56 protein-coding genes and 1 tRNA gene (2 of these 57 only partly in view) are annotated in these 56,443 nt (G+C 53.2%); 34 read left to right on the forward strand and 23 right to left on the reverse strand.

Annotated elements, in window-relative coordinates; genetic code table 11:
* Positions 1 to 206, reverse strand: the 5' end (the start) of a protein-coding gene (locus tag OCA8868_RS12090) for an argininosuccinate synthase (protein WP_093996848.1). 1,018 nt of this gene lie to the left of the window's left edge; only the first 206 of its 1,224 coding nucleotides appear in the window; the start codon lies at positions 204 to 206; the stop codon falls past the left edge of the window.
* 48 nt (positions 207 to 254) lie between these two features.
* The gene (locus OCA8868_RS12095; RefSeq protein WP_093996849.1) at positions 255 to 695 is read right to left on the reverse strand and encodes an NUDIX domain-containing protein; all 441 of its coding nucleotides are present in this window, start codon (positions 693 to 695) and stop codon (positions 255 to 257) included.
* Positions 696 to 770: 75 nt separating this feature from the next.
* On the opposite strand from OCA8868_RS12095, the gene hslO reads away from it, so the two are divergent.
* The 8 genes from hslO (at position 771) to OCA8868_RS12135 (ending at position 9,689) form a co-directional block, all read left to right on the forward strand.
* The gene (gene hslO / locus OCA8868_RS12100; RefSeq protein ID WP_093996850.1) at positions 771 to 1,781 is read left to right on the forward strand and encodes an Hsp33 family molecular chaperone HslO; all 1,011 of its coding nucleotides are present in this window, start codon (positions 771 to 773) and stop codon (positions 1,779 to 1,781) included.
* Positions 1,768 to 2,373 (forward strand): CoA pyrophosphatase, encoded by a 606-nt coding sequence (locus tag OCA8868_RS12105; RefSeq protein WP_093996851.1) that lies wholly within the window; start codon positions 1,768 to 1,770, stop codon positions 2,371 to 2,373. The genes hslO and OCA8868_RS12105 overlap by 14 nt, the downstream gene beginning before the upstream one ends.
* Positions 2,370 to 3,611 (forward strand): CCA tRNA nucleotidyltransferase, encoded by a 1,242-nt coding sequence (locus OCA8868_RS12110; RefSeq protein ID WP_093996852.1) that lies wholly within the window; start codon positions 2,370 to 2,372, stop codon positions 3,609 to 3,611. Before OCA8868_RS12105 ends, OCA8868_RS12110 begins: the two co-directional genes overlap by 4 nt.
* The gene (locus OCA8868_RS12115) at positions 3,608 to 4,180 is read left to right on the forward strand and encodes a LysE family translocator (protein WP_093996853.1); all 573 of its coding nucleotides are present in this window, start codon (positions 3,608 to 3,610) and stop codon (positions 4,178 to 4,180) included. The genes OCA8868_RS12110 and OCA8868_RS12115 overlap by 4 nt, the downstream gene beginning before the upstream one ends.
* Before the next feature lie 39 nt (positions 4,181 to 4,219).
* Complete coding sequence (locus tag OCA8868_RS12120; RefSeq protein ID WP_093996854.1) at positions 4,220 to 6,067, forward strand: ABC transporter ATP-binding protein; 1,848 nt, start codon at positions 4,220 to 4,222, stop codon at positions 6,065 to 6,067.
* Positions 6,064 to 7,914, forward strand: coding sequence for an ABC transporter ATP-binding protein (locus OCA8868_RS12125; RefSeq protein WP_093996855.1), 1,851 nt, complete (start codon positions 6,064 to 6,066; stop codon positions 7,912 to 7,914). Before OCA8868_RS12120 ends, OCA8868_RS12125 begins: the two co-directional genes overlap by 4 nt.
* Positions 7,915 to 9,117 carry a class I SAM-dependent RNA methyltransferase gene (locus OCA8868_RS12130; protein WP_093996856.1) on the forward strand — a complete coding sequence of 401 codons (1,203 nt, stop codon included), beginning with the start codon at positions 7,915 to 7,917 and terminating at the stop codon, positions 9,115 to 9,117. It abuts the gene before it with no gap.
* A gap of 83 nt (positions 9,118 to 9,200) precedes the next feature.
* Positions 9,201 to 9,689, forward strand: a complete 489-nt coding sequence (locus OCA8868_RS12135; protein ID WP_093997207.1) for a L,D-transpeptidase family protein — start codon at positions 9,201 to 9,203, stop codon at positions 9,687 to 9,689.
* A 3-nt stretch (positions 9,690 to 9,692) separates the two neighbouring features.
* Here the strand turns inward: OCA8868_RS12135 and dalA are convergent, their stop codons facing one another.
* Positions 9,693 to 10,247, reverse strand: a complete 555-nt coding sequence (dalA, locus tag OCA8868_RS12140) for a divisome-associated lipoprotein DalA (RefSeq protein ID WP_093997208.1) — start codon at positions 10,245 to 10,247, stop codon at positions 9,693 to 9,695.
* Between the two features lie 399 nt (positions 10,248 to 10,646).
* Here dalA and OCA8868_RS12145 point away from each other — a divergent pair, with 399 nt between their 5' ends.
* Positions 10,647 to 10,838 carry a hypothetical protein gene (locus OCA8868_RS12145; protein WP_093996857.1) on the forward strand — a complete coding sequence of 64 codons (192 nt, stop codon included), beginning with the start codon at positions 10,647 to 10,649 and terminating at the stop codon, positions 10,836 to 10,838.
* 83 nt (positions 10,839 to 10,921) lie between these two features.
* Here the strand turns inward: OCA8868_RS12145 and hemH are convergent, their stop codons facing one another.
* Together hemH and OCA8868_RS12155 are read right to left on the reverse strand one after the other, a co-directional pair.
* Positions 10,922 to 11,989, reverse strand: a complete 1,068-nt coding sequence (gene hemH, locus OCA8868_RS12150; protein ID WP_370738001.1) for a ferrochelatase — start codon at positions 11,987 to 11,989, stop codon at positions 10,922 to 10,924.
* A 58-nt stretch (positions 11,990 to 12,047) separates the two neighbouring features.
* Positions 12,048 to 12,869 carry a methyltransferase domain-containing protein gene (locus tag OCA8868_RS12155; RefSeq protein ID WP_245848228.1) on the reverse strand — a complete coding sequence of 274 codons (822 nt, stop codon included), beginning with the start codon at positions 12,867 to 12,869 and terminating at the stop codon, positions 12,048 to 12,050.
* A gap of 28 nt (positions 12,870 to 12,897) precedes the next feature.
* On the opposite strand from OCA8868_RS12155, the gene OCA8868_RS12160 reads away from it, so the two are divergent.
* From OCA8868_RS12160 to OCA8868_RS12175, 4 genes are read left to right on the forward strand one after another with little or no spacing between them, the layout of a single operon-like run.
* Positions 12,898 to 13,617: a ComF family protein gene (locus tag OCA8868_RS12160; RefSeq protein WP_093996860.1), complete on the forward strand. Its 720-nt coding sequence runs from the start codon at positions 12,898 to 12,900 to the stop codon at positions 13,615 to 13,617.
* A 30-nt stretch (positions 13,618 to 13,647) separates the two neighbouring features.
* Positions 13,648 to 13,905, forward strand: coding sequence for a glutaredoxin 3 (gene grxC, locus OCA8868_RS12165; RefSeq protein ID WP_093996861.1), 258 nt, complete (start codon positions 13,648 to 13,650; stop codon positions 13,903 to 13,905).
* Positions 13,902 to 14,729: a carbon-nitrogen hydrolase family protein gene (locus OCA8868_RS12170; RefSeq protein ID WP_093996862.1), complete on the forward strand. Its 828-nt coding sequence runs from the start codon at positions 13,902 to 13,904 to the stop codon at positions 14,727 to 14,729. Before grxC ends, OCA8868_RS12170 begins: the two co-directional genes overlap by 4 nt.
* Positions 14,730 to 14,734: 5 nt before the next feature.
* Complete coding sequence (locus OCA8868_RS12175; protein ID WP_093996863.1) at positions 14,735 to 15,178, forward strand: MarR family winged helix-turn-helix transcriptional regulator; 444 nt, start codon at positions 14,735 to 14,737, stop codon at positions 15,176 to 15,178.
* A gap of 7 nt (positions 15,179 to 15,185) precedes the next feature.
* Here OCA8868_RS12175 and ubiG read toward each other — a convergent pair whose 3' ends face one another.
* Positions 15,186 to 15,932, reverse strand: coding sequence for a bifunctional 2-polyprenyl-6-hydroxyphenol methylase/3-demethylubiquinol 3-O-methyltransferase UbiG (ubiG, locus tag OCA8868_RS12180; RefSeq protein ID WP_093996864.1), 747 nt, complete (start codon positions 15,930 to 15,932; stop codon positions 15,186 to 15,188).
* A gap of 72 nt (positions 15,933 to 16,004) precedes the next feature.
* Here ubiG and pip point away from each other — a divergent pair, with 72 nt between their 5' ends.
* Genes pip through OCA8868_RS12205 form a run of 5 tightly spaced genes read left to right on the forward strand, consistent with a single transcriptional unit; the run spans position 16,005 to position 22,485 of the window.
* Positions 16,005 to 16,991, forward strand: coding sequence for a prolyl aminopeptidase (pip, locus tag OCA8868_RS12185; protein WP_093996865.1), 987 nt, complete (start codon positions 16,005 to 16,007; stop codon positions 16,989 to 16,991).
* A gap of 60 nt (positions 16,992 to 17,051) precedes the next feature.
* Positions 17,052 to 18,038: an ABC transporter permease gene (locus OCA8868_RS12190; protein ID WP_093996866.1), complete on the forward strand. Its 987-nt coding sequence runs from the start codon at positions 17,052 to 17,054 to the stop codon at positions 18,036 to 18,038.
* Positions 18,035 to 19,237: an ABC transporter permease gene (locus OCA8868_RS12195; protein WP_093996867.1), complete on the forward strand. Its 1,203-nt coding sequence runs from the start codon at positions 18,035 to 18,037 to the stop codon at positions 19,235 to 19,237. The genes OCA8868_RS12190 and OCA8868_RS12195 overlap by 4 nt, the downstream gene beginning before the upstream one ends.
* Entirely contained in the window at positions 19,234 to 20,877 is a 1,644-nt protein-coding gene (locus OCA8868_RS12200; protein ID WP_093996868.1) for an ABC transporter ATP-binding protein, read from the forward strand. Before OCA8868_RS12195 ends, OCA8868_RS12200 begins: the two co-directional genes overlap by 4 nt.
* 57 nt (positions 20,878 to 20,934) lie before the next feature.
* A complete protein-coding gene (locus OCA8868_RS12205; protein WP_093996869.1) occupies positions 20,935 to 22,485 on the forward strand; it encodes an ABC transporter substrate-binding protein in 1,551 nt (516 codons plus the stop codon).
* Positions 22,486 to 22,540: 55 nt separating this feature from the next.
* On the opposite strand, the gene OCA8868_RS16900 is transcribed toward OCA8868_RS12205, so the two are convergent.
* Positions 22,541 to 22,663 (reverse strand): hypothetical protein, encoded by a 123-nt coding sequence (locus tag OCA8868_RS16900; RefSeq protein WP_281253626.1) that lies wholly within the window; start codon positions 22,661 to 22,663, stop codon positions 22,541 to 22,543.
* A gap of 202 nt (positions 22,664 to 22,865) precedes the next feature.
* Between OCA8868_RS16900 and rimP the strand changes: the two genes are divergently transcribed.
* The 4 genes from rimP to infB are packed head-to-tail and all read left to right on the forward strand — an operon-like array spanning position 22,866 to position 28,198.
* Entirely contained in the window at positions 22,866 to 23,459 is a 594-nt protein-coding gene (rimP, locus tag OCA8868_RS12210; RefSeq protein WP_093996870.1) for a ribosome maturation factor RimP, read from the forward strand.
* Positions 23,459 to 25,069 carry a transcription termination factor NusA gene (gene nusA, locus OCA8868_RS12215; protein WP_093996871.1) on the forward strand — a complete coding sequence of 537 codons (1,611 nt, stop codon included), beginning with the start codon at positions 23,459 to 23,461 and terminating at the stop codon, positions 25,067 to 25,069. Before rimP ends, nusA begins: the two co-directional genes overlap by 1 nt.
* 22 nt (positions 25,070 to 25,091) lie before the next feature.
* A complete protein-coding gene (locus tag OCA8868_RS12220; protein WP_093996872.1) occupies positions 25,092 to 25,724 on the forward strand; it encodes an RNA-binding protein in 633 nt (210 codons plus the stop codon).
* The gene (infB, locus tag OCA8868_RS12225) at positions 25,721 to 28,198 is read left to right on the forward strand and encodes a translation initiation factor IF-2 (protein WP_093996873.1); all 2,478 of its coding nucleotides are present in this window, start codon (positions 25,721 to 25,723) and stop codon (positions 28,196 to 28,198) included. The genes OCA8868_RS12220 and infB overlap by 4 nt, the downstream gene beginning before the upstream one ends.
* A gap of 335 nt (positions 28,199 to 28,533) precedes the next feature.
* Here the strand turns inward: infB and mutT are convergent, their stop codons facing one another.
* The 3 genes from mutT to OCA8868_RS12245 are packed head-to-tail and all read right to left on the reverse strand — an operon-like array spanning position 28,534 to position 31,000.
* Complete coding sequence (gene mutT, locus OCA8868_RS12235) at positions 28,534 to 28,932, reverse strand: 8-oxo-dGTP diphosphatase MutT (protein ID WP_093996875.1); 399 nt, start codon at positions 28,930 to 28,932, stop codon at positions 28,534 to 28,536.
* A complete protein-coding gene (gene argJ, locus OCA8868_RS12240) occupies positions 28,929 to 30,143 on the reverse strand; it encodes a bifunctional glutamate N-acetyltransferase/amino-acid acetyltransferase ArgJ (RefSeq protein ID WP_093996876.1) in 1,215 nt (404 codons plus the stop codon). Before argJ ends, mutT begins: the two co-directional genes overlap by 4 nt.
* 2 nt (positions 30,144 to 30,145) lie before the next feature.
* On the reverse strand, positions 30,146 to 31,000 hold the full coding sequence (locus tag OCA8868_RS12245; RefSeq protein WP_093996877.1) for a peptidylprolyl isomerase: 855 nt from the start codon (positions 30,998 to 31,000) through the stop codon (positions 30,146 to 30,148).
* A gap of 189 nt (positions 31,001 to 31,189) precedes the next feature.
* On the opposite strand from OCA8868_RS12245, the gene secA reads away from it, so the two are divergent.
* The 3 genes from secA (at position 31,190) to OCA8868_RS12260 (ending at position 36,630) form a co-directional block, all read left to right on the forward strand.
* Positions 31,190 to 33,880, forward strand: coding sequence for a preprotein translocase subunit SecA (gene secA, locus OCA8868_RS12250; RefSeq protein ID WP_093996878.1), 2,691 nt, complete (start codon positions 31,190 to 31,192; stop codon positions 33,878 to 33,880).
* A 123-nt stretch (positions 33,881 to 34,003) separates the two neighbouring features.
* A complete protein-coding gene (locus OCA8868_RS12255; protein WP_143849623.1) occupies positions 34,004 to 35,089 on the forward strand; it encodes a translocase in 1,086 nt (361 codons plus the stop codon).
* On the forward strand, positions 35,086 to 36,630 hold the full coding sequence (locus OCA8868_RS12260) for a phosphate ABC transporter substrate-binding/OmpA family protein (RefSeq protein ID WP_093996880.1): 1,545 nt from the start codon (positions 35,086 to 35,088) through the stop codon (positions 36,628 to 36,630). The genes OCA8868_RS12255 and OCA8868_RS12260 overlap by 4 nt, the downstream gene beginning before the upstream one ends.
* Here OCA8868_RS12260 and radC read toward each other — a convergent pair.
* From radC to dnaK, 3 genes are all read right to left on the reverse strand, one after another.
* Positions 36,627 to 37,424 carry a RadC family protein gene (gene radC, locus OCA8868_RS12265; protein ID WP_093996881.1) on the reverse strand — a complete coding sequence of 266 codons (798 nt, stop codon included), beginning with the start codon at positions 37,422 to 37,424 and terminating at the stop codon, positions 36,627 to 36,629. The two genes, OCA8868_RS12260 and radC, sit on opposite strands and share 4 nt — an antisense overlap.
* Before the next feature lie 42 nt (positions 37,425 to 37,466).
* Positions 37,467 to 38,609 (reverse strand): molecular chaperone DnaJ, encoded by a 1,143-nt coding sequence (gene dnaJ, locus OCA8868_RS12270; RefSeq protein ID WP_093996882.1) that lies wholly within the window; start codon positions 38,607 to 38,609, stop codon positions 37,467 to 37,469.
* 69 nt (positions 38,610 to 38,678) lie between these two features.
* Positions 38,679 to 40,580: a molecular chaperone DnaK gene (dnaK, locus tag OCA8868_RS12275; protein WP_093996883.1), complete on the reverse strand. Its 1,902-nt coding sequence runs from the start codon at positions 40,578 to 40,580 to the stop codon at positions 38,679 to 38,681.
* Between the two features lie 168 nt (positions 40,581 to 40,748).
* Here dnaK and OCA8868_RS12280 point away from each other — a divergent pair, with 168 nt between their 5' ends.
* A complete protein-coding gene (locus tag OCA8868_RS12280; RefSeq protein ID WP_093997209.1) occupies positions 40,749 to 41,363 on the forward strand; it encodes an alpha-ketoglutarate-dependent dioxygenase AlkB family protein in 615 nt (204 codons plus the stop codon).
* 35 nt (positions 41,364 to 41,398) lie between these two features.
* Here the strand turns inward: OCA8868_RS12280 and OCA8868_RS12285 are convergent, their stop codons facing one another.
* Positions 41,399 to 41,989 carry a COG3650 family protein gene (locus OCA8868_RS12285; protein ID WP_093996884.1) on the reverse strand — a complete coding sequence of 197 codons (591 nt, stop codon included), beginning with the start codon at positions 41,987 to 41,989 and terminating at the stop codon, positions 41,399 to 41,401.
* On the reverse strand, positions 41,986 to 42,807 hold the full coding sequence (locus OCA8868_RS12290; RefSeq protein WP_093996885.1) for an ABC transporter permease: 822 nt from the start codon (positions 42,805 to 42,807) through the stop codon (positions 41,986 to 41,988). The genes OCA8868_RS12285 and OCA8868_RS12290 overlap by 4 nt, the downstream gene beginning before the upstream one ends.
* 145 nt (positions 42,808 to 42,952) lie before the next feature.
* Between OCA8868_RS12290 and cysQ the strand changes: the two genes are divergently transcribed.
* The 7 genes from cysQ to OCA8868_RS12325 all read left to right on the forward strand — a co-directional run bounded on the left by cysQ (position 42,953) and on the right by OCA8868_RS12325 (position 50,912).
* Positions 42,953 to 43,750: a 3'(2'),5'-bisphosphate nucleotidase CysQ gene (cysQ, locus tag OCA8868_RS12295; RefSeq protein ID WP_093996886.1), complete on the forward strand. Its 798-nt coding sequence runs from the start codon at positions 42,953 to 42,955 to the stop codon at positions 43,748 to 43,750.
* Positions 43,750 to 44,550, forward strand: a complete 801-nt coding sequence (locus tag OCA8868_RS12300; protein ID WP_093996887.1) for a 3-deoxy-manno-octulosonate cytidylyltransferase — start codon at positions 43,750 to 43,752, stop codon at positions 44,548 to 44,550. The genes cysQ and OCA8868_RS12300 overlap by 1 nt, the downstream gene beginning before the upstream one ends.
* 114 nt (positions 44,551 to 44,664) lie before the next feature.
* Positions 44,665 to 45,558: a UTP--glucose-1-phosphate uridylyltransferase GalU gene (gene galU / locus OCA8868_RS12305; RefSeq protein WP_093996888.1), complete on the forward strand. Its 894-nt coding sequence runs from the start codon at positions 44,665 to 44,667 to the stop codon at positions 45,556 to 45,558.
* Between the two features lie 12 nt (positions 45,559 to 45,570).
* Positions 45,571 to 46,635 (forward strand): glycosyltransferase family 2 protein, encoded by a 1,065-nt coding sequence (locus OCA8868_RS12310; RefSeq protein WP_093996889.1) that lies wholly within the window; start codon positions 45,571 to 45,573, stop codon positions 46,633 to 46,635.
* Between the two features lie 150 nt (positions 46,636 to 46,785).
* Complete coding sequence (locus OCA8868_RS12315) at positions 46,786 to 47,796, forward strand: glycosyltransferase family 2 protein (protein WP_245848231.1); 1,011 nt, start codon at positions 46,786 to 46,788, stop codon at positions 47,794 to 47,796.
* Positions 47,793 to 49,487: a DUF5927 domain-containing protein gene (locus OCA8868_RS12320; RefSeq protein ID WP_093996891.1), complete on the forward strand. Its 1,695-nt coding sequence runs from the start codon at positions 47,793 to 47,795 to the stop codon at positions 49,485 to 49,487. Before OCA8868_RS12315 ends, OCA8868_RS12320 begins: the two co-directional genes overlap by 4 nt.
* Before the next feature lie 3 nt (positions 49,488 to 49,490).
* Complete coding sequence (locus OCA8868_RS12325; protein WP_093996892.1) at positions 49,491 to 50,912, forward strand: sulfotransferase family 2 domain-containing protein; 1,422 nt, start codon at positions 49,491 to 49,493, stop codon at positions 50,910 to 50,912.
* Here the strand turns inward: OCA8868_RS12325 and OCA8868_RS12330 are convergent.
* From OCA8868_RS12330 to OCA8868_RS12365, 8 genes are all read right to left on the reverse strand, one after another.
* A complete protein-coding gene (locus tag OCA8868_RS12330) occupies positions 50,909 to 51,373 on the reverse strand; it encodes a PTS sugar transporter subunit IIA (protein ID WP_093996893.1) in 465 nt (154 codons plus the stop codon). The two genes, OCA8868_RS12325 and OCA8868_RS12330, sit on opposite strands and share 4 nt — an antisense overlap.
* 30 nt (positions 51,374 to 51,403) lie before the next feature.
* A complete protein-coding gene (gene hpf / locus OCA8868_RS12335; protein WP_093996894.1) occupies positions 51,404 to 51,979 on the reverse strand; it encodes a ribosome hibernation-promoting factor, HPF/YfiA family in 576 nt (191 codons plus the stop codon).
* Positions 51,980 to 52,193: 214 nt separating this feature from the next.
* Positions 52,194 to 52,946, reverse strand: a complete 753-nt coding sequence (lptB, locus tag OCA8868_RS12340) for an LPS export ABC transporter ATP-binding protein (protein ID WP_093996895.1) — start codon at positions 52,944 to 52,946, stop codon at positions 52,194 to 52,196.
* Positions 52,946 to 53,431: a lipopolysaccharide transport periplasmic protein LptA gene (gene lptA / locus OCA8868_RS12345; RefSeq protein WP_093996896.1), complete on the reverse strand. Its 486-nt coding sequence runs from the start codon at positions 53,429 to 53,431 to the stop codon at positions 52,946 to 52,948. Before lptA ends, lptB begins: the two co-directional genes overlap by 1 nt.
* 11 nt (positions 53,432 to 53,442) lie before the next feature.
* Complete coding sequence (locus tag OCA8868_RS12350; protein WP_093996897.1) at positions 53,443 to 54,033, reverse strand: hypothetical protein; 591 nt, start codon at positions 54,031 to 54,033, stop codon at positions 53,443 to 53,445.
* Positions 54,034 to 55,002: a KpsF/GutQ family sugar-phosphate isomerase gene (locus tag OCA8868_RS12355; RefSeq protein WP_093996898.1), complete on the reverse strand. Its 969-nt coding sequence runs from the start codon at positions 55,000 to 55,002 to the stop codon at positions 54,034 to 54,036.
* Positions 55,002 to 55,613: a ribonuclease D gene (locus OCA8868_RS12360; protein ID WP_093996899.1), complete on the reverse strand. Its 612-nt coding sequence runs from the start codon at positions 55,611 to 55,613 to the stop codon at positions 55,002 to 55,004. The genes OCA8868_RS12355 and OCA8868_RS12360 overlap by 1 nt, the downstream gene beginning before the upstream one ends.
* 40 nt (positions 55,614 to 55,653) lie before the next feature.
* A tRNA-Leu gene (locus OCA8868_RS12365) sits at positions 55,654 to 55,740 on the reverse strand.
* 199 nt (positions 55,741 to 55,939) lie between these two features.
* On the opposite strand from OCA8868_RS12365, the gene OCA8868_RS12370 reads away from it, so the two are divergent.
* Positions 55,940 to 56,443 carry the 5' portion of a complex I NDUFA9 subunit family protein gene (locus tag OCA8868_RS12370; protein WP_093996900.1) on the forward strand. It continues 474 nt past the right edge of the window, so 504 of the gene's 978 nt are visible here — the first part of the coding sequence; it begins with the start codon at positions 55,940 to 55,942; the stop codon falls past the right edge of the window.

Here is a 56,443-nt window from a genome sequence, read left to right on the forward strand (position 1 = left end):
TCACGAACATCTTCAATATAGATGCTCTTTTCAGGAATACCCATGTCGAGCGCTTTGCGGCGCGCTGGCTCAAGCTCTTCGCCTTGACCCAGATCAGCCGTGAACGTGACGACCTCGCAGCCGTACTCTGTCTGAAGCCACTTCAAAATAATCGACGTGTCCAATCCGCCGGAATAGGCGAGGACGACTTTTTTTGGTGCAGACATGGTACGCTCCTGAAGTTGAATTATTGGCGCATTAACGCGATTTGAGTGCTAGAGCAAGCTGGCCACGAACGCTGCATCGCCTTCGTTTGAAAGCAGGGCAGGGGCGTCGCGTATCGGAACCCAAATTGGCGTGTGCAGCTCTTCCGTTGGGAGGCCTAAACAACGCACCGGCCTTGACCAATAGATCGCGCAAACCTTTTCGGCCCAAAGGTCATAATCGGACATAAAAACAAAGCGTCTGTAAGCACCGATGCGCACAGGCCGGCCCATGGTCCAACCTGTTTCCTCCATCACTTCGCGGTGCAAAGCAGGCAGAACGTGCTCACCAGCGTCGATTCCACCTCCCGGAAGCTGTAGTTCGGGGTGTTCTAAGCGGTCGCCATCCTGTTCTGTCAGCAGCAAATTTTGCCCCCGTTGAAGGATCACATAGGCCCCTGGCCGCAGCGTGTAACGCATAGCTGGGTCAACTCGTTCGCCGTAACGTCTCATATCGCCCCTTTTCCCCCGACTTGTGGCACCTATATGGACGCGGTATGCCCATCCTCGACTTGTTAGGAAAGCCCCATGACTAAAACCAAAACCACTGCGTCTACGATCGCTTGGGATGATACCGTCCTGCCGTTCCAGCTCGACCGTTCCGATATTCGCGGCCGCGTCGCGCGTCTTGATGGCGTTTTGGACCAAGTATTGTCACAGCACGACTACCCTCCGGCGGTTGAAGCGTTGGTGGCTGAAATGGCTTTGCTAACCGCACTTATCGGCCAGACCATTAAGCTGCGTTGGAAATTGTCGTTGCAAGTGCGCGGTGACGGTCCTGCGCGTCTTATCGCTACGGATTACTACGGCCCAACCGCTGACGGGAAGCCTGCCAGCATTCGCGCCTACGCGAGCTATGACAAAGATGAGATCGACCCAACGGGCGACGGTTTCTCTCAGGTTGGCAAAGGTTACTTTGCGATTCTGATCGATCAGGGCGAGGGGAATACCCCGTATCAAGGTATCACACCGATCGCTGGTGGCTCCTTGGCGGCTTGTGCCGAAGCCTATTTCGCGCAGTCTGAACAATTGCCAACAGCGTTCCAGCTGACTTACGGCAAGGCGCAGGTTCCTGGTAGCGCTGAATCGTGGCGTGCGGGTGGGATCATGATGCAGGCAATGCCGAAAGCGTCACCGTTGGCCAATCCGGATGGTGGAACAGATGAAGGTTTGACCGCGGTTGAAGACCTGATGAACGACGATGAAGGTGAGAACTGGAACCGTGCGACCACGTTGATGCGGACTGCCGAAGAACTGGAACTGATCGGGCCGTCCGTTCAGCCAACCGAATTGCTGGTGCGCCTGTTCCACGAAGAAGAGCCGCGCGTGTTTGACCCGCAGCCAGTGAGCTTTGGCTGTTCGTGTTCGCCCGCAAAGGTCCGCCAATCGTTGTCGATCTATTCCGCTCGCGACATCGGCCATATGACGACTGCCGAGGGTACAGTAACGGCAGATTGTCAGTTTTGTGGTGCGCATTACGTGTTCCAGCCAAACACGCTGGGGTTCGAGGCGACAGAAGGACCAGATGCAAAGCCATAAACCTTGGATTGAAGATCTGAAAATGACGCTCTGCCGTACGATTGAAAACGTGCGGCAGGCGTCCTCTGATTTTGATCTCAATTCAGGTGTCGTGTTGCCGAAAGGTAGGGTGTTGAAGCCCGCCGCGGTGTTGATCGCGATCACGGAGGCAGGGGAGGTTATCCTCACCAAACGCGCAGCCCATCTGAAGCACCACCCGGGGCAAATTGCGTTTGCCGGCGGGCGTATGGATGACACGGATACCGACCTAACACACACCGCGCTGCGCGAGGCACAAGAAGAAATCGGGCTCGACCCGTCTGTCGTTACGGTTCTTGGAAATCTCCCGTCGCATGAAACGGTGACCAGTTATTCGATCACACCGATCGTCGCGATGGTTCCAACGGGCCTTAAATTCACCCCCGAACCAGGCGAGGTAGACGAAGCGTTCACAGTGCCGTTGTCTCACGTTCTGTCACCGTCAAATTACCGGATTGAAGGTCGTGTATGGCAGGGTCAAAAACGTTTCTACTACGCAGCCCCATACGGTCCGTATTACATCTGGGGCGCAACTGCGCGTATCTTGCGCGGGATGGCCGAGGCGTTCCAATGACTAACAATGCAGGATCTCTTTGGGGCGCTGATGGCACCTTGCGCCACGTCGGGGAACCGAGCTGGCTAACGAACGATTTTCTCCAAACCCTGATGAAGGCATTTGAGGACGCAGGTTTTCAGATTTACGCCGTGGGTGGCTGCGTGCGTGATACCATTTTCAACCGCCATGTAAGCGATGTAGATCTGAGCACTGACGCTTTGCCAGAAGACACAACGAGGATCATCGAAAGTCTCGAATTCAGACGGGAGGCTTGGAAGGCGATTCCAACAGGAGTGGAGCACGGGACAATTACCGCCGTCGCGCCATATGGTGGTGGAACGTTTGAGATCACCACGTACCGAACAGATGCACAAACAGATGGCCGGCACGCCACCGTCGCGTTCTCCAAGAACATCGAAGACGACGCGATGCGCCGCGATTTCACGATCAATGCGTTCTATGCGGATCGCGAAGGGCGCGTGCGTGACATTGTAGGTGGTTCCACTGACCTTGCGGCGCGAATGGTGCGCTTTATCGGTGATCCGGTTGAGCGCATCCAAGAAGACTACCTGCGCATTCTACGGTTCTTTCGTTTCATCGCGACGCTTGGGACGTACAAAAACGGCATCGATCGGGATGGCCTCGCGGCCTGCGCGATGCTTGCGGATGGGCTAAAGGGGGTTTCGCGGGAACGCATCGGCGCAGAGATGACCCGTTTGATTGCGGACCCCGATGCGGCCCCCGTTTTAGGTGCGATGGAACAGTCCGGCGTCCTGCTGCGCATTCTGCCCGGCGCCAGCGTTCTGACCCTTGCGCGGTTGATCGATCTTGAAGAACAGTATCTCATTGAAGGGCGCATGATTCCCCCGAGCGATGTCGCGACACGGCTGGCCGCATTGGGTTGCGAAGACGTCGCGGACCGCCTGCGCCTTTCTAAAGCGGACGCCAGGAAAGTTGAGCTTGTGAAATTGGAGGCGGGCAAGACAACACCCCCGCATGAGCTCGGGTATCGGTATGGGTATTGGACGGCGGTGCATTGTCTCTTGTTGCGCTGGGCGTCATTGCTTCAGCCGTTTGATGAGGCTGCGCTTGAGGACATAAGACTGGGCGCAGAAGCAACGTTTCCTATCGTTGCCGCGGACCTAATGCCAGCCATCTCAGGCAAGGCGCTTGGCGACAAGTTAAAGCAACTCGAGGCTCTATGGATCGAGGCTAGGTTCTCTGTCTCGAAAGAAGAGTTGTTGAAAAAGCTATGACGGCATTGTTTGGGTTCGTCTTCTTTGGACTATTTTCACCCGGTCCAAATGTCATTCTTCTCACATCCTCAGGCGCACGGTTCGGATTTCGCGCGACATCGCCCCACCTTTTCGGGGTCGCACTTGGCGTCGGCGTCATCGCGTTTGTTACTGGCCTCGGGCTTGGCACCCTGATCGAGGCCTTTCCAATTCTGCGCATGGTTCTAATGGTCATCGCATCCCTGTGGATTCTATGGATGGCATGGAAGCTGTGGCACGCAAAACCAGCGCAAGCCCGAGATACGGACAGGCCATTCACCTTCGTCCAAGCGGTTCTCTTTCAATGGGTAAACCCGAAAATCTGGGCTGTTGCGACATCAGCATCTGCGATGTTGACCGACCTCGCGCCGTTGGACCAAGCTGTAATACTTGGGCTCACCTTCTCAGGGGCGAACCTCGGCGTTTGTTTGTTTTGGACCTACGCTGGCAGCCTTCTGAAAAGCCTGCTTGCGGACCCGAAGAAATGGCAGGTTTTCATGCGAATGATGGCCGTCGCCCTCGCATTCTTTTCTGGTCTGGTATTCCTATGACCTAAAGCGGACTATGTGTGGCAGGAAAGGAGTCCACGCGTGTTTCGCTTTTTTGAAAACCTAGTCGATCCATATGAAGCTTACGCCGAGGATGACACCCCTCCGACGCGCCTTTGGCCGTTCCTGAAAACCTACGTGCGCCCGTTCAAGCGTGTGTTCTGGGCAGCTGGAATTATGTCCGTCGTCGTTGCCCTGGTTGAGGTTTGGCTGATCGCATATATGGGACGCTTGGTTGATCTGATTGCCCCCGGAAGCGAGGTAACGTTCTGGGCCGACTACGGTTGGGAATTCATCGCGATGGGTGTTTTCCTTTTGGCGTTGCGGCCCATCTTGCAGGTTGTCGATGTTGCGCTCCTTAACCAGTCTATTGTCCCGAATTTTGGAACGATTGTGCGGTGGCGTTCGCACCGCCACGTGCTGCGCCAGTCTGTTGGGTGGTTCGAAAACGACTTTGCCGGACGTATCGCCAACCGGATTATGCAGACTCCGCCAGCGGCTGGCGAAGTCGCGTTTCAGGTTTTCGATGCTGTTACGTTTTCACTGGCTTACGTTATTGGCGCAGGTGTTTTACTTATGGGCGCGGACCCGCGGTTGCTGCTGCCCTTGGTGATTTGGTTTGTCTTATACGCCTACCTAATGCGCTGGACGATTAAACGGGTCGGGCCAGCGGCGAAGGCATCTTCTGATGCGCGCTCAGAGGTCACAGGGCGCGTCGTGGATAGCTATACCAACATCCATTCCGTCAAAATGTTCGCGCACCATGATCGTGAGATCAGCTACGCGCGCGAGGCAATCGAGAAAACCCGTTCGGCCCTTCAACGCGAAATGCGGCTCTATACAATTATGGACGTGGCTTTGGTCCTGCTGAATGGTTTCTTGATCGTGGCTGTTGTTGGCTGGTCGCTTTGGCTTTGGTCTGGCGGGTTGGCGACGGCTGGTATCGTTGCCGCGGCCGCCGCGATGACGTTGCGCCTGAACGCGATGACGGGGTGGATAATGTGGGCGGTGACAAACCTGTTCCAGAACCTTGGTGTAATCTCCGAAGGCATGGAGACAATCGCGCAACCGATCAGCTTAACGGACTCCGACACAGCGACTGAACTGGTAGTGACTGGCGGTAGCTTGCAGCTTGAAAACCTGAGCCACCATTACGGGCGTTCTACGGGAGGCATCGATGCACTTTCGCTAAATGTACAAGCAGGCGAAAAGATCGGATTGATCGGGCGTTCTGGCGCTGGGAAGTCGACACTCGTGAAGCTTTTGTTGCGATTCTACGATGCGGAGGCGGGTCGGATTTTGTTAGATGGGCAGGACATCTCAAACGTCAGCCAAGATTCACTGCGTCATGCGATTGGGATGGTGCAGCAAGACAGCTCACTTCTTCATCGATCCGTTCGCGAAAACATCTTGTATGGGGACCCAACGGCGACTGAAGAACAAATGATTGCGGCCGCCAAGCAAGCCGAAGCGCACGACTTCATTCTTGATCTTGAAGATGGAGAAGGCCGCAAAGGGTACGACGCGCAGGTTGGCGAACGTGGTGTTAAGCTGTCCGGTGGTCAGCGGCAGCGGGTAACGCTGGCACGCGTGATCCTGAAAGATGCGCCGATCTTGTTGTTGGATGAGGCAACGTCCGCACTAGATTCAGAAGTTGAGGCGACAATCCAAGCAACACTTGCCGAATTGATGGAGGGTAAAACCGTCATCGCAATTGCGCACCGTCTGTCAACGATTGCACAGATGGATCGGATCGTCGTTATGGACGCTGGCACGATAGTTGAAGACGGCACCCACCAAGAACTCCTTGCGCTGGGCGGTCAGTACGCGGGCTTCTGGGAGCGTCAGTCAGGCGGTTTTATCGATACCGAAACCGAGGGTGAAACGTGATCAAAACCCAGTACCATCGCGCGATTCAATGGCTTGGTGGCTTGATCGATAGCCGTAAGGAATCGAACGACCCACCCCCATCGACACTCGTTCGATTTTACAATTGGGCGCTTTCAGGTGCGTGGCCGATTATCGGGCTGGCTGCACTTTTTTCTGCGTTCTCGGGCGCAACAGAAGTCTTGGCCATGTATTTGTTGGGCCAAGTCGTCGACATTGCGGCATCAACGCAGCCCATAAGTGAAAACCTTGGGGTCCTCATACTCGCGGTTTTTCTGTTGTTGCTTGTTCGCCCTGTGCTGTTCGGGCTTTCGTCGGCATTTCAATCGGTCGTTCTTGGGCCAAATCTATTTACGCTGGTCGTTGGAAGGTTACACCGCTGGACGTTAGGGCAGGCGGTCACGTTTTTTGACAACGATTTTGCAGGGCGGATTGCGCAGAAACAAATGCAGGTCGCGCGGTCGGTGACTGAATCCGTGGTTGAAACCGTGAACGCAGTTTTGTTCGCTCTGGCGTCCGTTCTTGGTGCAGCGCTATTGGTTGTTACAATTGATGCGCGTTTGTTGATCGTGTTGCTGGTCTGGCTGCTGAGCTATGTTGCGTTTCTACGTTTCTTTCTAACCAAAATCCGTTCACGATCTAAAGCGAGGGCGGAGGCGGCAGCTTCGCTAACTGGCCAAGTTGTAGACACGATCACAAACATCAAAACCGTGAAGTTGTTCGCAGGAACGTCACATGAATCTGATGCTGCGCAACAAGCGATGCAGGAACTACGTAGCCGCGCATTAAACTACGGCGAAGTCGCAGCACTGTTTCGCCTTGGCCTGATTACACTGGCGGGTATTCTTCCACTGGTCATGGTTGGCTTCGGTCTGTCGTGGCGCGAAAACGGAGTTAGCCCAGGTGATCTGGCCGCGATTGGGGCCGTATCCATTCGGCTTAGCCAGATGACTGGCTGGGTGAGTTTCGTGCTTATGGCTATCTTCAGTCATATCGGTGAAGTTGAAAATGGCATGAAGACGCTAACTCCGCCTCATCAACTGACGGATGAACCAGACGCAGTTCCCTTGAGAGTGACGAATGCAGAAATAGAATTCCGCAATGTGTCATTTCAATACGGTGGTGCGACAGGTGGTGTTGGGGGTATTAACTTAACGATCGGAGCTGGTGAAAAGCTTGGTATTGTGGGTGCGTCTGGCGCTGGAAAATCAACGCTTCTGGCGCTTTTGCTACGTCTCTATGATCCCGAAAAAGGCGATGTTCTAATCGACGGACAGGTCGTGCGAAATGTCACACAGGACAGTCTTCGCGCGAATATTGGGATGGTCACGCAGGAAACGGCGATGTTCAATCGCTCAGCGCGGGACAACATCACCTACGGACGTCCGGGAGCATCAGAGGATGAAATATTTGCTGCAGCACAAAAGGCCGAAGCGCACGACTTCATTGCCGACCTGCGCGATAACAGTAACCGCACGGGATACGATGCCCACTTAGGTGAACGCGGCGTGAAGCTGTCCGGTGGGCAGCGTCAGCGAATTGCGTTGGCACGCGCGATGTTAAAGGACGCCCCAATTTTGGTTTTGGACGAGGCAACCTCCGCGCTCGACTCCGAAGTCGAATCTTCGATCCAAACTGCGCTGGGTCGTGTCATGGAGGGCAAGACGGTTGTGGCAATTGCCCACCGGTTGTCGACGATTTCTGGCATGGATCGCATAATAGTGCTGGAAGAAGGGCGTATTGTGGAAGAAGGAACACATGAGGACTTGCTGAGACGGGCAGGGACATATGCAAGGTATTGGAACCGCCAGTCTGGGGGGTTCGACAGTAAATCGGATGCGGCGGAATAGATGGCACAGATAGTAGAACGGCTGACGCAAGCAGGGCTTGGTCAATTGGCGGATGGAACGCTTTTGGAACGGGTTTTGCCCAGGGAAGAGGTAGAGCCGCAAGCCGATGGTACGGCGCGGATCGTTACACCTGTTGCGGATCGTGTGAAATCACCCTGCCGTCATTTCAAAAGCTGCGGAGGCTGCGCGATGCAGCACGCGTCTGATGAATTTGTTACCGATTGGAAGAAGACGATTGTTGAACGGGCAATGACAGCGCGTGATCTGCCGTTTCCGTTCCGCACGCTCCATACCTCACCCGCGCAAAGCCGCCGCCGCGCACGGTTTTCTGGTAAGCGCACGAAGAAAGGCGCGATGGTCGGGTTTCACGCAAAAGGATCAGACGCGCTGATCGAAGTGCCTGATTGCCAACTGTTGCTGCCATCGATCCTTGCTGGGTTTCCCGCGCTTGAGGCTCTTACGGTTATTGCGGCCTCGCGCAAGTCCGAGATCAACCTGACGGTAACGGATACGCTGGGCGGATTGGATGTGCTTGTAGAAACCGAACGTGAACTAACTGGACAGTTGCGTATTGAACTCGCAGGGTTGGCCGAAACGCAAAATCTCGCGCGGCTTGCGTGGAATGATGAAGTTGTCGTAACGCGTAAGTCACCCGACCAAGCGTTCGGAAACGCTCTTGTTGCACCGCCAGCGGGGGCGTTTTTGCAAGCGACCCGCGAAGGCGAAAATGCGCTGGTGAGCGCGGTGCTGGAAACCGTTGACGGTGCGAAACGGGTCGTTGATTTGTTTTCGGGTGCCGGTACATTTGCCCTTTCATTGGCCGAACACGCAGAGGTTCGCGCGGTCGAAAGTAGCGATGAGATGCTTGAAACGCTGGATCGTGGGTGGCGCCATGCCAAGGGGCTTAAGACTGTGTCCACCGAGACACGTGATTTGTTTCGCCGTCCGCTAGAGCCAGACGAGTTGAATCGCTTTGATCTGGCCGTGCTTGACCCACCGCGCGCAGGGGCGGATGCGCAAATCGCGACGCTTTGCGCATCAGATTTGCGTGCCGTTACAATGGTTTCTTGCAATCCGATTACCTTCGCGCGGGACGCTGCCGCGCTGGTCGCTGCTGGATTCACTTTGCAATTGCTCGACATCGTTGATCAGTTCCGCTGGTCGCCCCACGTCGAACTCGTCGGCAATTTCACACGCAAGTGATGATCTGAACGGCATAATTTCTAGGTAACTGCGATGAAATACGCTAATCATTCGCAAAAAAGAATGAGTAGGGCGGTAAAATGATGAATCGTAGGATGTTTACCAGCGCTGCAGCGCTTTTTGCGCTGACAGCCTGTTCGGACAAATTTCGTGTCTATACAGGGCCCCCAGTGACCAGCGTAGTCGTGCAGAAAGGGCGTCGTCAGATGTTCTTGTTGAACGAAAATGAGGTGCTTAAGACCTATGATTTTGAGCTCGGCTTTGCGCCTGCTGGTCATAAACAGGTCGAAGGTGACGGCAAAACGCCGGAAGGCGCTTATTTTATTGATCGCAAGAACCCAAACAGCAGCTTTTACCTGTCTATAGGGATTTCGTATCCGAACGCTGCCGATCGCGCGCGCGCCCGCGAGTTAGGGCGCAGGCCTGGTGGCGATATCTTTATCCACGGCACGCCACGTGAGAAACGTAGTGTTGAGGACTGGACGGCAGGTTGCATCGCTGTTCGGGATCGCGAAATGGAGGATATTTACGCAATGGTGAATGTTGGAACGCCGATTTTCCTATACGCGTAAGCTTTACTGGAGCGGAACAGGGTTCTGTTGAGCAATGATAGGCTGCGCATTTCCGTTGGCCATAACCAATGTCCACCAGATCTTACCGTTGCTTTCTTGGAACCAAGAAAAGCCCATTTCGGTTGCTTCAGGATCAAGCAACACACCACGCGTGCTTGGCTCACGCATCCAAGCACCCAGAGTTTCGAGTTCGGTTTCATAGGTCTCGGAGATCGTTTCGCCCGTCAGCGCTCCGCCGTAGCCAACGCGGCGAAGGCGATCGAGAGGGGAAGATCCATCAGAGCCAAAGTGCCAAGGGCGGTTTTGAACAGACATATCGCGAGAATGGGTCGCTGCCGCAGCGTTCAATTGGGCATTCAGTTGAACTGATTGTGCGCCAGCGGATTGGCGCAGCGCATTCAGGCCATCCAAAACACGGAATTGAATGTTATCAGTGTCTTGCTCGCTGATTCGATAGAGCTGCGCTACCGGTAGACCATCCGGACCAATTGCAACCTGAGGGCCACAAGAAGCCAATCCAAAAGCCATAGAACCAAGAATGAAAGAACGGCGAAGCATATAAGTACCTTTATCGATTTCACTTGCCATACCCGTTCAGGCGTAGCGTTTCAAACCCACATAGGCGTGATGCAGCGCAAAATAGGTCACTTTGATAAGCGAACGCGGCAAATTCGCCATACTATTCTCAGAACGCGCACCACATGCTTAGTCAGTTAGTATTCTATAATTCCTTGCCTAGACGCGTTAGCCGCACAGTTGGACGGGTTGATAATTCGGCGAAAGTGGCACTTAAGTGTTGCTGAATTGACGACATTGGTCTTGCGCCCGTGCACGAAAACCAAAATTGGCTTTGCATTCAGGGTTGTTTCGTGATTTGGGAAGTGAAGAGGGAAGTCTTGGGTGCCCATGGCTTAAACCTCAACATATTTGCCGTGGGCAATAACTTGGAGAAATAAAATGAAAAAATTCGCACTCGCAGCCGTACTCGCAACAGCAGCATCCACATCTTTCGCGGGCAACATGTCCGAGCCAGTAATGGAAATGGAACCTGTTGTAGTTATGGAAGAAACAGCTGGTTCTTCTTCTTCTGCTGGCCTGATCATTCCACTGGTTTTGGTTGCTTTGATCGCTGTTGCTCTGGCTGACTAAGCCTTTCAATACAGTCTATGTTTAAGGCCGCTCCTTTGGGGGCGGCCTTTTCTTTTGCGGGGTCCGATTTTGGGCAGCCCAGTTTAATCTAGCCAGCCCTTCAGGTTCCGCTGAACGATTCCCGATAGCGCGTCGATGTGTGCTGCATCATTGTTGAGGCATGGAACGTAGGTGAAATGCTCACCACCAGCATGTTCAAAACTCTCTTTGATCTCTTCGTTGATTTCTTCCAGCGTTTCAATGCAGTCGGCGGAAAACGCAGGTGCGCAAACGGCAATGTTTGTCTTTCCCTTTTCGGCCAGCCGCGCCACTTCTTCGACTGTATATGGCTGCAGCCACTCTTCTGGTCCGAATTTACTTTGGAATGTCGTGATGATCTGGGTGTCATCCCAGCCAAGGCGCTCTTTTAGCAAGCGCGTCGTTTTCTGGCACTGGCAGTGATATGGATCACCTTCTGTTAGGTAACGCTGTGGTACGCCGTGGTACGAACACACAAGGATTTCGGGCTTTTTGTCGGCCTTCGCATAAGCAGCCTCAATGGATTGTGCGAGCGCATCAATATAAGCGGCGTCTTCGAAATAGGGCTCTACGGTGCGAACGATCGGCTGCCACTTTTCTTTCATCAACGCGCGAAAGAACTGATCGTTGGCAGTAGCCGAAGTCGCACCAGCGTAATGGGGGTAGAGCGGGAAAAAGAGGATCTTTTGGCAGCCTGCCGCGATCATCTCTTTAACCTTCGATTCCGTTGACGGATTGCCGTATCGCATACAGAAATCTACGATCACATCATCGCCGTACACTTTCGCGAGGCTAGCCTTCATCGCTTCGGTTTGTTGCTTGGTGATCGTCAACAGAGGAGACTCGTCTGCCTCTTCGTTCCAAATGCTCTTGTAAGCCGCGCCGCTGGTGAACGGGCGTTTTGATAGAATGATAAGTTGCAGTAGCGGTTGCCACTTCCAAGACGGGTAATCGACCACGCGCTTGTCGCTCAAGAATTCGCTGAGGTAACGACGCATGGGCCAGTAGTCTGTACTGTCTGGCGTCCCGAGGTTTGCTAAAAGAACACCGACCTTGGCCGGCTTCACTTCAGGATGGTCAGCCGGAGCATGAACAGGACATTTCGCGGCATCATTCAGGCTTGCGTCAGACATTGTCATCCTCGTTTTCACACTCATTCGTTGAAGTTAGTTAGCGTTTCTTGAGTATCGGTCAATCATCTGAGCGATCCAATGGCAACTCGTCGGTGCCCAGTGCGTCCGAAAGCCGCGACATGGCTGACCCGGGGCGAAGCGGTTTTTGCTGGCTGTCATCAGGGGCCCAGCCGGTCAATGTCGCAATTTCAAACGTTGCGGGTATGCGCCCATCATCCATGGCGAATGTGTCGACATAGCGAGACATTGCTTGCGCGAAAACCTTGCGGCTAGTGGGTGTGCGTTGACGCTGGTTCATCGCGTTCCCTTCCCCCATCGCACGAAGATCACGCATCAGGTGAATCGGTGTGTCATATGTTACGGTCAGCGGCATCATATCTGCGACAGGCAATGCCAGCCCAGCGCGCTGCAAAAGCCCACCAAGGTCGCGAACTTCACCCATCGGTAAAATGCGCGGGGAGAGGCCGCCCGTTTGAGCAACTTCGGCCTCAGCTAAAACACTGCGCAATTCATGCAAGGTTTGCCCGGCAAAGAGCGTCGCGATGAGTAACCCATCAGGCTTCAACGCGTGACGGCACTGTACCAGCTGCCCAATAGGATCATCCGCCCAATGTAGGGACAGCGCGTGAATGATAAGATCATGCGCACCTTCTTCTAGGTCAAGCGTTTCACTATCTCCCACGATTTTCGCGCTGGGCATCCAATCCGTCCATGCTTCAGGGAATCCAGTCACAACAGCAGGCGCTGTAAAGGTCCTGTTAACTTCAATGAGTCTTTCATGCACGTCATCGGCGGATGCTGCTTGCAAAAATAAAACATCTGCTCGCGCTCGATTTCGGGCAAGGGCGGCGCGGTCGGTTAGGCGAGGGGGCATATCCATCCCTGCCATTTAGGAGATACTGGGGACGATGCAAAGCCTGATCCAAATTCTATACCCACCACAGTGCGCGTTGTGTGACGCGAAAACGGAATCAGATTTCGGGCTGTGCGGCTCTTGCTGGGCTAAGACACCCTTTATCGAAGGGCTGTGTTGTGACGATTGTGGCGCGCCATTACCGGGGGGAAATGCGGGGGATTTAGGGGTTCTTTGCGATGACTGCATGGTGATCGCGCGTCCGTGGTCAAAGGGACGTGCTGCGCTGGTTTATAAGGACAACGCCCGGCGGCTTGTTTTGTCGTTAAAGCACGGTGACAGAACCGATCTCGTTCGCGCAGTCGGACCGTGGATGATGAAAGCGGCTGAACCTATGATGACCCCGGAAACACTTGTCGTTCCAATACCGCTACATCGCTTTCGACTACTCAAACGGAAGTTCAATCAAGCCGTGCTTCTTGCACAGCGGATAGCGCAGCTTGCAAATGCTGAATGTTGTAACGACGGGCTTATACGCACCAAACGAACTGCGCCGCTAGATGGCCACAACCGTGATCAAAGGTTTGAAACGTTAAGCGGTGCAATCACTGCGAACCCGAAGCGAGTGGCGCAGATTAAGGGTCGGAAAGTTCTGTTGGTCGACGATGTTATGACGTCTGGCGCGACTTTTGCGGCCGCAACAGAGGCCTGTTTTGCAGCCGGAGCAGATGACGTTAACGTGCTTGCACTAGCCCGCGTCGTGAAGGATGCCTAAATAGGGGTAACTCAAATTAAGGATACCCCAATGGCAACTGTTGAAATCTACACAACTCCAATTTGTGGCTTTTGCCATCGTGCGAAGAGATTGCTGTCTTCGAAAGGCGTTAGCTTTACTGAGATTGATGTCATGCAAGATCCGTCGCGCCGTGCAGAAATGATGCAGCGCGCCAACGGTGGACGCACCGTACCGCAGATTTTTATCGACGGTCAGCATATCGGTGGAAGCGATGAAATGGCGGCGCTTGATCGGGCGGGGAAGCTAGACCCACTCTTGAACGGATGAAGGTCGCCCTCCTTCAGATAACGTCGTCTGACAATCCGGGCGAAAACCTGACGCTTGTTCAGGGAATGATTGCGGACGCGGCGACACAGGGCGCGACGTTTATTTGTACGCCTGAGGTGACGAATTGCGTCAGCATGAATCGTACCCATCAATCAAACGTTCTGCGCGAGCAAGATCAGGACCCGACGCTTGAAGGGTTACAAAGTACAGCACGGGAACACGGAATTTGGCTTTCGATTGGATCGCTTGCCTTGAAAGGTGGCGCTGGCGGGCGGTTCGTGAACCGCTCATTCCTGATCGATCCGAATGGTGAAATCTTCGCGACCTACGACAAAATCCATATGTTTGACGTTCAGGTTAATGAAACCGAGACTTACGCTGAATCTTCAGGATATGCCCCTGGTGAGAATGCCGTTTTAGCCGATATTGGCGATGCAAAGATTGGCCTGACGATCTGCTATGATCTGCGTTTCCCGCACTTACATCGCACGTTGGCCAAGGCAGGTGCCGACATACTTTTAGTTCCTTCCGCATTTTCCGCCGTAACGGGTGCAGCCCACTGGGAAACCCTGCTACGTGCCCGAGCAATTGAAACTGGGTGTTTTGTGATTGCGGCGGCCCAAACGGGAACCCATTCGGCGAAATCAGGCAAATCGCGTGTCACTTATGGGCACTCATTGGTGGTTTCGCCTTGGGGTGATGTTCTTGCAGATGCCGGAACAAACTGCGGCATCACGCTCGTTGATTTTGATCTCAATGACGTGTCTAAAGCCCGCAAACGTATACCGTCGTTGTCGCATGACAGGGACATTATTGGGCCCTAAGACCGATGAACCATGAAACAGAGAGCCTCGCCGTCGCGCTGTTCAGTGAGATCCTCACTGTTGATCAGCTTGCGCGCAACAGCGTGGCGAAAGCGCTGCCAAAGGGCATGGTGTTGTCTCATTTCTCCGTTTTGAATCATCTCGCGCGAACGCAGGGCGAAAAGACGCCTGCGCAAATTGCGAAGACGTTTCATCTGACCCGTGGTGCTATGACGAACACACTGCGCAAGCTCGAAGCGGCTGGGTATATCCATATTCGTCCCGATTGGGACGATGCCCGTCGAAAACTTGTCACTGTCAGCAATTCCGGCCTCGCTGCGCGGGATTCCGCGATGGCGGCAATTGCACCAGTGATCGCGCATGCGGTCGATCAGGTCGGAACCGATCAGGTGCGCGCGATTCTACCGGCGCTGCGGGAACTCCGTCAGCGATTGAGCGACGAGGACTAAGCGGCCATCACTCGGGTTTCAGCGAAGCCGTTACGTAATTTACCGATAGGTCATCCGCTGAAATAGACCAGCTCCAACCTAGAAAATCGAACTTGAACCCCTTGCGATCAACAGGGTTCAGACCTGCATTCCTCATCAGCTCAAACAGTTCGTCTGGGGTGATAAATTTGTTCCATTCATGGGTGCCTTTCGGCAGCCAGCGCATAATGAACTCAGCGCCAACTATCGCCATCGCGAAACTCTTTGGATTCCGATTGATGGTAGAACAAATATGAAGCCCATTTGGTTTCAAAAGCTGTTGGCAAGCCGTGAGGAATGACAACGGGTCAGCGACGTGTTCCACGACTTCCATATTAAGAACGACGTCAAATTGCTCTCCGGCTGAGGCCATGTCTTCAGCAGTGGTGAAACGGTAGTCGATGCTCAGGCCGGATTGCTCTGCGTGCACTTGCGCGACCGGAATGTTGCCTTCAGCGGCATCGGCACCAACAATCTCTGCACCCAGTCGTGCCATCGGTTCGCATAGCAGGCCGCCACCACAACCAATGTCCAAAATGCGTAGTCCGGCAAAAGGCATATCGGACATCAGATCTCGGTTAAATTCCGACGCGATCTGTTGCGTTATGTAGTCCAAACGCGTCGGGTTAAGCATGTGGAGGGGTTTAAATTTACCTTCAAGATCCCACCACTCAGCAGCCATCGCTTCAAACTTGGCAATTTCTGCAGGGTCGACGGTTGTTTGTGCGGTTGTCATGGGAACTCCGAAACTAGTTTGGCGCTAGCGCTTATTCTGGGCATCGCCTGTGACCCGATATATAGAAAGGATATGGACAAGGCCTCAGGACAAAAAAGCGCGGTTGCGTATCTCTACCCTCCTATAGACCCATTTGAACAGCAGATGCTGGACGTGGGTGAGGGACACAGGATTTACGTTGAGCAATGCGGTAATCCTGACGGGTTGCCGGTTGTCGTATTTCATGGCGGGCCTGGTGGCGGCTGTAGCCCGATGATGCGGCGCTATTTCGACCCTGACATCTACCGGATTATTCTGTTTGACCAGCGTGGTTGTGGCCGTTCTAAACCGCATGCAAGCGTTGAGAACAACACGACTTGGCATCTCGTTTCTGACATTGAACTGATCAGAGAAACGCTCGGAATTTCTGATTGGGTCGTCTTTGGTGGAAGCTGGGGTGCAACGCTTGCCCTCATTTATGCGCAGGCCCATCCGGAATCTGTTCTACATCTTGTGTTGCGCGGTGTGTTCTTAAGCACCCAGCGAGAATTGGACTGGTTTTACCAAGGCGGAGCTGGCGGGTTTTGGCCTGAAGTCTGGCAAGGTTTTGAAGATCTCATTCCTGAAGGCGAACGGAACGACATGATAGCTGCTTATCACAAGCGCCTATTTTCCGGGGATGCGGTGTTGGAAACGAAGTACGCCCGTGCTTGGGCGGGTTGGGAGAATGCGCTGGCGTCGATTGACAGTCAGGGTATTGGCGGAACTAGTCCGGCAGAATACGCGCGTGCTTTTGCGCGCCTCGAGAACCACTACTTTACCAACAAATGCTTTTTGAATGCAGAGCAACAGATCTTGGATAACGTATCAAAGATTGCCCACATTCCGGCAATAATTATTCAAGGACGGTTTGACATGATTTGCCCGCCCGTATCTGCGCACGCACTTGCATCACACTGGCCGAAATGTCGTTTGGTCATGGTTGCGAAAGCCGGCCATGCACTGTCCGAACCAGGTATTACTGCGGAACTCGTACGTGCGATGGACGCGATAAGTGTTTCGAAAAGGACAAAAAATTAACGGGTTGCATGATTTCGCTTTGTCGTTACGCTACTTCCTAATCAAGGGGGGGTCTCAGGCTTGCGATCAATATTGAAGATTGTTCTTCAACGTCTCGGACTGGGACTAGTAACCCTTTTCGTGGTTTCCATCGTCATCTTTGTTGCGGTCAATTCGCTCCCAGGGGACTTCGCTGAAGCCATCTTGGGGCAGGGCGCGACGCCTGAATCAGTTGCCACAATTCGCCGTGATCTTGGCTTGGATCAACCTCTCGTCGTTCGGTATTTTGACTGGCTCAAGGGGATGCTGACGTTTGATCTGGGTACAAGTTTTGCGCAGTTGAATTTCGCGAACTTTGGCGGGGCAGGGTCGGTCACCGTCGCTGAACAGATCGCGCCGCGTCTTTCCAACACCATGTTCCTTGCCACTGTGACGGCGTGCATCGCGGTTCCACTGGCGGTGTTCCTTGGCATTCTGGCAGCGCTCTATCGCAACACTGCGTTCGATAAAGCGGCCAACATGTTCACGCTCAGCTCGATCTCATCGCCAGAATTTTTCATGGCCTATGTGCTGATTCTGTTCCTTGCTGTGTTGAACCCGGTCTTCCCGAGCCTATCGAATATCTTTGAAGGCATGCCGTTCGGTGAGAGGTTGGAAAAATCCATGCTGCCCGCCCTGACGCTGACCTTAGTTGTTACAGCACACATGATGCGGATGACACGCGCTGCGATCATCAACTTGCTCGCGTCGCCTTATATCGAAATGGCGCGGCTTAAGGGCCTGTCGCCGATGCGCGTGATCGTGAAGCACGCGCTGCCCAATGCGCTGGCACCAATCATCAACGTAGTCGCGCTTAACCTTGCGTATCTGATCACAGGTGTCGTCGTGGTTGAAGTGGTCTTCGTTTATCCGGGCATCGGCCAGCTCTTCGTGGACTCTGTGAAAATTCGTGACATTCCGGTTGTGCAGGCCTGCTGCCTGATCTTCGCTGCGGCGTATATCCTGCTCAACCTCACGGCGGACATCCTGTCGATCGTGTCCAACCCAAGACTGAGGCACCCGAAATGAGCAATCTTATGTGGCTTGCAATCATCCTCGCGGTTTTGCTGGGCGGCGCTTATGTTTTCCGAATGGTTGGCCAGGCTGCCACCGGTAATGCGCCGAAGTTCCGTGATATGGGGTACGGCGAAGCATTTGGCTATGTTCTTGGTGGGGCGTTGCTGGTTTGGGCAGTCTACTACTATTTCCAGCCGCAAGTGGCTGAAACAGGTGTGCCGAATGCCGGCGTCGTCTTTTTCCGTTGGGCTGTTCAGGGCTTCATTATTGCAGCGATCGCCGCATTCCTGTTCCGCCTTTTGGGCCGTACTGTTGGAACAGCAGGCAGTAAGAAACTGTTTCGATCCATGCCACTTACGGCCGCGTTCGGTATTCTTGTCATCTTGATCTACACTTTCGTGGCGATTTTTGCTGGCGCCATTGCGCCCTATGGGCAGGCTGAGATTTTAGGTGCTGCGAACGTGATGGCTGGTGGTGATCCTGCGCTGGGCGGCAACCCAGAATACCCACTGGGAACCGATCAGATCGGCCGCGATATTCTTAGTCGCTTGATCTACGGCGCACAGAACACGGTCGGGATTGCATTCATTACGACCTGTCTGGCCTTCTTTATCGGCGGGACCTTGGGCTTTCTGGCCTCTACGTTGCAAGGTTGGCTCGATCAGCTGTTGTCGCGAAGCGTTGATGTCTTGATGGCGATTCCGTCATTGATCTTCGCGCTCCTGCTGATGACCATCGCGAGTGTCTGGTCAGTTAAGCTTGGCATCCCTTTGACGATCTTCATGGTGCTGATCATCGCTGTTATCGACAGCACGCGTGTTTATCGCCTTGCGCGCGCTGTGGGTCTGAACATCGTGGTGATGGATTACATCGAAGCTGCTAAGCTGCGTGGAGAGGGTCTTGGCTATCTCGTGTTCAAAGAAATCCTGCCCAACGCGATGGCACCACTGTTGGCCGAGTTCGGTCTGCGCTTCTGCTTCGTGTTCCTGACCATCGCGGCCTTGTCGTTCCTTGGCGTGGGCATCCAGCCACCCTTGGCGGACTGGGGCACAATGGTGCGCGACCTTGCGCCGTTCATCAACTTCGCGGCCTTCGCGCCGACGGCTGCTGTGACACCACTTCTGGCGGCGGGGGCGATTGCCTTGCTGACCGTGGCTGTGAACTTCGTGGTCGACTGGATGCTGCACAAAACGTCGGGGCTGAAAGAATGAGCAATCTTCTCACGATCAAGGGCCTTAAGATCGAAGGCCGCTCCGACGAGACGTGGAATCCGATCATCAATGGTGTCGATCTGACGCTGAAGAAGGGTGAGGTGCTTGGCCTTATCGGTGAATCTGGCGCTGGGAAGTCTACGATTGGCCTCGCCGCGATGGGATACACCCGTGACGGTGTTCGCATTTCAGAAGGGACCGTTGAATTCGACGGGATTGATCTGGTCAAAGCGTCTGCAGCGGTTAAGCGCGGCCTGTTGGGTAAGCGCATTGCCTATGTCGCCCAGTCCGCTGCGGCGTCGTTCAACCCCGCGCATAAGTTGATGGATCAGCACACCGAAGGTCCGGTTCAGCATGGCGTCGATAGTCGCGCGGCAAGCACAGAAGACGGGATTGAGCTTTATCGTAAGTTGCGCCTGCCGAACCCGGATCAGATTGGATTTAGGTATCCGCACCAAGTGTCCGGCGGCCAGCTGCAACGTGCGATGACGGCGATGGCGATGTCTTGCCGTCCTGACCTGATTATCTTTGACGAACCGACAACTGCGCTCGATGTGACAACTCAGATTGAGGTCCTGGCATCGATTCGTGAGATCGTTGAGGAATTTGACACGGCGGCGATCTACATCACCCACGACCTCGCGGTTGTTGCGCAGATGGCTGATAACATCAAAGTGCTGCTGCGCGGCGATGAGGTCGAAGAGGCGGACACGCGTACCATGTTGTCTGACCCCAAAGAGGATTACACCAAGTCGCTTTGGGCCGTGCGCGAATTCCAAAGACCGGCGAAACCAGCTGTGCCTGAAGGGTCTGTTCCTGTCGTTTCTGTGCGCGGGATTACTGCGGCATACGGCAAGACGGATGTTCTTCATGACGTAAGCTTTGATATTCATGCAGGCCGTACAGTTGCTGTCGTCGGTGAATCTGGGTCGGGCAAGTCCACTGCCGCGCGTTGTATCACGGGTCTGTTACCACCACGCATGGGCGAAATCGCGTTCGATGGTGAAGTTCTGCCAGCTGACTACCGAAAGCGGACCAAGGACCAGTTGCGTCAGGCGCAAATGATCTACCAGATGGCTGACACTGCATTGAACCCGCGTAAGACCATCGGTCAGATTATCGGGCGTCCGGTTCAGTTTTATGGCGGGCTTACCGGTGCGAAACGACGTAAACGTGTGAACGAACTTCTCGATCAGATCGAGCTTGAACCGTCACAGTATTACAACCGGTTACCGTCCGAACTCTCGGGTGGGCAAAAGCAACGTATCGGGATCGCCCGTGCCCTCGCTGCGGAGCCGAAGTTTATTATTTGCGACGAAGTTACCTCTGCGTTGGACCAATTGGTCGCGGAAGGTATTTTGCGACTTCTCGCTGATTTGCAGGACAATCTTGGCCTGTCTTACATGTTCATCACGCACGATCTCGCGACTGTGAAATCGATCGCGGACGAAGTTGTGGTAATGAAAGAAGGCAAGGTGATTGAGCAAGGCGAGAAGACAGACATGTTTACGCCCCCTCATCATGCTTACACGGATTTGTTGCTGAGTTCGGTTCCAGAAATGGACCCTGATTGGCTGACAAATTTGCTGGAAGAACGGGGCGTCGACAACATTGGTGACGCCGCTGTTGATAAGATGTGACCGAATCAGCGTAGAGTAAGCGCTAGGAATAAGAAAAACTTAAGGGAGAACCAAAATATGTATGGAATTAGCAGACGTGGATTGCTGCAATCTGGTGTGGCGGCGGGTGTCCTCGCCGCAACTGGCTTGCCGCTTAAGGCGCAGACACGTGGCGGCAAATTTACCGCGGGTCTGTCTGGAGCCAATACTTCAGACAGCTGGGATAGTCGGACGCATTCTGACTTGTTCATGATCGCGTCCTGTCAGGGCGCAGTGTTTGATGGCCTGACAGAAGTTGCTGCTGACGGTTCATTGATCGGTGAGCTTGCTGAAAGCTGGGAAGCATCCGCGGACGCTAAGACATGGATATTCAACCTGCGTCAGGGTGTGACATTCCACAACGGCAAAGCCTTTGGTGCCGATGACGTGTTGGAATCGCTTCAGATGCACCTTGGCGAAGAGTCAAAGTCTGCAGCCAAGCCAATCGTTGAAGCAATCGAAACCATGACCAAGGTCACGGATCATCAGGTGCAATTCGTTCTTGCCGCTGGCAACGCCGACTTCCCATATCTGATGTCTGACTATCACATCATGATGTATCCTGCGGGCCAGATCGAAGAAGCAATCGCTCAGGGTATCGGTACGGGCCTTTATCAGGTCACAGCGTTTGACCCAGGTGTACGCATGACGGCGAGCCGTGTTGCAGATCACTACAAAGGTGACAGCGCAGGCTTCTTTGATGAGATCGAATATATCGCCATCAACGACAACACAGCACGTATGAACGCGCTGATGACGGGTCAGGTGGATGCGATCAACCGGATCGACTTCAAGACCGAAGCACTGTTGAAAGCCAACCCAGCGCTTCGCATTCAGGAAGTGACGGGCAACCAGCACTACTCCATGCCGATGCTGACGAACGTCGCACCTTATAATGACGTCAACGTGCGTAAAGCATTGAAGTACGGCATCAACCGTCAGGAAATGGTCGACAAGATCCTTCTTGGTCACGGTGCTGTTGGTAATGACACGCCAATCGGCCCCGCTAACCAGTACTACAACACGGAAATGGATCAGCTTGCTTACGATCCGGACAAGGCGAAGTTCTACTTGCAGCAAGCAGGCCTCGATAGCATCGACATCGAATTCTCGGCGTCCAATGCTGCGTTCGAAGGCGCTGTAGATGCAGGCCAGTTGTTCCAAGCTTCTGCCGCAGCAGGTGGAATCAACATCAACGTGATTCAGGAGCCATCTGATGGGTATTGGTCCAACGTTTGGTTGAACAAGCCATTCTGCGCTTGCTACTGGTCCGGTCGCGCGACCGAAGACTGGATGTTTGCAACGGCTTACGAAGCTGGTGTTCCATGGAACGACAGCCAGTGGGACGGCGACGATAGCGCCCGTTTCCAAGAGTTGCTTTTGCTGGCGCGTGCTGAACTGGATAGCGACACACGTCGCGCACAGTACTACGAAATGCAGGAAATTCTGCGTGACGAAGGTGGCGTGATCATTCCGATGTTTGCGAACTACGTACAGGCCGTGAACAACCGGATTCACAGCCCAGATGTCGTCGGCAACCTTTGGCAGATGGACAACGCACGTATGGCTGAGCGTTGGTCAGTTGCATAAGGCTTAGGTCTTAGAAACAGAAAGCCCCGCCAGATTTGGCGGGGCTTTTTGCGTTTTAGGAAGGCATCGCGCCTTCTGCCATGCGTTTTTTCATTGTGCGCATCATCACAAGATACATCAGTGCAACGCCGCACAAGAACGAAGAACCGCCAACGGCGATCAAGAGTGTCGTGTCCATATTCATCTCCTCAAGGTTTGAACGAAGGTTTGGTTAATGGCGTAATTTGGCGGATTTACGGCACAAATGCGTTGCCCCTTGCAGACTCACTCCAACATACGTATATCCATCATAACAGCGGCGTTTCGGCCTCCACCCCCGAAGCCCACCGAAATTCCAACGGGCCGCGCGCCCGTTTTTTTGTGCCTAAACGAAAGTAGCTATGTCTGAACTGATCGCCCGCGCGGCAATGGATCGCCGCATCACCGAGATCATAACCCCAACCGTTGAGGATTTGGGGTATGAAGTCGTGCGCGTTCGCTTGATGACAGGCAAGGAATCGATTCTGCAGATCATGGCGCAAAAGCCTGATGGTTCGATTGAAGTCGATGATTGCGGCGTTATCAGCACGGCAATCTCAGCGTTGCTCGACGTGGAAGACCCGATTGCGGATGTTTACACACTTGAGGTTTCCAGCCCCGGAATTGATCGCCCCCTCACGCGGTTGAAAGATTTTGACCAGTGGGAAGGCAATGAAGCCAAGATCGAGACCGAAGAGCTGATCGACGGGCGTCGTCGCTTCAAAGGCATGTTGCGCGGCACCGAGTGTGACGAAGTTTTGATTGAAATCGAAGATCAGGGTCAGCCGGTTACAATCGGTTTGAAGTTTGAATGGCTTACGGATGCCAAGCTTGTCCTCACGGACGAGTTGATCCGCGATGTTTTGAAAGGCCGCAAAGATGCTGGCCAGATCGATGAAACACAATTTGACGAAGTTGAGACCGTGTTAGGCGGCTCTGACGAGGAGAAGAACTAATGGCGATTACATCAGCCAACCAACTGGAACTTTTGCAAACCGCAGAGGCCGTGGCCCGCGAAAAGCAGATCGACCCGATTTTGGTCGTCGAAGCGATGGAAGAATCCCTCGCCCGCGCTGCGAAGTCCCGCTACGGGTCCGAAATGGACATCCGCGTTCACATCGACCGCAAGACCGGTAAGGCAACGTTCACACGCGTTCGTACGGTTGTGGCTGAAGATGAGATTGAAAACTATCAGGCCGAGTTCACCGTTGAGCAGGCGTCCGAATACATGGACGCGCCGGAAATCGGCCAAGAGTTCATCGAAGAAGTACCGCCTGTTGAAATGGGCCGTATCGCTGCGCAGTCCGCCAAGCAGGTGATCTTGCAAAAGGTCCGAGAAGCTGAGCGTGACAAGCAGTACGAAGATTTCAAAGACCGCGCAGGCACAATCATCAACGCGCAAGTGAAGCGCGAAGAGTACGGCAATGTTATCGTTGACGTAGGCACGGGCGAAGCCATCCTGCGCCGCAATGAAAAGATCGGCCGTGAAAGCTACCGCCCGAACGATCGTATTCGTTGCTACATCAAAGAAGTCCGTCGCGAGCAGCGCGGCCCGCAGATTTTCCTGAGCCGCACAGACCCGCAGTTCATGGCTGAGCTGTTCAAGATGGAAGTTCCGGAAATTTACGAGAACATCATCGAGATCAAGTCTGTTGCACGTGACCCGGGTTCACGCGCGAAGATTGCTGTGATTTCTTACGATGGTTCCATTGATCCTGTCGGTGCCTGTGTTGGTATGCGTGGTTCGCGTGTTCAGGCCGTCGTGAATGAGCTTCAGGGCGAAAAGATCGACATTATCCCATGGAACGAAGACATGCCAACGTTCCTTGTGAACGCGCTTCAGCCTGCTGAAGTGTCCAAGGTTGTGTTTGACGAAGATGCAGAGCGTATCGAGGTTGTTGTTCCAGAAGAGCAGCTGTCCTTGGCGATTGGTCGTCGTGGCCAGAACGTTCGTTTGGCGTCCCAGCTGACCGGTTTGGACATCGACATCCTCACAGAAGAAGAAGAATCCAAGCGTCGTCAGGCGGAATTCGAATTGCGTACAGGTCTGTTCATTGAAGCCCTCGATCTGGACGAATTCTTTGCACAGCTGCTGGTTTCCGAAGGGTTCACCACACTGGAAGAAGTTGCCTACGTTGAAGTTGAAGAACTTCTCGTGATTGACGGTGTTGACGCAGACACGGCGAGCGAATTGCAGGCCCGTGCCCGCGACGTGATTGAGGCCAAGAACGCTAAGGCGATGGAAAACGCCCGCGCACTTGGTGTCGAAGACAGCCTTGTTGCATTTGAAGGTCTGACACCCCAGATGATTGAAGCACTGGCGAACGATGGCGTGAAAACGCTGGAAGACTTCGCAACATGCGCTGACTGGGAATTGGCTGGTGGCTGGACAGTCGTCGACGGTGAACGTTCCAAAGATGACGGTTCGCTTGAACCATTCGAAGTAACACTTGAGGATGCGCAAAACATGATCATGACGGCACGCGTAATGCTTGGCTGGGTTGATCCTGAAGAACTTGTTTCCGAAGCTGACGAGGTCGAAGCGACCGAGGAGCAGGAGGCCTGATCGCAGGCCTCCTGGTTTGCGCATGGGACGGGGTGGCCGTACCAAAGACCGTGATGTCTCAGAACGTCGGTGCATTGTCACCGGCGAGACTGCGCCGAAGGCGGGGTTGATCCGTTTCGTTGTGGGCCCAGATAATGATGTGGTCCCTGACGTTTTGGAAAAACTTCCGGGGCGCGGAATGTGGGTAACCGCATCCCGCGATGCGTTGGGCAAGGCAGGCAAGGGCCAGTTTTCCAAGTCTGCCAAAGCACCCGTTAAGGTGCGCGATGACTTGGCGGACGAGGTAGAACGCCAATTGGCCCGCCGTGTTGTAGATTTGATTGCACTGGCCCGTAAGGCGGGTTCTGCGGTAACTGGGTTTGAAAAAGTTAAAGGCTGGTTGGCGGGTGGCGAAAACGTCCGCGCGCTGTTCCAAGCCTCTGATGGCTCTGAGCGCGGTAAGACAAAACTATGGACGCCGGAAGGCGCCCGCTATTTTGGATGCCTTACGGCACAAGAGTTAGGTTTGGCATTCGGACGTCAAACTGCAGTACACGCTGCCCTCGCCTCTGGCGGAATGAGCAACCGTGTAGTAGAGGAAGCCGCAAAGCTGAAAGGCTTGCGCGAGATAGATGGCGGTGAAGGCACCGTCACGGAAGGATTAGAAACGACATGAGCGATTCAGACGGCAAAAAGCCCCTTGGTATTTCGCGTCCCGGAAGTGTGAAGCAAAGCTTCAGCCATGGGCGCACCAAGAACGTGGTCGTTGAGACGAAACGCAAGCGCGTTGTCGTCCCCAAACCCGGTGCGGCAAAGCCAACGGGCGGTGCTTCTGCGCCAATCGGCGGTGACCCATCCAAGCGCCCAGCGGGCATTTCTGATGTGGAAATGGAACGCCGTATGAAGGCGCTTCAGGCTGCGAAAGCACGCGAAGCGGAAGATGCCGCAAAGCGTGAAGCAGAAGAAAAGGCCCGCGCTGCAGAGCGTGAACGCCGTCTTGCTGAAATCGCAGAAAAAGAACGTGCTGACAAAGCGCGTGACGAAGCTGTTAAAGCCAAGCAGGACGAGGAAGAGCGTAAGAAGCGTGAGGCCGAGGCTGCTGCACAAGCGGCGGCTGCACCTGCTGCTGTTGATCCTGAATTGGCACCCGCCCAGCGCCGTGCGCCTCCGAGTGGTGGTGCGCCAGCAGCAACACCACGCAAGAAAGAAGACGACCGCGATTCCCGCAAGAACAAGAACCAAGGCGACACTCGTAAGGGTGGCAAGCTGACGTTGAACCAAGCGCTGCGTGGTGGCGAAGGTGGCCGTCATCGTTCCATGGCGCAGATGAAGCGTAAGCAAGAGCGCGCACGCCAGAAGGCGATGGGCCAAAACGTCGAGCGCGAAAAGATTATTCGCGATGTTCAACTGCCAGAAGCGATTGTGGTTTCTGAACTTGCAAACCGGATGTCTGAAAAAGTGTCTGATGTTGTGAAAGCATTGATGACCAACGGCATCATGGCGACACAGAACCAATCAATTGATGCGGATACAGCGGAACTTATCGTCGAAGAATTCGGCCACAAAGTTGTGCGCGTTTCTGATGCTGACGTTGAAGACGTGATTAACTTTGAAGAAGATGACGAGAAAGACCTGAAAGGTCGTCCGCCTGTCATCACGATCATGGGCCACGTTGACCACGGTAAAACATCCCTGCTGGATGCGATCCGTAACGCGAAAGTTGTTGCTGGCGAAGCTGGCGGGATTACACAGCACATTGGTGCGTATCAGGTCACAACCGACAACGGCACTGTTTTGACGTTCCTTGATACTCCGGGCCACGCGGCGTTTACGTCCATGCGTGCGCGCGGTGCACAGGTTACGGATATTGTTGTTCTGGTTGTTGCGGCGGATGACGCCGTTATGCCGCAAACCATCGAAGCGATTGCACACGCGAAAGCGGCAAACGTTCCGATGATCGTTGCGATCAACAAGATCGACCGTCCAGCTGCAAACGCTGACAAAGTGCGCACAGACTTGCTGCAGCACGAAGTTATCGTTGAGAAAATGTCTGGTGAAGTGCAGGACGTCGAAGTTTCTGCGATCACTGGCCAAGGCCTTGATGAGCTTCTTGAAGCAATTGCGCTGCAGTCCGAATTGCTCGAACTGAAAGCTAACCCAGATCGCGCCGCCCAAGGTGCCGTGATTGAAGCACAGCTTGACGTTGGCCGTGGCCCTGTTGCGACTGTTCTGGTTGAAACTGGTACGTTGCGTCGTGGCGATATCTTCGTTGTAGGTGAGCAGTGGGGTAAGGTCCGCGCGTTGATCGACGACAAAGGAGCGCGCGTTAACGAGGCTGGGCCTTCCGTTCCTGTTGAGGTTCTTGGCCTGAACGGTACGCCAGAAGCTGGTGACGTTTTGAACGTAACAGAAACCGAAGCACAAGCGCGTGAGATTGCGGAATACCGTGCCAACGCGGCAAAGGAAAAACGTGCTGCGGCTGGTGCTGCGGTTACGCTTGATCAGTTGATGGCAAACGCTAAGGCGGATGAAAACGTTTCGGAATTGCCAATCCTTGTTAAGGGTGACGTGCAGGGTTCTACTGAAGCGATCGTTCAGGCGATGGCTAAGATCGGTAACGATGAAGTACGTGTTCGTGTCCTGCATTCAGGTGTTGGTGCGATTACGGAAAGCGACATTGGACTTGCAGAAGCCTCCGGTGCGCCGGTTATTGGCTTTAACGTGCGTGCGAACGCATCTGCCCGTAACTCTGCGAACCAAAAGGGCGTTGAGATCCGCTACTATTCCATCATCTACGATCTTGTGGATGACGTGAAAGCGGCTGCATCTGGTCTGCTGTCTGCCGAGGTTCGCGAGAACTTTATCGGTTACGCCAAGATCCAAGAGGTCTTTAAGGTGTCCAACGTCGGTAAGATTGCTGGTTGTCTGGTCACTGAGGGCGTTGCACGTCGTTCTGCTGGTGTGCGCTTGCTGCGTGACGATGTGGTTATCCACGAAGGCACACTCAAGACGCTTAAGCGTTTCAAGGACGAGGTCAAAGAAGTCCAGTCCGGCCAGGAATGCGGTATGGCGTTCGAGAACTACGAAGACATCCGCGCTGACGATGTTATCGAAATCTTCGAGCGTGAAGAGGTTGAGCGGAATCTTTAATTCGCCACCAAATGTGAAACGAAAAAGGGGACGCTAAACCAGCGTCCCCTTTTGCATTGGTTGGTCGTGGAACTTAGTTCAGGCGCGTAACAGGCGTACCTTCAAACTCACGATCGCCTACTGAAACGACAACGCGTCCGTTCGCGAGAGTTTTCACCAAAATACCTTGGACTTGAACGTGAGTCCCCACGGAAATTGTTCGTAGCATCATAATCCCCCATTTGACGCGACTAACTATTTGACCCAGCAGCTTCGGGTAAATGTTAGCAACGCCCCATTGTTGCCACATTTACTACAATTTATCCACAATTAATCGACGTAGGGTCAACGCGCTCTCAGAGCCAGTCCCGCAGGATTGGTATGAGGGGGATATCCGCGGCTGGCATAGGGTAGTCACGCAGCTGGTTAGCACGTACCCATTTAAGGGTTTGACCCTCACGCGGGTTCGGCGTGCCTTCCCACTTGCGACATGCAAACAGGGGCATGATCAGGTGGAAATCGTCGTAGCTGTGACTCGCGAAGGTCAGCGGCGCGAGGCAGGACTGCCATGTGTTGATGCCAAGCTCTTCTTCAAGTTCGCGAATCAATGCGGCCTCAGGAGTCTCTCCCTGTTCGACTTTCCCGCCGGGAAACTCCCACAGACCCGCCATCGATTTTCCTTCGGGGCGCTGGGCTAACAGCACACGCCCGTCGATATCGATAAGAGCTACAGCACTGACCAGAACCGTCTTCACGATCGATAGTCCGCATTGATCGAAATGTATCCGTGGGTCAAATCGCAAGTCCAAACAGTACCGATACCGCCACCAATTCCGAGATCGACAGTGATAAGGATATCTTGTTGCTTCATATATTCGGCACCAACCTCTTCGGAGTAGTTCGGTGAAACCCAGCCATTCTCGGCGACAAGAACATCGCCAAACTTGATCGAAAGGAGGTCGCGATCAGCCTGTGCGCCGGACTTTCCGACGGCCATAACGATACGGCCCCAGTTCGGATCTTCGCCAGCAATTGCAGTTTTCACAAGCGGAGAATTGGCGATCGAGAGGCCTACCTGCCGTGCTTCAACGTCGGATACAGCGCCCGTTACCTTAACTTCAACGAACTTGGTGGCCCCTTCACCATCGCGCACGACTTGGTGTGCAAGGTCGAGCATCACCCCGTGCAGCGCCTGTGTGAAACCGGCGCTATCGGTAACATCGACGCCAGAAGCGCCTGTTGCAGCGATCATTAGGGTGTCTGAAGTCGAAGTGTCACTATCGACAGTTATGCAGTTGAACGTCTGATCCGTAAGTGCGCCTAGAAGGGCTTGCAAGGCAGGTTGCTCAATCTTGGCGTCGGTGAAAATGTACACAAGCATTGTCGCCATATCAGGTGCGATCATACCGGACCCTTTGGCGATGCCCGCGATTTTCACAACCTCGCCGTCGATCAATACCTCAGCGCTGGCACCCTTGGCGAAGGTGTCGGTTGTCATGATCGCATTGGCTGCGCCCTCTATCCCGAAGGCGCTAAGATCTGTAGCCAGATCAGAAATCTTATCCGTAATCTTGTCATGGGGAAGGCGTTCACCGATCACACCAGTTGAAGCCGTAAAGATGCGGGATTTTGGAATTCCGGTGGCATCTTCAACCGTGCCACAAATCGCCTCAACGGACTTTTCGCCTGCTGATCCGGTGAAGGCATTAGAATTGCCTGAATTCACGAGAATTGCCGCACGATCATCGGATGACCCACCAAGCTTGCTTTGACAATCCAACACCGGAGAAGACCGCGTCGAAGAGCGTGTAAAAACACCCGCAATAGACGTGCCGGTGGCGAGTTCTACTAGCATGACATCCTTGCGGTCCTTGTATTTGACCCCTGCCGCGCCGGATGCAAACCGAACGCCGTCAATCTGTGGCAACTTTGGGAACGCGTCGGGTGCGAGAGGGGAAATAGCCATTCTTAGTCCTCTAGGAGTTCAAGGTTCTGGAGGATTGAGAAGTCAAACTGGCCTTCTTCCGGTAGTGTGATTTCAGCAGTCTCCGTCAAGCTCGTTATCATCGCGTTCAACGTTTCTTGCTGGATCTCAGATGTCAGTTCACTGCGAAGATCATCAATCGTCGGCAATTCAGTCTGACGTGTTTCGTTGAGCTGAACGACATGCCAACCGAACTGTGTTTGAACCGGAGCGGACACTTCGCCTGTTTCCAAAGCCATGACGGCAGCCTCAAATTCAGGAACCATCATGCCGGCACCAAACCAACCCAGTTCGCCACCAGAAGGGCCGGATGGACCCGTGGAGCGTTCTTGCGCAGTTTCGGCAAAATCTGCACCGTCGTCGATCAGTGATTTGATCTCGTTTGCCTCTTCTTCAGTTTCAACGAGAATGTGGGAAGCGTTGAATTCCGTATCAGGCTCCACACCCTCAAAGCGTGCGTAATAGGCCGCCTGAATTTCTTCATCAGTCACCGGTGTGCTGGTGATTGAGTTGACGACTTCACCTGCCCGAAGCGAACGTGTTTCATTGGCCAGTGCAATTCCAACGCGTTTCGGTTCAACCTCTAGGGTGTCGGCAAGAAGCTGCTGGTTAACCAGCTGTTCAACCAAACCGTTGAAGACAACGTCGTCTGGCAGTTGCTGGTATTGCGCTGGCAATTGAGAACGCAGCATGATGAGCTGGCCTAATGTGATCTCTGATCCGTTTACAGATGCGACGACGGTTTCGGCGGACATATCGCCATGACCATCTGCATACGCAAACGTGGCTGAGAGTGAGAAAATTGCGGCAGAAGCCAGTAATTTGGTGCGAAATAGCATGTTAACAGTTCCTTGATGAGCCGCAGCTTGGCCGTGGCGTTGACACCTTAATGGCGGCCCCTTACATCCCCATAAGGTCCTGTGGAGGCCGGTCTTGGCCCTGTTTCTATGGGGCGTGTGCGACAGGCACAACCAACCTCCTCACACATTGATGTTAGAGACGCCCAAAGTGGCGCGCGCGGAGAGAATATGCTCGGTCTTGGAACGATTGCGAAGAAGATTTTTGGCACGCCGAATGATCGGTTGGTTAAAGCAACACTTCCGCTTATTGAGAAGATCAATGCGCTTGAGCCTGAATGCGAAGCGCTGAGTGACGAGGGTATCAAAGCCAAGACCGAAGAGCTTGCCAAACGTGCTATGGGCGGTGAAAGCCTCGATGCGTTGTTGCCAGAAGCGTTTGCGAACTGCCGCGAAGCCGCGAAACGTGCGCTGGGCTTGCGGGCGTTTGATGTTCAGCTGATGGGCGGAATTTTCCTGCACCAAGGCAATATCTCTGAGATGAAAACAGGTGAAGGTAAGACGCTGGTCGCAACGTTCCCTGCGTATCTGAATGCCCTCACCAGTAAAGGCGTGCACGTCGTGACGGTGAACGACTATCTTGCCAAGCGTGACGCGGAATGGATGAGCCAGGTATTCACTGCCTTGGGCCTCACAACAGGGGTTATTTACCCGCAGCAGCCAGAAGACGAAAAGCGCGCCGCGTATCGTTGCGATGTGACATACGCGACAAATAATGAACTGGGTTTTGATTACCTGCGCGACAACATGAAGTCCGAGCTGTCCCAGATGAACCAACGCGAGCACAACTTCGCGATTGTGGATGAAGTCGATTCCATCCTCGTTGATGAAGCGCGTACGCCGCTGATCATTTCCGGCCCTGCTGAAGACCGGTCTGAGATGTATGTAACGATTGATAAGCTGATCCCTGAAATTCAGGACGATCACTTCACGCTGGATGAAAAGACCCGCAATGTGAACTACACGGACGAGGGCAACGAGTTCCTCGAAGAGCGTTTGGTGTCGGCCGGTATTTTGCCGGAGGACCAATCGCTATACGCACCTGAAAGCACGTCGATTGTGCACCACGTCAACCAAGGCCTGCGCGCGCACAAGCTGTTCACACGCGATAAAGACTACATTGTTCGCGATGGCGAAGTTGTCTTGATCGACGAATTTACAGGCCGAATGATGACGGGTCGTCGTTTGTCCGAAGGTCTACATCAGGCGATTGAAGCGAAAGAAGGCTGCAAAATCATGCCTGAGAACGTCACGCTCGCATCTGTGACGTTCCAGAACTATTTCCGTTTGTATAACAAGCTTGGTGGCATGACGGGTACGGCGTTGACCGAAGCAGAAGAATTCGCGGAAATTTACGGTTTAGGTGTTGTTGAAGTTCCAACAAACCGCCCAATCGCGCGGATCGATGAACACGACCAAGTGTACCGCACCGCGAAAGAGAAATTCGACGGTGTTGTAAAGGCGATCAAAGAAGCCAACGCCAAGGGCCAGCCAACGCTGGTCGGTACGACATCCATCGAGAAATCCGAATTCCTGAGCCAACTTCTGGATGCCGAAGGTATTCCCCATAACGTCCTGAACGCGCGTCAGCACGAGCAGGAAGCGCAGATCGTTGCGGACGCTGGTAAGCTGGGTGCTGTCACAATCGCGACAAACATGGCTGGTCGTGGGACGGACATTAAGCTTGGTGGGAACATCGAATTCAAGATTATGGAAGCGATTGCTGCGACGCCCGATGACGTGAACGAAGCAGTGCGCGCCGAGATTGAAGAAACGCACAAGGCGGACGAGCAAGCGGTAAAAGACGCAGGTGGTTTGTTTGTTCTAGCAACGGAACGCCATGAAAGCCGTCGTATCGATAACCAGCTTCGTGGTCGGTCAGGCCGCCAAGGTGATCCTGGCAAGTCATCCTTCTTTCTATCCTTGGAAGATGACTTGATGCGTATCTTCGGGTCCGAGCGTTTGGACAAAGTGCTGTCGTCGCTTGGCATGAAAGAAGGCGAAGCGATTGTGCACCCATGGGTGAACAAATCTCTCGAGCGTGCGCAGGCGAAGGTTGAGGGCCGTAACTTCGACATTCGTAAGCAGCTGTTGAAATTCGACGATGTGATGAACGATCAGCGTAAAGTGATCTTCAGCCAACGCCGTGAAATCATGGAAGCAGAGGACATTTCCGAGATTGCAGCGGATATGCGCGGCCAAGTGATCGATGACCTCGTCGACACATATATCCCTGCCAAAAGCTATGCGGACCAATGGGACACTGAAGGCCTCAGTGCAGAAGTGGCCTCGCACTTGGGGCTCAATGTTCCAGTGGTTGATTGGGCGAACGAGGAGGGCGTCGATGACGCTGATATTCGTGAACGCCTCGAGGATGCAGCGGATGCATACATGGCGGAGAAGACCGCCGCGTTTGGCCCTGAGATTATGCGCAACATCGAAAAGCAAATCTTGTTGCAGACCATTGATGCTAAATGGCGTGAACACCTGCTGACGCTCGAACACCTGCGTTCGGTAGTTGGTTTTCGTGGATATGCGCAACGTGATCCGTTGAATGAATACAAAACGGAATCGTTCCAACTGTTCGAGGGTTTGTTAGATGGCTTGCGTTCTGACGTGACACAAAAGCTTGCTCAAATCCGTCCGATGACCAAAGAAGAGCAAGAGGCGATGGTCGCGCAAGCAATGGAGCAGCAACGTTTGGCACAGGGTGGCGCCGCGACGCCATCTGAGGCGAATGCGGACGCAAAACCAGGCTTTGTCGAGGCAGATCCGGCAACTTGGGGCAACCCAGGTCGCAATGACCTTTGTGCTTGCGGTTCCGGTAAGAAGTTCAAGCACTGCCACGGGCGACTAAGCTAAAAGTTGTGCAAACGGCCCAGTTCTCGCCGCAATCCTGACTGAAAGAATCCCCATGACCGCCCAGCTAAGGTCATGGGAGCAAAGCAATCTGCGCCCTGACCCGTTGTGGGAAGGAGTGATCAGATGTCTAGAATCAGACAAATTGGTATGGCTGCCGGCACATTTAGTGTGGCGCTGGGAATCGGTTTTGTAATGCAAAACGGTGACGCCTTGGCGAGCCGTTTTGGGAATGATGAGGCGCCTGAACAACCTGCGCCTTTTTCAGAGGCCATCCAGCAAGAAACAGCAGTTTCGCCTGATATTGCAACTGAAACGCCATTGGTGGAAGAAGATCCGATAGCTGTCGCACAAGGCAGCGTTATCACGTCCGAGACACCAGAATTCTCAAAACCTGAAACGACGGTCGCTGCGGCGGTTGTCTTGCCGGAAGCTGCAAAGGTTCCGGTTGTTCAGGAAGCTCCCGTTCAACTGGCTGCGCTCGAAACAGAAACGGTGCCAACGATCGAAGAGTCTGCGACCGTTGAGGTAGATTGCGTTCCTGTAATGGACGCCGCTGTAGGACCGATCGCAAGTGTTACACTATCTGTAAGCGCCCCGTGCCACGCGTCGTCCGCTTTCACGGTTCACCATCAAGGCATGATGTTTACGGCTATGACCGACGACACTGGTACTGCCGAATTATCGGTACCCGCGTTGGCCGAAGTCGCTGTAGTGATCGCCGCGTTTGAAGGCGGTGACGGCGCGGTTGCAACTACGACAGTGCCAGATTTCACCAACTATGACCGCGCGGTTTTGCAGTGGCAGGGCGATGAATCTGTTATGCTAAGCGCCTACGAAGGCGATGCAGTATTTGGAGACGAAAACCATATTCACATGACCAACCCGGGTGATGCTAACCGAGTTGAAACTGCGACAGGTGGTTACCTTATTCGTCTAGGAGAAGACTCGGTTGAAAAGGCTTTGATGGCGGAGGTCTACACGTTTCCATCAGGGATGATGGGCTCGGACTTTGAAGTCACGCTGGTTGCCGAGGCGGAAATCACCGCAGGAAACTGTGGGCAGGAACTGACGGCTCAGAGTCTGCAGGTTTCACCCACAGGTCAAACGTCCGCATTGGATCTAACAATGATTATGCCAGAATGTGACGCAGTCGGTGACTTTCTTATCTTGCAAAACATGTTTGAGGACCTGACACTCGCGTCGAAATGACGAGTACATGGCTCAACATAACAGAAAAATTTCTACAATGTGCGGCGGTTCTCGTCGCACATTTTGCATTCGTGGCGGATGTCGCAGCGCAAGAGGTTACCTATCGCAGTGAAAATGACGCCGTGACGGTAGCTGGTCGGTTCGTTGCTTTTGATGGTGAAAATGTTTCCGTTGCCGCAGATGCTGGACTTATCACCTTTCGTTCCGATGGAATGACTTGTGAGGGCACGGGTTGCCCTGATCTGGAAAACTACGTTGCATCGCTGCGCCTCGTCGGGGCCTCGCGAATGGGCGATCTGCTATTACCCGCTTTGGTCGACGTCTATGCCCGAGATAGCGGTTTGAACGTGCGTGAAGACGTTCAAGGATTCCAATTGCTTCGTTCCGACGGAACGGCAGTGTTTAAAATATCGATTTCGATTGAGCCCCAGGATCAAGCGTTTTCTACGTTTGTTAATCACAACGCAGATGCGCTTTTGTCGATGCGCGAGTTGCGAGACAGTGAATTAGTCACCGCCGCAGATGCTGGTCTCGGGCCACTTAACTTCGCGCGGCACGCGCGAATTCTTGCGCTGGATGCGCTTGTGCCTGTCGTATCTGCAACATCCGACGTGAGGTCGATTTCAATGGCAGATTTGACTGCCGAATTGGCCGGAACAGGGGGACAATTTGAGGTTCACTTTCAGGCTGATACCGAAGGACAGATTCAGGGATTTGAAGACAGATTCATGCGCCCGTTCGGGCTGCAACTTGAACAACCGGGTGTCGCGCATGAAAACTTAGAGTCGTTACTGGCTGCAGTTGCGCAAGGGGCAAATGGGCTATCTCTCGTTCCATTTGGGTCCACGCAAAGTACTCAACCTTTGGCGCTGAATGGCCCCTGTGGTTTGCAAGCAGAGGCCCGGTTTTTGACGATGAAAACTGAAGACTACCCGCTGACATTTCCAATGTTCATCTATCTACCGCAACGTAGGCAACACCCGCAGGTTGATGACTTCCTCGACTGGTTGCGGTCACCGTCTGCTCAATTGGTCATTCGCCGTGCGGGATTTGTGGACCTCGCAGCAGTGCCAATTCCGTTGGGAAGGCAGGGAGACAGGCTCGCGAGCGCGATTGCGAATGCAGGAGTTGAAATTCAATTAGAAGAGTTGCAACGAATGGTGCGGCTACTGTCGCCACGCGTTCGAATGTCGAGTACCTTTCGATTTGAACCCGGTTCGACAAGACTAGACGGACAATCGCGATCTAACGTGATGCAATTGGCGCAAGCAATCCGAGATGGGCGTTTCGGCGGGCGGGAATTGATGTTGGTCGGCTTCAGTGATGGGCGCGGGCCAGCTGCGGCGAACCGTGATCTGTCATTTGCACGGGCTGAAGCTGTGTTGCGCGATCTTAGTCACGCCCTTGGTGGATCGTTCCCGGCAAATGTCCAAGTGGAAACCGAGGCGTTTGGAGAGGCTTTGCCAATGGCGTGCGATGATACGATTTGGGGCCAACAAACGAACCGGCGTGTTGAGCTTTGGGTGCGTGATGCGCCTTAGATTAGACCTTGCGATTTGAAGCTAAGCTCACGAGATCGGCCAATAACTAAATGATCGTGGAGTGAGATACCAAGCGCGCTGGCCGCGTCCGAGATTTGCTTCGTCATTGCGATATCTTCGTTTGAAGGGGTTGGGTCACCTGACGGGTGATTGTGAACAAGAATTAATGCAGACGCGTTGAGTTCGAGTGCACGTTTCACAACCTCGCGCGGGTACACGGGTACATGATCAACCGTGCCAGTTCCTTGGGCTTCATCTGCGATCAGAACGTTCTTTCGATCCAGAAAAAACACCCGAAACTGCTCGGTATCGCGATGTGCCATTACGGTGTGGCAGTAATCCAGAACGGCGTCCCATGAACTTATGACATGGCGTCGCATGACTTTTGCGCGGGCCATTCGATGAGTAACGGTTTCCATGATCTTGAGTTCAAGCGCGACTGCGGGGCCTACCCCATGAACCTTTTCCAGCCGCGCGATCGGTGCAGAGAGCACACCATTTAGGTCGCCGAATGTCTCAATCAAGAGCCGCGCGAGTGGTTTCACGTCTTGGCGCGGGATAGCCCGAAACAACGTGAGTTCGAGTATTTCATAGTCCGGCATCGCTGCGGCACCGCCCGTTAGGAAACGGTGACGTAAACGCTTTCGATGGTCTGCTAAGTAGGAAGGGTGTTTACCTTTTTTGGAAGTCGGAACCGCCGGAACGATTTCAACTTCGTCTCGGTCAATCGTGATTGGCGAGGCAGGGCCTAAAGGTAATAGCGGGGCTTCGGCAAAGGCGGAGGCATGTTTCATACCCCGACTTTGCCGTGATTCCAGTTACCGCTTGGTTAACGGTTAACCCTTCATCGTTTCCCAGAATGACTTGACGGATTTGAAGAACGATGAGCTTTGCGGGTTATTGTCGCTTGCCAGTTCTTCGAATTCACGCAGAAGCTCTTTTTGCTTGCTGGTCAAGTTCACAGGCGTTTCCACAGCCATTTCGATGAACATGTCACCGGGGCCGCCACCACGAAGGGCGGGCATGCCTTTTGCGCGCAGGCGCATTTGGCGACCAGATTGAGAGCCAGCCGGAATTTTCACACGTGAACGGCCGCCATCGATGGTCGGAACCTCAATATCACCACCAAGTGCGGCCTTCGCCATAGACACAGGCACGCGGCAGAACAGGTGGTTGGCTTCGCGTTCGAAGAGATCGTGCTCACGTACTTCAATAAAGATATAGAGATCACCCGTCGGGCCGCCTCGCATGCCTGCTTCGCCTTCGCCAGCAAGACGGATGCGTGTGCCGGTTTCGACACCTGCAGGGATGTTCACCGATAGCGATTTCTCTTTCTCAACACGCCCTTGGCCATGACATTCATGGCAAGGATTTTTGATCGTTTGACCCATGCCATTACAGGTTGGGCAGGTGCGTTCGACAGTAAAGAAACCTTGCTGCGCGCGGACTTTGCCCATGCCGGAACACGTCGGGCAGGTTTGCGGCTCAGAGCCGCCTTCAGCACCGGTTCCGTTACAGGACTCACAACTAGATGCTGTTGGAACGGTGATCGTTTTCTGAAGGCCAGCGAATGCTTCTTCCAATGTTACGCGCAGGTTGTAGCGCAGGTCGTTGCCGCGTGAGGCGCGGGATTGCCCGCCGCCACGCCCACCGCCCATGTTGCCAAACAGGTCGTCAAAGATGTCCGAGAATGCAGAGCCAAAGTCACCTTGGCCGCCCATACCACCAGGTCGACCGCCGCCGCCCATGCCGCCTTCGAATGCAGCATGACCATAACGGTCATAGGCCGCTTTCTTTTCAGCGTCTTTCAACACTTCATAAGCTTCGCCAGCTTCTTTGAACTGGCTTTCAGCGTCTGGGTTGTCGGTGTTGCGGTCCGGGTGGAGTTCTTTCGCCTTCTGGCGATAGCCCTTTTTGATCTCGTCGGCGCTTGCACCCTTGGAGACACCTAGAACGTCATAATAATCGCGTTTTGCCATGACAGATTTTCCCCCTTGGGAAGCACAGGACCGGCCCGACTAGGGCCGGTCCTGCAAGTTCACCAAAGTTTATCCGCGCTGGTCGTCGTCGAGGTCTTCGAAGTCTGCGTCGACGATGTCTTCGTCAGCAGCAGGAGCTTCAGGCTCGGCTTCGCCAGCTTCTTCTTGTGCGGCTTTGTAGATCGCCTCACCCAGCTTCATCGCTGATTCAGTGACGTTCTGGATGCCGGATTTGATCTTGCCAGCGTCTTCGCCTTCCAAATCGTCCTTGAGTGCCGCAATGGCGAGCTCAATAGCTTCGATCGTGGTTGGGTCGACCTTGTCAGAATGCTCTTCCATAGACTTTTCAGTCGAGTGGATCAGGCTTTCCGCTTGGTTCTTGGCTTCGACCAATTCCTTACGGTCCTTATCGGCCTCAGCGTTGTCTTCCGCGTCACGAACCATTTGTTCGATGTCCTCGTCAGACAGACCGCCAGATGCTTGGATCGTGATCTTCTGCTCTTTGCCAGTACCCTTATCGGATGCCGCAACAGACACGATGCCGTTGGCGTCGATATCAAAGGTCACTTCGATCTGCGGCATGCCGCGTGGTGCTGGTGGGATGCTCTCGAGGTTGAACTGGCCGAGCATCTTGTTGTCAGCAGCCATCTCGCGCTCACCCTGGAACACGCGGATCGTCACAGCGTTCTGGTTGTCTTCGGCTGTTGAGAACACCTGAGACTTCTTCGTTGGGATTGTTGTGTTACGGTCGATCAAGCGTGTGAATACGCCGCCGAGTGTTTCGATACCAAGGGACAGTGGAGTAACGTCAAGAAGAACAACGTCTTTAACGTCACCCTGAAGAACACCAGCCTGAATAGCAGCACCCATGGCCACAACTTCATCAGGGTTAACACCCTTATGTGGTTCCTTACCAAAGAACTTTGTTACTTCTTCGATAACTTTAGGCATGCGTGTCATACCACCAACCAGAACGACTTCGTCGATGTCGTTTGTTGTCAGGCCCGCGTCTTTCAACGCAGCTTGGCATGGCTTCATAGAAGACTTGATCAGATCGCCAACAAGGGATTCCAACTTTGCACGGGTCAGTTTCATGACCATGTGCAATGGGGAACCATCTGGGCCCATTGAGATAAATGGCTGGTTGATTTCAGTCTGGGATGCAGAGGAGAGTTCGATCTTCGCCTTTTCCGCAGCTTCCTTCAGACGCTGAAGCGCCATCTTGTCTTTCTTGAGGTCAACGCCGTTCGACTTTTTGAACTCTTCCGCGAGGTAGTTGACGATGCGCATGTCAAAGTCTTCACCACCAAGGAATGTGTCACCGTTGGTGGACTTAACTTCGAACAAGCCGTCGTCGATTTCGAGGATCGTTACATCGAATGTACCACCACCAAGGTCATAAACTGCGATGGTCTGTGTTTCTTCTTTGTCGAGACCGTACGCCAGCGCAGCTGCTGTCGGCTCGTTGATGATACGCAGAACTTCGAGGCCAGCGATTTTGCCGGCGTCTTTGGTTGCCTGACGCTGAGCGTCGTTGAAGTAGGCAGGAACCGTAATAACGGCCTGTGTTACTTCTTCGCTGAGGTAAGACTCAGCAGTTTCTTTCATCTTCTGCAGGATCACAGCAGAGATCTGCGCAGGGGAGTATTTCTCGCCCTTGGCCTCAACCCATGCGTCACCGTTGCCGCCGTCGATGACGTTGAACGGAAGGTTCTTTTTGTCTTTAGCAAGGTGCTTGTCATCGTTGCGACGACCGACAAGGCGCTTAATGCCGAAGATTGTGTTTTCTGGGTTCGTAACAGCCTGACGTTTTGCCGGCTGACCAACGAGACGTTCGTCGTCGGTGAATGCTACGATAGATGGAGTTGTACGCGCGCCTTCTGCGTTTTCGATAACGCGAGGCTGCGAGCCGTCCATGATTGCGACACAGGAGTTTGTAGTCCCAAGGTCAATACCAATTACTTTTGCCATGTTTCAAATCCCTTTCAGGCGATTGGAGCGATGCAGGCCCGTTTTGGCACCGGCATCAATGGTTGTAGGTTGAACGGGGAGGCCCATTCGGATCGGAGTGTATATAGGTGTGGCAAATACAGCCTGCAAGCTATGTAACACTGGGTAATGCGCAAAAATGGTGAACAGATGAATAATTCTCTCCCAACTTTGGCTTTAAGGGGTGTTCAGGTCTGGCAAGGGCTGCTTGATCGGCCTGATCAAGAGGCAATTGTGAGGGACATTCGCGCGATTGTTGCCGCCGCACCACTGTTTTCGCCGATGACCCCCTATGGAAAGCCAATGTCGGTACAAATGACGAGCGCTGGGCGGTTCGGTTGGGTGTCGGACCGTTCTAGTTACAGATATTCTGAGACTCACCCTAGTGGAGTCGCTTGGCCGCCCATTCCTAAGTCGATTTTGGATATATGGGGGAAAGTTTCCGGATCGGATCGGGTACCGGAATGTTGTTTGATTAACCTCTACCGCGACACCGCGAAGATGGGGATGCATCAGGACCGAGACGAGGCAGAGTTCGCTGAACCTGTCGTGTCCGTGTCTTTAGGCGATGAAGGATTGTTCCGTATCGGCAATCTGACCCGCGGGGGTAAAACGGAATCCCTTTGGCTGAAGTCTGGGGATGTCGTTGTAATGGGTGGCGATGCGCGGCTTGTTTATCATGGAATTGATAAGACGCGCGTTGGGTCTTCGTCGCTTCTGAACGGCGGCGGGCGGATTAACCTGACTATGCGGGTTGTGACTTAGGGTTCGGTCTTAGAGCTGAACGCCAATGGGCAAAACTATTCGGTTTGGAACGTGCAGCAGCCTTGGTAAACGTAGTTTCCTTCGTCTGTTTGTATGTGCATTAGTGCAGAAATTCCGAAGAGTCGTTCACTCATGCCGTCGGAACAAGTGTTCGCTCTCGCGACAAGGGTATGGGTGTTATCTGCGTCCGAAAGCAGGAACGAGAATCCATTCGTTGCGGGCGCACTGGTTTCAACCGTCATCGGTTGAGCGGGGGTTTCTGGTGTCGAGTAGAGAGCAATGCCTTGCTCGACAGTGACGCTCCAGAACGGTTCCGTACCATAGCAAGAAACCGGTAAAATTGGCAGGCTTTCTAGGTGCGGGACGGCTGTCAGATAATTCATTGAAACCCAGCCAGATATCTCTCCGGCGCCAATTTGACCCCAACCGTCTTTGGTCCACAAAACTTCGACAACGTTTGTGTTGCTGATCACCTCGACGATATCCGTGCTCACGCTAGGACCCTCGCGGACGTTCAGGTGCTCGCCACTTGGCACGCCTTCTACCTCATAAAGCGACGGCAATGTTTGCGCGTCTGAGGCTAGACCGTACAGCACAAAGAAAAAGAAACCGAGGAGAAGTATCATCGAGCGGCTTCCCAACTCGCTGATGCGTGTTTGCGCGTGAAGAATTCGAGCATCAAGCCAATCATAATGAAGATGATCGCGACTTTGAGCGGGTAGCTGATGGAGCTGTAATGAGGATTGTAGTTGAGGAAGGTATAGCCACGGGCTTGGTCGATGCAGTGAAACAGAGGGTTCCAGTCAAACATCGCAAGCATGTGGCTGGGGAGCGCGTTGGCCACAAACATTTTACCTGAGGCGATCATATTCGCGCGGGCATAAATCGAAGATGCGATCTGCACGACACCCGGTATCCACGGCTTCAATGATAAAAGGACGACCCCGACAGCCACGCCGGTGAACCAAGCTAATAAAATCATAGCCATCGCACCCGCTGGATCAAGAATTGTGATTGGTCCGAAAATCACATGGTACAAGTACAACACGACCGCCATTGAAAGCATTTGCATATAGAGCGTTGCGATCGCTGACGAGGTAATTGCGACAATCGTATTCATCGGCGCATGTTTCATCATCGCTGAGGTCGGACCTTCAGAACCAAGAACGGCGCCCATTGCTTTGTTATGGGTCATGAACAAGAAAATTCCTGACATGATGAAAAGTAAGAAGTCACCACGGATTGCTGAGCCTTTTAGGCCCAAGACTGAAAACATGAAGTAAAAGGCGCCAACAAAAATAATTGTCTGCATCATATTCAAAAGCAGACCTATCAAAGCATTGCGATGTTCCTGACGGACATTGCGAACGACCGAATGGTAGATCAGCCCTAGCATTGAAAATGCTGAGTGCGATCTGCTTAAATTGCGTCTTGCTTCGAACATTTTGTGCCTGCCAGTCGTCGCTTTTGCGGTTGAGTGCCGTTAATGGCACGAAAATCTTGCCGATCCTTTAGCACGAGACCATAAAGACCCAAATTTCGCGGATCAATAAAAAGAGCCGTGATCGTAGATAAACTGGAGCAGTGTGATGGATTTCGACAAGTTAACCGAAGTAATGCGGCGGCTATCTCTGGAAGCGGGCGATATTATCATGGACATCTATGACGCTGATGACTTTGAGGTGAAATCGAAAAGTGACGACAGCCCGGTTACTGCAGCCGATGAAGCCGCTGATGCACATATCTCAGCAGGGCTACGAACTGCTTTCCCAGATGTTGCACTTGTAACCGAGGAACAAGCTGACAGTCACAGCGTCACCGCCAATACATTCCTGATTGTTGATCCGCTTGATGGGACTAAGGAATTCATCCACCGCCGAGGCGACTTTACAGTGAACATTGCTTACGTCGAAAACGGCGCGCCGCAGCGGGGCGTGGTTTATGCACCGGCAAAAGGCCGCTTGTTTTACACGAACGCGGCAGGCGTTTCTGTTGAAGAAGTTGGTGAACTGGACAAGACTACAATCGGTACGACGATTCCGATTTCAGTAAGTACGCCAGACAACACGGGCCTCATGGTTGTCGCGTCTAAGTCGCATCGTGATCAAGCAACGGATGACTACATCAACAAATATGCCGTAAACGATATGAAAAGCGCGGGTTCTTCGTTGAAGTTCTGTCTTGTCGCGACAGGTGAAGCAGACATTTACCCGCGCGTTGGCCGTACCATGGAATGGGACACGGCTGCCGGGCATGCGGTGCTAACAGGCGCTGGTGGGCATGTCGTTCGCTTTGACGATCACACGACACTATCTTACGGCAAAGAAGACTTCGCCAACCCGTTTTTCATCGCCTACGCACCGGGCATTGAATTGAAGTTGCCGTAATGAGCGTACTTGTCGTCATCCCAGCCCGTTTCGCGTCAACACGTTATCCGGGCAAACCATTGGTCGAACTGCGTGGTGCGAATGGCAAAGGCAAAAGTCTAATCCAGCGATCTTGGGAAGCAGCCCAAGAAGTGAAAGGTGTCGATCGCGTTGTTGTCGCGACGGATGACGACCGTATCAAAGCTGCGGCTGAGGAATTTGGCGCTGAAGTCGTGATGACATCAACCGAATGTCAGAACGGAACTGAGCGCTGCGCCGAGGCGCTGGATGCTTTGGGCGGTGGTTTCGATATTGTCGTGAATTTGCAAGGTGATGCACCGCTAACACCTGCATGGTTTATTGAAGATTTGGTTGCTGGGCTGTCCGCGCATCCAGTTGCAGAAGTCGCAACTCCTGTTTTGCGCTGTGACGGGCGGGCGCTGAATGGCTTGCTAGAGGACCGCCGTCAGGGCCGCGTTGGTGGTACAACAGCGGTGTTTGGGGCAGACCACAATGCGTTGTTTTTCTCAAAAGAAGTCATTCCTTACACCGGCGAGGACTATAACGATGACGATGAAACACCGGTGTTCCACCATGTCGGTGTATATGGGTACCGACCGTCTGCCCTTGCCGCATACCCGCGCTGGGCGTCTGGTCCGCTTGAGTATCTCGAGGGTTTGGAGCAGCTGCGTTTTCTAGAACGCGGCGCACATATGTTGTGTGTCGAAGTTGAAGCCCGAGGCCGTCAGTTCTGGGAACTCAATAATCCGGAAGATGTACCAAAGATTGAGGCCATGCTGTCTGAAATGGGACACAACTGATTAAATTCGTAGAAGTTTCCCCGTGTGTGTGTCGGTTTGGTTATTTGTTGATTGGTTTTTTGATGATACCCTATTTCCAAAGCAGGACCCGCAAAGGGCAATAATAGGTAAAACATGAAAAAACGTGTGACGAAGGCAATCTTTCCCGTAGCTGGTTTGGGGACGCGTTTCCTGCCTGCAACAAAGGCTGTTCCAAAAGAAATCATGACGCTCGTGGATCGTCCATTGATCCAATACGCAATTGATGAAGCACGCGCTGCGGGCATCAAGGAATTCATTTTTGTAACCTCGCGTGGCAAGTCCGCGCTTGAGGACTACTTTGACATAGCACCTGAACTTGAAAGCACGCTTCGTAAGAAGGGCAAAACCGAAATGTTGGAAATGCTCAAGGCAACCAACATGGACAGTGGTGCAATTGCTTATATCCGCCAGCACAAAGCGCTTGGCCTGGGGCACGCCGTGTGGTGCGCACGCCGTTTGGTTGGCAATGAGCCCTTTGCAGTTATCCTTCCTGATGACGTAATCGCGGCGGAAAAACCATGTCTTCAACAGATGGTCGAAGCGCACGAAGAAACCGGTGGCTGTATGGTCGCTGCGATGGAAGTTCCTGAGGAAAAAGCATCTGCCTACGGTGTTCTCGACGTAAAAGAAGACTTCGGTTCGATGGTTTCTGTGAAAGGTCTGGTTGAAAAACCTCCCGTTGAAGAAGCACCATCTAACTTGGCTGTGATCGGGCGCTATATTCTGACGCCGAAGATTATGCAGAACCTCAACAAGATCAAAACCGGCACTGGCGGTGAAGTGCAGCTAACGGACGCAATTGATGCTGAGCTGACTGAAGGTCGCGATGTGTTCGGTTACCGTTTCAAAGGCCAACGGTTTGATTGCGGTTCAAAAGCAGGCTTCTTGCAAGCAACCGTAGCCTTCGGAATGGCGCGGCCCGACTTGGGCGAAGAGTTCGGGGCATATCTACGTGAAATGATGTCTATGCAGCAGGCAGCGCAGTAGCGCTGTCGTCAGATGTTTCCTTTCACTCCGCAGACTGAGGATCACCAAGTCCACGGAACGCAGAATTTTCTAACGGATGCGTTTTTTTCATATCGGATGCGCTGGAAGCGTCGCCGTTTGCTGGTGCGTTCACTGCGTCGCCGTAAAGAGATTACACGCGCGGTCGAACGTCAGATTCCAAAGGCTGGGGTTTTGATTTTTTCGACCATGCGCAACGAAATGGTGCGACTAGAACATTGGCTTGCGTATTACAGAGCGCTGGGTGTTGCGCATTTTCTTGTCGTCGATAACGCAAGCGATGACGGTACTGCCGAGTATTTGGCAGATCAATCGGATGTATCGTTATGGATGACACCGGAAAGTTATAAAGCATCTCGGTTTGGTGTTGATTGGTTGTCATGTCTGCAGATGAAATACGGTGTTGGTCGTTGGTGCCTAACCGTCGATGCGGATGAGCTTCTGGTATATCCGGAAAGCGATGACCGTGGCCTTGATGACCTGACCGCACATCTTGATGCTACAGGGCGCGATGCGTTTGGCGCCCTTATGCTCGATATGTATCCCAAGGGGCCGGTTGGGCAGGCACAATATGAAACAGGCACCGATCCTATTCAGACTGTGCCTTGGTTCGATCCGGACAACTACCGCGCAAAGTTACATCCAGTGTTTGGGAACTTATGGATTCAAGGTGGCGTGCGCGATCGGGTTTTTTTTGGCAGCCAACCCGAACGCTCGCCGACGTTAAACAAGACCCCTTTGGTCAAATGGCGGCGCGGGTATGCGTATGTCACTTCGACCCATCAGATATTGCCTCGACGGTTGAACAAGGTGTTTGATTTGGGTGATCAAACCAACGTGTCAGGCGTTCTACTACACACGAAATTTTTGCCCAACATTGGCGAAAAATCCGCAGAAGAGCTCTCGCGGGCGCAGCATTTTGAGAACAGTGACCTATATCAGCCGTACTACAACGCATTGATTGACGATCCGGACCTTTGGTTTGAAGGGTCTGCCTATTATGAGGGTACGGCGCAACTTGAAGCCCTCGGGCTCATGACACGCGGAACGTGGGGATAAGGCATCACCTTTTCGAAAGGTTGCCTAATCTTCCTCTTTGTTTATTGAATGGAAACAGTGGACAGTATTTGTTCGTGTTTTCAATGGTGTGTTAACCATAAGGCACTAGCGAAGTTGATAGACTTTGCTGGCAAGACGGGAAGGACCAACTTGGGCGCCTTGACATCATATCGGCTTCGCCTTCAGCGAAAGCGCTGGCACCTGCGTGCCCGCCGCAAAAGTCGTGAGTTGTCAGTGGTTAAGGATCGGACCAGCCAGATCAAGCCAAATGATGTCTTCGTCTTTTCCACGTTCCGTAATGAGGACATCCGTCTACCGTATTTCTTTAAATATTACCGCGACTTAGGTGTTGATCACTTCTTCATGGTCGATAACGATAGTGACGACGGAGGTGGTGATTACGCTGCGAGCCAACCTGATGTTTCAGTCTGGAAGGCAAGTGGAAGCTATCGCAAGTCCCGTTTCGGCGTTGATTGGCTGAACCATCTCCAACGTAAGTATGCGGATGGCCACTGGACGTTGGTCGTCGATCCGGATGAATTTTTTATCTACCCGTTCTGCGATACGCGCCCGATCCGTGCGCTGACGGATTGGTTGGATGCGTCCGACATTCGCAGTTTTGGTGCGATGTTACTCGATATGTATCCCAAGGGTCGACTTGATGCGGTTCCGTACAATCGCGGCCAAAACCCGATGGAAATCGCGTCTTGGTTTGATAGCGGAAACTACACGATCTCGAAGAATAACCTTTTCTATAATCTTTGGATTCAGGGTGGGCCACGTGCGCGAATGTTCTTCAAGGAAGAACCGTGGCGCGCGCCAGCATTAAACAAAACGCCGCTTGTGAAGTGGAGAAAAGATTACGCGTATGTGAGCTCAACACATATGATTTTGCCACGTGGTTTGAACCTTGTGTATGATGAATGGGGTGGGGAAAAAGCGTCAGGAATTCTGCTTCATGCCAAGTTCCTGGATACCTTCGGCGTAAAGGCACAGGAAGAACTCTCACGGGGGCAGCACTACGCAGCATCGCACGAGTATAAAGCTTACGCTGAAGGAATTGCCCAGCATCCGGACCTATGGTGCAAGTGGTCTGAAAAGTACATCAACTGGCGTCAGCTTGAAATTCTCGGCCTCATGTCAAAGGGCAACTGGGCATGAACGTTGGTGTCGTCATACTGGTACACAATGCATTTGATCGTGCCGAACAAGTGGTGCGCCATTGGTCTGCTGGCGGCTGCCCAGTCGTTATTCATGTCGACAAAAACGTGAAGCGAGCTGCACATGATGACTTCGTCAAAAGCCTCGCAGACGTACCAAACGTTTTGTTTTCCAAACGGCATCGTTGTGAATGGGGAACATGGGGATTAGTTGCCGCGTCGCAGTCCGCGTCGGCTATGATGCTGGCAAAGTTTCCAGATGTGCGTCATGTGTTTTTGGCGTCGGGATCATGTTTGCCACTTCGTCCTATCAAGGATCTGCAGGTTTATCTAGCCAAGCGTCCGCGCACTGATTTTATCGAGAGCGCGACAACCGCGGACGTTCCGTGGACGCAGGGGGGCCTCGACTTCGAACGCTTCACGCTTCGCTTCCCGTTTTCATGGCGCAAACATAGGTTCCTATTTGACCGCTACGTGGAATTTCAACGTCGGTTTAAGATGTTCCGTCGCGTCCCAGAAGGGATCGTTCCTCACATGGGTTCGCAGTGGTGGTGCCTAACTCGCCAGACTTTGTCTGCCATTTTGGAAGACCCGGACCGTAAGGTTTACGACACCTATTTTCGACGGGTCTGGATTCCTGATGAAAGCTATTTTCAAACGCTTGTTCGACTCTATTCCCAAAGCATCGAAAGCCGCTCTTTGACGCTTTCCAAGTTTGACTATCAGGGTAAGCCCCACATCTTTTATGATGATCACCTACAGCTGTTGCGACGTTCAGATTGCTTTGTCGCGCGCAAGATTTGGCCGGACGCGAACCGACTTTACGATAACTTCTTAAACGAAGAGTACCCGCTCAAAGGCGCGGAGCCTAACCCAGGAAAGATCGACCGGATCTTCTCTAAGGCGGTTGAGCGACGGACCCGCGGACGTGCAGGTTTGTTCATGCAAAGCCGTTTGCCACGACCCGGACATGAGAACGGATTCACCTCGTCTCCGTATTCGGTTTTTGAGGGCTTCTCTGAACTTTTTGAAGATTTCGAACCTTGGCTCGCGCGAATGACGGGTACGCGTGTGCACGGGCATTTGTATGCAAAAGACGGAGTCGAATTCGAAGGGCGCCAAACGACATTCAGCGGCGCATTATGTGATAATCCGAAACTGCGCGACCACCATGCGCAATTGTTTCTTGTGAACTTGATCTGGAACACACGAGGTGAACGTCAGTGTTTCCAGTTTGGCCCAAATGATAGCCAGCATGTGAGTTGGGATTTGGCAAAGGATCCAAACGCACAGATTTCCGTGATCTCAGGTGCATGGGCGATCCCGCTGTTTCAGTCGAACCGAAACTTCTCGGATATTCGTGCGGATGCTGCAGAGTTGCAGCGCCTAGAGAGCGAACACCTGAACGCCCTTCGTTCGCCTTTCGTCAAGGCGCGGATCCGAATTTGGACATTGGCCGAGTTCATTGAAACGCCGATGGAAGCGTTGCAAACCGTGCTAGACGAAATGGGCGCAAAGAATTTACGTCGTGTAACAGAAGCCCCTAAGATGGCCGACTTAACAGGGTTTGGACAATTCCTCCAAAATTTAAAGAACCAAGGTATGCATCCATATCTTATGGGTGATTTCCCAGCTGATAATGTGTCCGTTAACGAACGTCCGACGCGGCGGAAACCTTATTTGGTACGATAGAGCATGGCCCAGTTTGATTACTTTGTTGTTCTTGCAGAAATGCGAACAGGATCCAATTTCCTTGAATCTAACATCAACGCGTTTGACGGATTGGAGTGCCACGGAGAGGCCTATAACCCGAGTTTTGTTGGTTACCCGAATGGTTCAAAAACACTTGGGATTTCGCTAGAAGAACGAAACGAAGACCCGTTGAAGATACTTGAGAAGGTTAAAGCCGCGGAAGGGCTGAATGGGTTTCGCTATTTCAACGATCACGATCCGCGAGTGTTTGACCCAATGTTGGCTGACAAGCGGTGTGCTAAGATTATTCTGACGCGTAATCCTGTTGAGAGCTACGTGAGTTGGAAGATCGCAAAATCGACAGGCCAGTGGAAACTGACTGACGTAAAACGATTGCGCGAAGATACGATTTCATTCAACGCCGAAGAATTCAGTGACCACATCAACAAACTGCAAGCGTTCCAAGTTCGGCTGCTCAACACGCTACAGAAATCCGGACAGACAGCTTTTTATATAGACTACGAAGACCTGCAGGATGTTGAGGTCATGAACGGCTTGGCGTCCTATCTCGGCATTGATGAGCGCCTTGAAGCACTGGACAAGTCTCTAAAAAAGCAAAACCCGAGTTCTCTGTCCGAAAAGGTTGAAAACTTCTCGGAAATGGAGGCTGCACTCGCACGGCTTGACCGTTTTAACTTAAACCGCACCCCTAACTTTGAACCGCGTCGCGGGCCCGCCGTGCCGAGCTATATTGCGGCATCGGAGTCCCCATTGATGTTCATGCCGATAAAGTCTGGTCCGATCGACGTGGTAAAGGATTGGTTGGCTGGGCTAGACGATTGCGAGCAAAAAGACTTGGTTTCACAGTTTACGCAGAAATCGCTTCGTCAGTGGAAACGTAACGTCAAAGGACACCGCAGTTTCGCCGTCGTGCGCCATCCAGTTGCGCGGGTACATGCTGCGTTCTGCTACAAAATTTTATCGACCGAGAAGGGCAGCTTCACGGCAATTCGAAATGTACTAAGAAAGCAGTTTAAGCTGCCTATTCCCGCAATATACCCTGATCCCGCTTACGGAGCTGCAGAGCACCGTGAGGCGTTCTTGGTTTTTCTGAAATTTGTTAAGTCAAACCTTGGTGGGCAAACTGCAATGCGCGTTGATGCGCATTGGGCGACCCAGTCTCAGGCTTTGCAAGGCTTTGCAGAATACACATCTCCTGATCTGATACTGCGCGAGGACCGGCTTGAAGAAGATCTTGCGATCTTGGCTTCTCAGGTTGGAAAGACAACGATGCCTGCCGTTCCTGAACAGACAGACCCGTTTGCAGACTTGTTAAATGATATCTACGACGCCGACGTCGAAGCAGCGGTTTATGACGTCTACCAACGGGACTATATTGCCTTGGGGTATGGTGCTTACGCTTAGGCGGCGTGTGCGGCGCTAGCTTCCGTAAGAATCGTATAGATCGTCGACGGGTCCTCATTTGCACGCAGTTTCGCGCAAATGCCCTCGTCGCGCAGTGTACGTGACACCAATGCCAAAGCCTTGAGGTGGGAAACACCTGCTTCTTCTGGTGCAAACAATGCAAAAACCAAATCGACGGGCTGACGGTCCACCGCGTCAAAATCCAGTGGCTTTTTTAGGCGCAAGAACAATCCACAGACCTGTGACAACCCAGGTAGGCGCGCATGTGGCAGGGCAATGCCTTGGCCCACGCCTGTCGGACCAAGGTTTTCGCGTTCGAGAAGGGCTTCGATGACAAGGTTTTGGTCCAAGTCAAAACAAGCTTCCGCCATATCACCAAGATCGTGAAACAAACGCTTCTTGCTGCTGACTGCAGCAATAACTTTGATTCCCGATGCGGGTAGAATGTCTGCTATCGGCATTACGCACTTCCCGTCGGGATTTCGCCCGATCTAACTTATGTTGCGCGGGTCGATCCAACCGATATTCCCGTCTTCACGGCGGTAGACCACGTTGATTCCGCTATGTCCTTCGTTTCGGAATACCAAGACTGGGGCGTTTGCGATTTCCATTTGCATAACCGCTTCTCCGACGGAGATTGATGGGATTTTCGTCTCCATCTCGGCCACAATCATGGAGCTAACGCCTTCTGGCTCCTGCTCTTCCGACTCACTATTTGAAGCGAGGATATAGGACCCGGCGTCGGAAAGTTCAACGGGTTGTGATCGCTCCTTGTGGTGGTCCTTCAGGCGGCGTTTGTATCGCCGGAGTTGTGTTTCCATCTTCTCTGACGCGCTGTCAAAAGCTGCATAGATTTCAGTGGCATGGCCCTTGGCTTGGGCTGTGAGGCCAGTTGAAAGATGGACTTCAGTTTCACAGACATATTCATGCCCGCTCTTGGAAAATACGATATTGGCGTCGGTTGGGCGGCCTGCATACTTGCCGACAACATCCCCTAGTTCGGCTTTGACGTGTGTTTGAAGGGCTTCACCAATGTCGATTTGCTTTCCTGTGATCTGATAGCGCATCTCGTCTCCTTTTTGAGCGTTACAGGCAATTCGGGCGTCAGAACGATTAAAGTTTCGTTAAACTACGCTGGAATTGTCGGGGACGATGACTGTGAATGGATTGAATGTTTCCGGCGCCCTAAAGGCGAAGTCCAGACTACATTGAATACCTGTTCTGTCATCCCCCCTAGTTGGCGACGAAATGGCGCGACTGTCAATGATATCTGTAAACTGATCACGAAACGCGGAACGAATCCCCAAGATAAACGCGGCGTACATTTTCGTCCTGAACGACCTCTTCGGTGGTGCCGGACATCAGAATTTTGCCGTCATGCAGGATATATGCACGATCGACGATCTGCAGAGTTTCCTGAACATTGTGGTCGGTAATCAAGACGCCGATACCGCGGTTCTTAAGGTCCGCAGTTAGATGCCTAATCTCTCCGACAGCAATTGGGTCAACGCCGGCAAACGGCTCATCAAGCAAAACATAATTAGGATCAGCGGCAAGGCAACGCGCAATCTCGGCGCGGCGGCGTTCACCACCTGAAAGTGCCATAGCAGGTGCGCGTCGCAGATGCTCAATTGAAAACTCTGATAGCAATTCTTCGAGACGTTCACGGCGACGGGTTCGATCCGGTACGGCAATCTCTAGGATCGACAGGATGTTGTCTTCGACGCTTAACCCACGAAAAATGGACATTTCTTGCGGAAGATAGCCGATACCTAGTTTCGCGCGGCGATACATGGGCAACGCAGTAATGTCGCGGCCATCAACGGTCACTTGGCCGCCTTCGGGCGTTACGAGGCCGGCAATTGAATAGAAGCAAGTCGTCTTGCCGCTCCCGTTTGGCCCTAGCAAAGCAACCACTTCGCCGCGTCCGAGGTCCATGTTGACGTCTCGAATGACGACACGTTTGCCGTAGCTTTTGCGCAGATGGCGGATTCTTAGCCCGACATCGCCCTCAGTGACAGTAAGTTCAGGCATTAGTTGCCGCCTTGGTTTAAGATTGTGCGCACACGGCCTTCCATTTGCGCACTGCCGTCGGACAGATTTACGCGCATGGTATTGGCGGAAATCGCGCTGTTTCCTTGCGTAAGCAACACGTCGCCAGACAGCACGAGCGTACCAGCATCCAAATTATACTCTGCACTAGACGCTTCGGCGGCCTCTGTCGCAGTCACAAACGTGACGCCGCCGGTTGCGGACAGGCGGCTGATGTCACCGGAAGCGTCGCTGTAAAAAACCTGGACGCGGCCAGCATTCAGGCGCAAATTCCCTTGGCCAATAAGAACGCTGCCTTGAAAGACTGCGGTTCCGGTATCTTGATCGATACTAAGGCTGTCGGACGTAATTTCCAGTGGCGCAGTAGGGTCGGCATTAATCGTGCCGAGGTTAATGTTGGTCTGCGAAAACGCTGGGCCAGCAACCGAAAGGATCGCGCAAAAAAATGCAGTTCTAATAAGTGTCACGTTTAAGAATCCTATTGTTGCGGTGTGTATACCAGTCGAACACCGTTTTGGAAAAGCATCACTTGGCCGTCATCGCCTTCGGGTGTTTCGATAATCATTTGACCTGCCGTCAGCGCACCAAAGGGCGCTTGGACTTCAATCTCTGCGTCAGAAATTATCTGCCCTGTGGTCATGTTCGCCGTTATTCCAACCGTTTCCATTTCGAATCCGTTTGATGTTTCGATACGGGCCAAACCAGAAAGACGCGCGATCCGAGAGGTGATGTCGACTTCACCGGTACCTGCGCGAATGTCGATATGGACGCCGTTCACAGACTCGACGGTTGCCGTTAGGTTTTCGATTATCATCAGGTCGCCGTTAGGGCGGGTGGTGCCAGCGTCGATTCCGATCACCGAACCATCATCGGCCACGCCAGAAATTTGCGCGCCTGATACCCGAGGCTCACGCGCGATTTCTTCGATTTCGGCGTATGGAATCGTTGTTTCTTTGGTTGGCGCGCGGGCGAATAAGAACACCGTCGACATCAACGCAAGCGCTGCAAGAGGCAGGGTGATTTTAAGAAAACCGACAAATTGAGAATAGAGATTGTCGTCGCCAGTCATCTACACAATGCCTGCGCGCAGACAGTCGTGAATATGCAAAATGCCACCAACTTTGCGGGACCCGTCCGGATCCACCACAAACAAGCAGGTAATATTGCCGGCATTCATCACGTTAACTGCCTCTTCCGCCAGCGATGTTGTTCCAATTGTGCGCGGTGATTTGGTCATCACTTCGCCCGCAGTCAAATCCAACAAGCCAGCCATATTCCGACGCAAATCGCCGTCGGTCACGATGCCGGTAAGGTAGCCCGCATCGTCCAATACGCCAACCACACCGAAGCCCTTTTGACTGATTGTCAGCAGGGTATCGCTCATTGGAGTTTTTTCCCCGACGAGCGGCACCGCGTCATCCTTGTGCATCAGATCGCCAACGCGCGACAACTGCGAGCCGAGTTTGCCGCCAGGGTGGAAGTCACGGAAGTTATCTGCCGAGAACGCGCGATGCTCCATGATGGCCACAGACAGGGCATCGCCCATCGCGAGAGTCATGGTTGTGGACGTTGTCGGTACAACACCCGTTCCGCAGGCTTCGGGCAGTTTGGGCATCAGCAAAACGATGTCAGATTGGATCGCCAGCGAGCTTTTCGGGCGGCTCGTCATGCCGATCAATGGAATACCAAATCGCTGCGTATATGCGATGAGGTTCGCAAGCTCCGGCGCTTCGCCTGAATTTGAAATCGCAAGAACAACGTCACCACGTGTCACCATGCCAAGGTCCCCGTGCGATGCTTCAGCAGGGTGGACGAAGTGTGCAGGTGTGCCAGTGCTGGCCAATGTCGCGGCGATCTTGCGCGCGATATGGCCGGACTTTCCGATGCCTGAAATAATGATCCGGCCTTTGGCGTTAAGGATTAGATCGACAGCGTCAGCTAGTGCGCCGTTTAGAGAATCCGCAAGCGCATTCAATGCATCGGCTTCTTCGCGGATAACCCGCCGGGCGGTGTCGGTGAATTTTGTATGATTAGCCATTAGTGAGAAAAGATATCCTGTTCGGGCCAGCCTGCAAGATCAAGCTGCGCGCGCGTTGGTAAAAAATTGAAACAAGCTTGCGCCATTTCGGTACGGTTTTCGCGTTCGAGACGGAGGTTGAGTGCGTCTCGCAATTGGTGAAGGTACAAGACGTCAGATGCAGCATATTCAAGTTGAGCTTTGGTCAGCTCCGTTGCGCCCCAATCAGACTGCTGTTGGAACTTTGAAATATCGACACGCAGCATCTCTTGCAGAAGGTTCTTTAACCCGTGGCGGTCCGTGTAGGTGCGGACCAGTTTACTGGCGATCTTGGTGCAGTAGACGGGTGCTGTGATCGTTCCAAAGGCGTTGAGCATCGCGGCAATATCGAAGCGACCGTAGTGAAACAGCTTCAACACGTTCGGATCGGCGAGCATTTTGCAAAGGTTCGGTGCTTCGGTCTGGCCAGCTGCGACTTGCACAAGATGGCAATCCCCGTCGCCACCACTCATCTGGATGAGACAAAGCCGGTCACGGTGCGGGTTTAACCCCATCGTTTCGCAATCAATCGCGACAACTGGCCCCAAATCGAGGCCATCGGGTAAATCATTTTGATAAAGATGGTTTGTCATACCAACCCTCTAACATGCGTTCTTTGCGATGTAGAGGGAATGGTGCCCAGAAGAGGACTCGAACCTCCACGTCCATACAGACACCAGCACCTGAAGCTGGCGCGTCTACCAATTCCGCCATCTGGGCAACAGATTACGTGAGGAGGGCTTTAAGTCTGTCGCGCGGACCTGTCAACGCGATTCAACGCCTGAATCGCGTGTGGAGCCGATGATTAGGTAAATATGATCAAAAGAAGCTGCTGGAATGCGCTGATATGCGCCTTGTTTATCAAGGGGCACGGGGATAAACGCTTAGGGGAATACGTTTAGGATTAGGGAACGCTATCATGTCCAAACTTGTCACCATCTACGGCGGATCTGGTTTTGTCGGGCGATACATCGCACGGCGTTTGGCTAAGGATGGTTGGCGTGTCAGGGTTGCGGTTCGTAATCCGAACGAGGCAATGTTTGTGAAGCCTTACGGTGCTGTTGGGCAGGTTGAGCCTGTTTTCTGCAACATTCGTGATGATGATTCTGTCGCGTCGGTCATGCTTGGCGCCGATGCCGTCGTAAACTGTGCCGGCACTTTGTACGATTTTGGTAAGAACACTTTTGAAGCGGTGCAAGCAGAAGGGGCTGAACGCGTTGCGCGTATTGCGGCGTCAAAGGGCGTTGGCACAATGGTGCAGATTTCTGCTATTGGCGCTGACGCCGAAAGTGACAGCGAATACGCACGCACCAAAGCTGAAGGCGAAGCCGGCGTTTTGGCACATATGCCGAATGCAATGATCATTCGCCCTTCGGTCATTTTTGGTGACGAAGATCGTTTCTTCAATCGTTTTGCTGGTATG

The sequence above is a fragment of the Octadecabacter ascidiaceicola genome, from assembly GCF_900185015.1.
GTDB lineage: Bacteria > Pseudomonadota > Alphaproteobacteria > Rhodobacterales > Rhodobacteraceae > Octadecabacter > Octadecabacter ascidiaceicola.

Coding starts and splice junctions, on each gene's coding strand:
- OCA8868_RS12095 (WP_093996849.1), bottom strand. CDS start 695: ATGAGACGTTACGGCGAACGAGTTGACCCAGCTATGCGTTACACGCTG.
- hslO (WP_093996850.1), top strand. CDS start 771: ATGACTAAAACCAAAACCACTGCGTCTACGATCGCTTGGGATGATACC.
- OCA8868_RS12105 (WP_093996851.1), top strand. CDS start 1,768: ATGCAAAGCCATAAACCTTGGATTGAAGATCTGAAAATGACGCTCTGC.
- OCA8868_RS12110 (WP_093996852.1), top strand. CDS start 2,370: ATGACTAACAATGCAGGATCTCTTTGGGGCGCTGATGGCACCTTGCGC.
- OCA8868_RS12115 (WP_093996853.1), top strand. CDS start 3,608: ATGACGGCATTGTTTGGGTTCGTCTTCTTTGGACTATTTTCACCCGGT.
- OCA8868_RS12130 (WP_093996856.1), top strand. CDS start 7,915: ATGGCACAGATAGTAGAACGGCTGACGCAAGCAGGGCTTGGTCAATTG.
- OCA8868_RS12135 (WP_093997207.1), top strand. CDS start 9,201: ATGAATCGTAGGATGTTTACCAGCGCTGCAGCGCTTTTTGCGCTGACA.
- dalA (WP_093997208.1), bottom strand. CDS start 10,247: ATGCTTCGCCGTTCTTTCATTCTTGGTTCTATGGCTTTTGGATTGGCT.
- OCA8868_RS12145 (WP_093996857.1), top strand. CDS start 10,647: ATGAAAAAATTCGCACTCGCAGCCGTACTCGCAACAGCAGCATCCACA.
- hemH (WP_370738001.1), bottom strand. CDS start 11,989: ATGTCTGACGCAAGCCTGAATGATGCCGCGAAATGTCCTGTTCATGCT.
- OCA8868_RS12155 (WP_245848228.1), bottom strand. CDS start 12,869: ATGGATATGCCCCCTCGCCTAACCGACCGCGCCGCCCTTGCCCGAAAT.
- OCA8868_RS12160 (WP_093996860.1), top strand. CDS start 12,898: ATGCAAAGCCTGATCCAAATTCTATACCCACCACAGTGCGCGTTGTGT.
- grxC (WP_093996861.1), top strand. CDS start 13,648: ATGGCAACTGTTGAAATCTACACAACTCCAATTTGTGGCTTTTGCCAT.
- OCA8868_RS12170 (WP_093996862.1), top strand. CDS start 13,902: ATGAAGGTCGCCCTCCTTCAGATAACGTCGTCTGACAATCCGGGCGAA.
- OCA8868_RS12175 (WP_093996863.1), top strand. CDS start 14,735: ATGAACCATGAAACAGAGAGCCTCGCCGTCGCGCTGTTCAGTGAGATC.
- ubiG (WP_093996864.1), bottom strand. CDS start 15,932: ATGACAACCGCACAAACAACCGTCGACCCTGCAGAAATTGCCAAGTTT.
- pip (WP_093996865.1), top strand. CDS start 16,005: ATGGACAAGGCCTCAGGACAAAAAAGCGCGGTTGCGTATCTCTACCCT.
- OCA8868_RS12195 (WP_093996867.1), top strand. CDS start 18,035: ATGAGCAATCTTATGTGGCTTGCAATCATCCTCGCGGTTTTGCTGGGC.
- OCA8868_RS12200 (WP_093996868.1), top strand. CDS start 19,234: ATGAGCAATCTTCTCACGATCAAGGGCCTTAAGATCGAAGGCCGCTCC.
- OCA8868_RS12205 (WP_093996869.1), top strand. CDS start 20,935: ATGTATGGAATTAGCAGACGTGGATTGCTGCAATCTGGTGTGGCGGCG.
- OCA8868_RS16900 (WP_281253626.1), bottom strand. CDS start 22,663: ATGGACACGACACTCTTGATCGCCGTTGGCGGTTCTTCGTTCTTGTGC.
- rimP (WP_093996870.1), top strand. CDS start 22,866: ATGTCTGAACTGATCGCCCGCGCGGCAATGGATCGCCGCATCACCGAG.
- nusA (WP_093996871.1), top strand. CDS start 23,459: ATGGCGATTACATCAGCCAACCAACTGGAACTTTTGCAAACCGCAGAG.
- OCA8868_RS12220 (WP_093996872.1), top strand. CDS start 25,092: ATGGGACGGGGTGGCCGTACCAAAGACCGTGATGTCTCAGAACGTCGG.
- infB (WP_093996873.1), top strand. CDS start 25,721: ATGAGCGATTCAGACGGCAAAAAGCCCCTTGGTATTTCGCGTCCCGGA.
- argJ (WP_093996876.1), bottom strand. CDS start 30,143: ATGGCTATTTCCCCTCTCGCACCCGACGCGTTCCCAAAGTTGCCACAG.
- OCA8868_RS12245 (WP_093996877.1), bottom strand. CDS start 31,000: ATGCTATTTCGCACCAAATTACTGGCTTCTGCCGCAATTTTCTCACTC.
- secA (WP_093996878.1), top strand. CDS start 31,190: ATGCTCGGTCTTGGAACGATTGCGAAGAAGATTTTTGGCACGCCGAAT.
- OCA8868_RS12255 (WP_143849623.1), top strand. CDS start 34,004: ATGTCTAGAATCAGACAAATTGGTATGGCTGCCGGCACATTTAGTGTG.
- OCA8868_RS12260 (WP_093996880.1), top strand. CDS start 35,086: ATGACGAGTACATGGCTCAACATAACAGAAAAATTTCTACAATGTGCG.
- radC (WP_093996881.1), bottom strand. CDS start 37,424: ATGAAACATGCCTCCGCCTTTGCCGAAGCCCCGCTATTACCTTTAGGC.
- dnaJ (WP_093996882.1), bottom strand. CDS start 38,609: ATGGCAAAACGCGATTATTATGACGTTCTAGGTGTCTCCAAGGGTGCA.
- dnaK (WP_093996883.1), bottom strand. CDS start 40,580: ATGGCAAAAGTAATTGGTATTGACCTTGGGACTACAAACTCCTGTGTC.
- OCA8868_RS12280 (WP_093997209.1), top strand. CDS start 40,749: ATGAATAATTCTCTCCCAACTTTGGCTTTAAGGGGTGTTCAGGTCTGG.
- OCA8868_RS12285 (WP_093996884.1), bottom strand. CDS start 41,989: ATGATACTTCTCCTCGGTTTCTTTTTCTTTGTGCTGTACGGTCTAGCC.
- OCA8868_RS12290 (WP_093996885.1), bottom strand. CDS start 42,807: ATGTTCGAAGCAAGACGCAATTTAAGCAGATCGCACTCAGCATTTTCA.
- cysQ (WP_093996886.1), top strand. CDS start 42,953: ATGGATTTCGACAAGTTAACCGAAGTAATGCGGCGGCTATCTCTGGAA.
- OCA8868_RS12300 (WP_093996887.1), top strand. CDS start 43,750: ATGAGCGTACTTGTCGTCATCCCAGCCCGTTTCGCGTCAACACGTTAT.
- galU (WP_093996888.1), top strand. CDS start 44,665: ATGAAAAAACGTGTGACGAAGGCAATCTTTCCCGTAGCTGGTTTGGGG.
- OCA8868_RS12310 (WP_093996889.1), top strand. CDS start 45,571: ATGTTTCCTTTCACTCCGCAGACTGAGGATCACCAAGTCCACGGAACG.
- OCA8868_RS12320 (WP_093996891.1), top strand. CDS start 47,793: ATGAACGTTGGTGTCGTCATACTGGTACACAATGCATTTGATCGTGCC.
- OCA8868_RS12325 (WP_093996892.1), top strand. CDS start 49,491: ATGGCCCAGTTTGATTACTTTGTTGTTCTTGCAGAAATGCGAACAGGA.
- OCA8868_RS12330 (WP_093996893.1), bottom strand. CDS start 51,373: ATGCCGATAGCAGACATTCTACCCGCATCGGGAATCAAAGTTATTGCT.
- hpf (WP_093996894.1), bottom strand. CDS start 51,979: ATGCGCTATCAGATCACAGGAAAGCAAATCGACATTGGTGAAGCCCTT.
- lptB (WP_093996895.1), bottom strand. CDS start 52,946: ATGCCTGAACTTACTGTCACTGAGGGCGATGTCGGGCTAAGAATCCGC.
- OCA8868_RS12350 (WP_093996897.1), bottom strand. CDS start 54,033: ATGACTGGCGACGACAATCTCTATTCTCAATTTGTCGGTTTTCTTAAA.
- OCA8868_RS12355 (WP_093996898.1), bottom strand. CDS start 55,002: ATGGCTAATCATACAAAATTCACCGACACCGCCCGGCGGGTTATCCGC.
- OCA8868_RS12360 (WP_093996899.1), bottom strand. CDS start 55,613: ATGACAAACCATCTTTATCAAAATGATTTACCCGATGGCCTCGATTTG.